Source organism: Pantoea sp. DY-15, from assembly GCF_019795935.1.
GTDB lineage: Bacteria > Pseudomonadota > Gammaproteobacteria > Enterobacterales > Enterobacteriaceae > Pantoea > Pantoea leporis.
The window spans coordinates 172710-230380 of the sequence record NZ_JAIMIF010000003.1; the positions used below are offsets into that span (position 1 = coordinate 172710).

At 56.0% G+C, this 57671-nt stretch carries 54 protein-coding genes (2 of these 54 cut by a window edge); 30 read left to right on the top strand and 24 right to left on the bottom strand.

The features are described from left to right. The 6 genes from dapA to ypfH form a co-directional block, all read left to right on the top strand. Positions 1 to 94, top strand: the 3' end of a protein-coding gene (dapA, locus tag K5Y32_RS13385) for a 4-hydroxy-tetrahydrodipicolinate synthase (protein WP_222184504.1). Its footprint begins 785 nt before the window's first position; the window shows 94 of its 879 coding nt (coding positions 786-879); its start codon lies off the left edge, out of view; its stop codon occupies positions 92 to 94. A gap of 14 nt (positions 95 to 108) precedes the next feature. Next, positions 109 to 1137 (top strand): outer membrane protein assembly factor BamC, encoded by a 1029-nt coding sequence (bamC, locus tag K5Y32_RS13390; protein ID WP_222184506.1) that lies wholly within the window; start codon positions 109 to 111, stop codon positions 1135 to 1137. A gap of 144 nt (positions 1138 to 1281) precedes the next feature. Further along, on the top strand, positions 1282 to 1995 hold the full coding sequence (purC, locus tag K5Y32_RS13395; RefSeq protein ID WP_176971088.1) for a phosphoribosylaminoimidazolesuccinocarboxamide synthase: 714 nt from the start codon (positions 1282 to 1284) through the stop codon (positions 1993 to 1995). A 164-nt stretch (positions 1996 to 2159) separates the two neighbouring features. After that, complete coding sequence (locus K5Y32_RS13400) at positions 2160 to 3032, top strand: neutral zinc metallopeptidase (protein WP_222184508.1); 873 nt, start codon at positions 2160 to 2162, stop codon at positions 3030 to 3032. Then, positions 3032 to 4990 (top strand): tRNA(Met) cytidine acetyltransferase TmcA, encoded by a 1959-nt coding sequence (locus tag K5Y32_RS13405; protein ID WP_370635110.1) that lies wholly within the window; start codon positions 3032 to 3034, stop codon positions 4988 to 4990. The genes K5Y32_RS13400 and K5Y32_RS13405 overlap by 1 nt, the downstream gene beginning before the upstream one ends. Before the next feature lie 73 nt (positions 4991 to 5063). After that, positions 5064 to 5759, top strand: a complete 696-nt coding sequence (gene ypfH / locus K5Y32_RS13410; RefSeq protein ID WP_222184510.1) for an esterase — start codon at positions 5064 to 5066, stop codon at positions 5757 to 5759. Between the two features lie 47 nt (positions 5760 to 5806). Here the strand turns inward: ypfH and K5Y32_RS13415 are convergent, their stop codons facing one another. The 3 genes from K5Y32_RS13415 to K5Y32_RS13425 are packed head-to-tail and all read right to left on the bottom strand — an operon-like array spanning position 5807 to position 7512. Further along, positions 5807 to 5995, bottom strand: coding sequence for a YpfN family protein (locus tag K5Y32_RS13415; protein ID WP_008108368.1), 189 nt, complete (start codon positions 5993 to 5995; stop codon positions 5807 to 5809). Positions 5996 to 6014: 19 nt separating this feature from the next. Then, positions 6015 to 7142: a succinyl-diaminopimelate desuccinylase gene (gene dapE, locus K5Y32_RS13420; protein ID WP_179449927.1), complete on the bottom strand. Its 1128-nt coding sequence runs from the start codon at positions 7140 to 7142 to the stop codon at positions 6015 to 6017. Position 7143: 1 nt separating this feature from the next. Next, entirely contained in the window at positions 7144 to 7512 is a 369-nt protein-coding gene (locus K5Y32_RS13425) for an ArsC family reductase (RefSeq protein ID WP_101763530.1), read from the bottom strand. Positions 7513 to 7916: 404 nt separating this feature from the next. On the opposite strand from K5Y32_RS13425, the gene ypfM reads away from it, so the two are divergent. Next, complete coding sequence (gene ypfM / locus K5Y32_RS25040; protein WP_137386901.1) at positions 7917 to 7976, top strand: protein YpfM; 60 nt, start codon at positions 7917 to 7919, stop codon at positions 7974 to 7976. A gap of 148 nt (positions 7977 to 8124) precedes the next feature. Here the strand turns inward: ypfM and acrD are convergent, their stop codons facing one another. The 3 genes from acrD to narQ all read right to left on the bottom strand — a co-directional run bounded on the left by acrD (position 8125) and on the right by narQ (position 13867). Next, a complete protein-coding gene (gene acrD / locus K5Y32_RS13435; RefSeq protein WP_222184512.1) occupies positions 8125 to 11241 on the bottom strand; it encodes a multidrug efflux RND transporter permease AcrD in 3117 nt (1038 codons plus the stop codon). Between the two features lie 195 nt (positions 11242 to 11436). Continuing rightward, entirely contained in the window at positions 11437 to 12069 is a 633-nt protein-coding gene (locus K5Y32_RS13440) for a response regulator (RefSeq protein WP_101763532.1), read from the bottom strand. Between the two features lie 109 nt (positions 12070 to 12178). Continuing rightward, the gene (gene narQ, locus K5Y32_RS13445; RefSeq protein WP_222184514.1) at positions 12179 to 13867 is read right to left on the bottom strand and encodes a nitrate/nitrite two-component system sensor histidine kinase NarQ; all 1689 of its coding nucleotides are present in this window, start codon (positions 13865 to 13867) and stop codon (positions 12179 to 12181) included. Positions 13868 to 14111: 244 nt separating this feature from the next. On the opposite strand from narQ, the gene K5Y32_RS13450 reads away from it, so the two are divergent. The 8 genes from K5Y32_RS13450 (at position 14112) to nudK (ending at position 21418) form a co-directional block, all read left to right on the top strand. Further along, the gene (locus tag K5Y32_RS13450) at positions 14112 to 14384 is read left to right on the top strand and encodes a YdgH/BhsA/McbA-like domain containing protein (protein WP_008107875.1); all 273 of its coding nucleotides are present in this window, start codon (positions 14112 to 14114) and stop codon (positions 14382 to 14384) included. A gap of 316 nt (positions 14385 to 14700) precedes the next feature. After that, positions 14701 to 16191, top strand: coding sequence for an L-asparagine permease (ansP, locus tag K5Y32_RS13455; RefSeq protein WP_008107869.1), 1491 nt, complete (start codon positions 14701 to 14703; stop codon positions 16189 to 16191). A 163-nt stretch (positions 16192 to 16354) separates the two neighbouring features. Next, a complete protein-coding gene (napF, locus tag K5Y32_RS13460; RefSeq protein ID WP_222184516.1) occupies positions 16355 to 16825 on the top strand; it encodes a ferredoxin-type protein NapF in 471 nt (156 codons plus the stop codon). Next, a complete protein-coding gene (locus K5Y32_RS13465) occupies positions 16815 to 17093 on the top strand; it encodes a chaperone NapD (protein WP_222184518.1) in 279 nt (92 codons plus the stop codon). Before napF ends, K5Y32_RS13465 begins: the two co-directional genes overlap by 11 nt. Continuing rightward, positions 17090 to 19576 (top strand): nitrate reductase catalytic subunit NapA, encoded by a 2487-nt coding sequence (gene napA, locus K5Y32_RS13470; RefSeq protein ID WP_101763538.1) that lies wholly within the window; start codon positions 17090 to 17092, stop codon positions 19574 to 19576. The genes K5Y32_RS13465 and napA overlap by 4 nt, the downstream gene beginning before the upstream one ends. A gap of 11 nt (positions 19577 to 19587) precedes the next feature. Then, a complete protein-coding gene (gene napB, locus K5Y32_RS13475; protein WP_222184520.1) occupies positions 19588 to 20019 on the top strand; it encodes a nitrate reductase cytochrome c-type subunit in 432 nt (143 codons plus the stop codon). Between the two features lie 7 nt (positions 20020 to 20026). Further along, complete coding sequence (gene napC / locus K5Y32_RS13480) at positions 20027 to 20611, top strand: cytochrome c-type protein NapC (protein WP_101763540.1); 585 nt, start codon at positions 20027 to 20029, stop codon at positions 20609 to 20611. Between the two features lie 228 nt (positions 20612 to 20839). Beyond that, on the top strand, positions 20840 to 21418 hold the full coding sequence (gene nudK, locus K5Y32_RS13485) for a GDP-mannose pyrophosphatase NudK (protein ID WP_222184522.1): 579 nt from the start codon (positions 20840 to 20842) through the stop codon (positions 21416 to 21418). Positions 21419 to 21514: 96 nt separating this feature from the next. On the opposite strand, the gene K5Y32_RS13490 is transcribed toward nudK, so the two are convergent. Genes K5Y32_RS13490 through K5Y32_RS13525 form a run of 8 tightly spaced genes read right to left on the bottom strand, consistent with a single transcriptional unit; the run spans position 21515 to position 29453 of the window. Then, positions 21515 to 22489, bottom strand: a complete 975-nt coding sequence (locus K5Y32_RS13490) for a ribokinase (protein WP_222184888.1) — start codon at positions 22487 to 22489, stop codon at positions 21515 to 21517. Continuing rightward, positions 22489 to 23382, bottom strand: a complete 894-nt coding sequence (gene alsK, locus K5Y32_RS13495) for an allose kinase (protein WP_101763543.1) — start codon at positions 23380 to 23382, stop codon at positions 22489 to 22491. The genes K5Y32_RS13490 and alsK overlap by 1 nt, the downstream gene beginning before the upstream one ends. Continuing rightward, the gene (alsE, locus tag K5Y32_RS13500; protein ID WP_061717928.1) at positions 23379 to 24071 is read right to left on the bottom strand and encodes a D-allulose 6-phosphate 3-epimerase; all 693 of its coding nucleotides are present in this window, start codon (positions 24069 to 24071) and stop codon (positions 23379 to 23381) included. The genes alsK and alsE overlap by 4 nt, the downstream gene beginning before the upstream one ends. Then, positions 24071 to 25120, bottom strand: coding sequence for an ABC transporter permease (locus K5Y32_RS13505; RefSeq protein WP_222184524.1), 1050 nt, complete (start codon positions 25118 to 25120; stop codon positions 24071 to 24073). Before K5Y32_RS13505 ends, alsE begins: the two co-directional genes overlap by 1 nt. A gap of 16 nt (positions 25121 to 25136) precedes the next feature. After that, positions 25137 to 26126 (bottom strand): ABC transporter permease, encoded by a 990-nt coding sequence (locus tag K5Y32_RS13510; RefSeq protein WP_222184526.1) that lies wholly within the window; start codon positions 26124 to 26126, stop codon positions 25137 to 25139. Further along, on the bottom strand, positions 26119 to 27624 hold the full coding sequence (locus tag K5Y32_RS13515; RefSeq protein WP_222184890.1) for a sugar ABC transporter ATP-binding protein: 1506 nt from the start codon (positions 27622 to 27624) through the stop codon (positions 26119 to 26121). The genes K5Y32_RS13510 and K5Y32_RS13515 overlap by 8 nt, the downstream gene beginning before the upstream one ends. A gap of 2 nt (positions 27625 to 27626) precedes the next feature. Beyond that, the gene (locus K5Y32_RS13520) at positions 27627 to 28610 is read right to left on the bottom strand and encodes a substrate-binding domain-containing protein (protein WP_222184527.1); all 984 of its coding nucleotides are present in this window, start codon (positions 28608 to 28610) and stop codon (positions 27627 to 27629) included. 12 nt (positions 28611 to 28622) lie between these two features. Continuing rightward, positions 28623 to 29453 (bottom strand): DeoR/GlpR family DNA-binding transcription regulator, encoded by an 831-nt coding sequence (locus K5Y32_RS13525; RefSeq protein WP_101763547.1) that lies wholly within the window; start codon positions 29451 to 29453, stop codon positions 28623 to 28625. 488 nt (positions 29454 to 29941) lie between these two features. Here K5Y32_RS13525 and K5Y32_RS13530 point away from each other — a divergent pair, with 488 nt between their 5' ends. After that, positions 29942 to 31015 carry a DUF1176 domain-containing protein gene (locus tag K5Y32_RS13530; protein WP_222184529.1) on the top strand — a complete coding sequence of 358 codons (1074 nt, stop codon included), beginning with the start codon at positions 29942 to 29944 and terminating at the stop codon, positions 31013 to 31015. A 39-nt stretch (positions 31016 to 31054) separates the two neighbouring features. Here K5Y32_RS13530 and ampH read toward each other — a convergent pair whose 3' ends face one another. From ampH to tal, 3 genes are all read right to left on the bottom strand, one after another. Continuing rightward, complete coding sequence (gene ampH, locus K5Y32_RS13535; RefSeq protein WP_222184531.1) at positions 31055 to 32224, bottom strand: D-alanyl-D-alanine-carboxypeptidase/endopeptidase AmpH; 1170 nt, start codon at positions 32222 to 32224, stop codon at positions 31055 to 31057. Between the two features lie 146 nt (positions 32225 to 32370). Then, entirely contained in the window at positions 32371 to 34380 is a 2010-nt protein-coding gene (gene tkt / locus K5Y32_RS13540) for a transketolase (protein ID WP_110866508.1), read from the bottom strand. A 69-nt stretch (positions 34381 to 34449) separates the two neighbouring features. Further along, positions 34450 to 35400, bottom strand: coding sequence for a transaldolase (gene tal, locus K5Y32_RS13545; RefSeq protein WP_222184533.1), 951 nt, complete (start codon positions 35398 to 35400; stop codon positions 34450 to 34452). A 341-nt stretch (positions 35401 to 35741) separates the two neighbouring features. Between tal and maeB the strand changes: the two genes are divergently transcribed. Beyond that, positions 35742 to 38021: an NADP-dependent oxaloacetate-decarboxylating malate dehydrogenase gene (gene maeB, locus K5Y32_RS13550; RefSeq protein WP_222184535.1), complete on the top strand. Its 2280-nt coding sequence runs from the start codon at positions 35742 to 35744 to the stop codon at positions 38019 to 38021. Between the two features lie 104 nt (positions 38022 to 38125). Here maeB and hemF read toward each other — a convergent pair whose 3' ends face one another. Next, positions 38126 to 39046, bottom strand: a complete 921-nt coding sequence (gene hemF / locus K5Y32_RS13555) for an oxygen-dependent coproporphyrinogen oxidase (protein WP_222184537.1) — start codon at positions 39044 to 39046, stop codon at positions 38126 to 38128. A gap of 48 nt (positions 39047 to 39094) precedes the next feature. Beyond that, positions 39095 to 39952: an N-acetylmuramoyl-L-alanine amidase AmiA gene (amiA, locus tag K5Y32_RS13560; RefSeq protein WP_217548935.1), complete on the bottom strand. Its 858-nt coding sequence runs from the start codon at positions 39950 to 39952 to the stop codon at positions 39095 to 39097. Between the two features lie 211 nt (positions 39953 to 40163). On the opposite strand from amiA, the gene K5Y32_RS13565 reads away from it, so the two are divergent. The 11 genes from K5Y32_RS13565 (at position 40164) to K5Y32_RS13615 (ending at position 49994) form a co-directional block, all read left to right on the top strand. After that, on the top strand, positions 40164 to 40589 hold the full coding sequence (locus K5Y32_RS13565; protein ID WP_061717913.1) for a GNAT family acetyltransferase: 426 nt from the start codon (positions 40164 to 40166) through the stop codon (positions 40587 to 40589). 8 nt (positions 40590 to 40597) lie between these two features. Next, positions 40598 to 41050: a DUF2919 domain-containing protein gene (locus tag K5Y32_RS13570; RefSeq protein ID WP_255602661.1), complete on the top strand. Its 453-nt coding sequence runs from the start codon at positions 40598 to 40600 to the stop codon at positions 41048 to 41050. A 63-nt stretch (positions 41051 to 41113) separates the two neighbouring features. Continuing rightward, the gene (locus tag K5Y32_RS13575; RefSeq protein WP_222184541.1) at positions 41114 to 41734 is read left to right on the top strand and encodes an RpoE-regulated lipoprotein; all 621 of its coding nucleotides are present in this window, start codon (positions 41114 to 41116) and stop codon (positions 41732 to 41734) included. A gap of 101 nt (positions 41735 to 41835) precedes the next feature. Next, positions 41836 to 42732, top strand: coding sequence for a Dyp-type peroxidase (locus K5Y32_RS13580; RefSeq protein WP_222184543.1), 897 nt, complete (start codon positions 41836 to 41838; stop codon positions 42730 to 42732). Positions 42733 to 43025: 293 nt separating this feature from the next. Beyond that, entirely contained in the window at positions 43026 to 44042 is a 1017-nt protein-coding gene (locus K5Y32_RS13585; RefSeq protein ID WP_222184545.1) for a sulfate ABC transporter substrate-binding protein, read from the top strand. Beyond that, a complete protein-coding gene (gene cysT / locus K5Y32_RS13590; protein ID WP_064739484.1) occupies positions 44042 to 44875 on the top strand; it encodes a sulfate/thiosulfate ABC transporter permease CysT in 834 nt (277 codons plus the stop codon). The genes K5Y32_RS13585 and cysT overlap by 1 nt, the downstream gene beginning before the upstream one ends. Beyond that, positions 44875 to 45747, top strand: coding sequence for a sulfate/thiosulfate ABC transporter permease CysW (gene cysW / locus K5Y32_RS13595; RefSeq protein WP_101763571.1), 873 nt, complete (start codon positions 44875 to 44877; stop codon positions 45745 to 45747). The genes cysT and cysW overlap by 1 nt, the downstream gene beginning before the upstream one ends. Beyond that, positions 45737 to 46825: a sulfate/thiosulfate ABC transporter ATP-binding protein CysA gene (gene cysA / locus K5Y32_RS13600; protein WP_222184547.1), complete on the top strand. Its 1089-nt coding sequence runs from the start codon at positions 45737 to 45739 to the stop codon at positions 46823 to 46825. Before cysW ends, cysA begins: the two co-directional genes overlap by 11 nt. A gap of 72 nt (positions 46826 to 46897) precedes the next feature. After that, entirely contained in the window at positions 46898 to 47779 is an 882-nt protein-coding gene (cysM, locus tag K5Y32_RS13605) for a cysteine synthase CysM (protein ID WP_222184549.1), read from the top strand. A 176-nt stretch (positions 47780 to 47955) separates the two neighbouring features. Beyond that, positions 47956 to 48636, top strand: a complete 681-nt coding sequence (locus K5Y32_RS13610) for a response regulator transcription factor (RefSeq protein WP_008107810.1) — start codon at positions 47956 to 47958, stop codon at positions 48634 to 48636. Further along, entirely contained in the window at positions 48633 to 49994 is a 1362-nt protein-coding gene (locus K5Y32_RS13615; RefSeq protein WP_222184551.1) for an ATP-binding protein, read from the top strand. The genes K5Y32_RS13610 and K5Y32_RS13615 overlap by 4 nt, the downstream gene beginning before the upstream one ends. A 228-nt stretch (positions 49995 to 50222) precedes the next feature. On the opposite strand, the gene crr is transcribed toward K5Y32_RS13615, so the two are convergent. From crr to cysZ, 5 genes are all read right to left on the bottom strand, one after another. Further along, on the bottom strand, positions 50223 to 50726 hold the full coding sequence (crr, locus tag K5Y32_RS13620; protein WP_008107804.1) for a PTS glucose transporter subunit IIA: 504 nt from the start codon (positions 50724 to 50726) through the stop codon (positions 50223 to 50225). A gap of 41 nt (positions 50727 to 50767) precedes the next feature. Then, positions 50768 to 52495, bottom strand: coding sequence for a phosphoenolpyruvate-protein phosphotransferase PtsI (ptsI, locus tag K5Y32_RS13625; protein ID WP_110866519.1), 1728 nt, complete (start codon positions 52493 to 52495; stop codon positions 50768 to 50770). Positions 52496 to 52652: 157 nt separating this feature from the next. Further along, complete coding sequence (gene ptsH, locus K5Y32_RS13630) at positions 52653 to 52910, bottom strand: phosphocarrier protein Hpr (protein WP_101763576.1); 258 nt, start codon at positions 52908 to 52910, stop codon at positions 52653 to 52655. Positions 52911 to 53298: 388 nt separating this feature from the next. Next, positions 53299 to 54270, bottom strand: coding sequence for a cysteine synthase A (gene cysK / locus K5Y32_RS13635; RefSeq protein ID WP_222184553.1), 972 nt, complete (start codon positions 54268 to 54270; stop codon positions 53299 to 53301). Between the two features lie 140 nt (positions 54271 to 54410). Beyond that, a complete protein-coding gene (gene cysZ, locus K5Y32_RS13640; RefSeq protein WP_101763578.1) occupies positions 54411 to 55169 on the bottom strand; it encodes a sulfate transporter CysZ in 759 nt (252 codons plus the stop codon). A 217-nt stretch (positions 55170 to 55386) separates the two neighbouring features. Between cysZ and zipA the strand changes: the two genes are divergently transcribed. Beyond that, the gene (zipA, locus tag K5Y32_RS13645; RefSeq protein ID WP_222184555.1) at positions 55387 to 56355 is read left to right on the top strand and encodes a cell division protein ZipA; all 969 of its coding nucleotides are present in this window, start codon (positions 55387 to 55389) and stop codon (positions 56353 to 56355) included. 68 nt (positions 56356 to 56423) lie between these two features. Then, positions 56424 to 57671: the 5' portion of an NAD-dependent DNA ligase LigA gene (gene ligA, locus K5Y32_RS13650; protein WP_222184557.1), read on the top strand. It continues 771 nt past the right edge of the window; 1248 of the gene's 2019 nt are visible here — the first part of the coding sequence; its start codon is at positions 56424 to 56426; its stop codon lies off the right edge, out of view.

Below are 57671 nucleotides of genomic sequence, written 5' to 3' on the forward strand. Positions count from 1 at the left end.
CGCGGATGACACGCTGCGTTTGCCAATGACGCCACTGACCGAAGCCGGTCAGGCGAAAACGGCGCAAGCGCTGATTAAAGCGGGTCTGCGATAATTTAGGGAGAATCAATGAGTTATTCAGTTAAGCGCTCGACGCTGGCAACGGTAGTGGGCCTTTCCACCCTGATGCTGCTCACAGCGTGTTCCAACGATCAGCGTTATAAGCGCCAGGTCAGCGGTGATGAATCTTACCTGCAGGCGCCTGAGCTGCACGATTTAAAAGCCCCAGCGGGCATGATTCTGCCGTTGCAGAATGGTGATTACGATGTTCCGCATAACGTGGCGAAAGGCGCAGTGGGCAAAGAGCTGGATATTCGTCCGCCAGCCCAGCCGCTGGCGCTGTTGAACGGCACGCGTGCACAGTTCACCGGTAATACGGGCGTGCTGGCAGTCGAAAGCAGCCGTGGTTCTATCTGGTCGCAGGTTGTGGGTGTGATTCAGTCTTACAAGTTCCCGATTGCCCAGCGTGATGACGCTTCGCAACAGCTGACCACCGATTGGGTGCAGTGGAACCGTGCTGACGAAGATAACCAGTATCGCGGTCGCTATCAGATCAGCGTGCAGAATCAGAGCTATCAGCAAGTGCTGACCGTACGTTTGCTGGAACTGCAGCAGTCGGGTCAAGCCGTTACTTCTCCGGCACAGATTCAACGCTATACCGGCCAGATGTTGAACGACATCAGCACCGGTCTGGATAAAGTCGATTCTGCCAGCCAGGATGCGGCGGCCAACCGTGCCACCGGACAGATTGATGTGCAGAGCGGCGCGGATGACACCGGTTTACCGCTGTTGATTCTGCGCGCACCGTTTAACGTCACCTGGCAGCGTTTGCCAGCGGCGCTGAAACGCGTGGGCATGGAAATCACGGATGACAACCGTTCGCAGGGCAGCCTGAAAGTGACCTACAAACAGCCGGGCAGCGGCGTGTGGGATCAGATCGGCGCCAAAGATCCAGAACTACCCAACGGCGATTACAAATTGCAGGTTGGCGATCTGGATAACCGCAGCAGTCTGCAGTTCATCGATCCGAAAGGTCACGTGCTAACCCAGGCGCAGAACGACGCGCTGGTGCAGGTGATTCAAGGCGCGCTGAAATAAATTGCCAAAGGGCCGGAGATTCTCCGGCCTTTTTGTTTTGGATTTGGCATAATAGCGCCCGGCGAAGTAAACGATTGCGTCACGCAATCGGCGCGCGGTGAAACACCGCTGAACACGGGTTCTTTCATGTTTGGAGTTAACAAGATGCAAAAGCGAGCTGAGTTGTATCGCGGTAAAGCGAAAACCGTATACAGCACCGATAATCCGGATCTGCTGGTACTTGAATTCCGCAACGATACGTCAGCAGGAGACGGTGCACGAATCGAGCAGTTTGATCGCAAAGGAATGGTAAACAACAAGTTTAACCATTTCATCATGACCAAATTGCAGGAAGCGGGCATTCCGACCCAGATGGAAGCGCTGCTGTCGGATAACGAAGCGCTGGTGAAAAAGCTGGAGATGGTGCCGGTAGAGTGCGTGGTACGCAACCGTGCGGCAGGATCGCTGGTAAAACGTCTGGGCGTGGAAGAGGGCATTGTGCTCAATCCACCGCTGTTTGATCTCTTCCTGAAAGATGACGCCAAACACGACCCAATGGTCAACGAATCCTATTGCGAAACCTTCGGCTGGGTGAGCAAAGCGAATCTGGCACGCATGCAAGAGCTGACCTTCAAAGCCAATGATGTGCTGAGCAAACTGTTTGATGACGCAGGTTTGATCCTGGTCGACTTCAAGCTGGAGTTTGGTCTGTTCAACGGCGAAGTGGTGCTGGGCGATGAGTTCTCGCCAGATGGCGCGCGTCTGTGGGACAAAAACACCATGGACAAAATGGACAAAGACCGTTTCCGTCAGAGCCTCGGCGGCCTGGTTGAAGCGTACGAAGAAGTTGCACACCGTTTAGGTGTCAAGCTGGACTAAGTCCATACGTCTCTCGTAGGGTCGTCATTTATGACGACCTTTTTTTATGCCCGCAATTCAGGTCGTCATAAATCACGGCGCAACGGTGTTCTGTCACTACAACACTGGTGCTTACCGCTGCCGCCAACTAAAATCATGCCAAACATGTTTAAAGGAGTTAGACCATGCGCTGGCAAGGGCGTCGTGAGAGCGACAATGTAGAAGATCGACGCAATGATTCACCAGGCCTTGGCGGCGGCGGTGGACGGCAAATCCGTATTCCACGCGGCAAAGGCGGCCTTATCTTGCTGGTGGTGGTCGCCGTTGCCGGCTATTACGGCTACGACCTCACCGCGCTATTGGAAGGCGGCGGGGGTAATGTCGCGCCAACGTCGCAGCAGCGTCAGGCAAACAGCGCGCAGAGCAACGAAGATGCCAAATTCACCTCGGTGATTCTGGCAACCACCGAAGATACCTGGAGCAAGCTGTTCCAGCAGATGAACAAAAAGTACGTGCCGCCGAAGCTGGTGATGTATCGCGGGGCAACGCGCACCAACTGCGGGACCGGCCAATCGGCGATGGGGCCGTTTTACTGTCCTGCCGATCAAACCGTGTATATCGATTTGTCATTCTACGATGACATGAAAACCAAACTCGGTGCCGGTGGCGACTTTGCGCAAGGCTATGTGATTGCGCATGAAGTGGGGCATCACGTACAAAAGCTGCTGGGTATTGAGCCGAAAGTGCGCCAGATGCAGCAGGGCGTGAGCCAGGCGCAGGCGAATCAGCTGTCGGTGAAAATGGAGCTGCAGGCGGATTGCTTCGCCGGCGTTTGGGGCCATTACATGGATCAGCAAAACATTCTGGAAGTGGGCGATCTGCAGGAAGCGCTCAACGCCGCTGAAGCAATTGGCGACGATCGCCTGCAACAGAAAGGTCAGGGCCGCGTAGTGCCAGACAGCTTCACGCATGGCACCTCTCAGCAGCGTTACACCTGGCTGAAACGCGGTTTTGATAGCGGCGATCCCGGCCAGTGCAACACCTTCGCTAGCAAGTGATCTCCTTGATTGAACCGACGGCGGCGATGCAGCGTGCAGGCATTCGCCGCCTTTGCGTTATTGCGGGTGATGCGGAGTGGGCGCAGCAGGAGGCCACAGGTTGGCACACCGCGCTGCCCGGCGACTGGCTGACGCTGAGCGACAGCGCCGATTTCCCGCACGCCGTCGCGCCCGCTGCCTTACGCACCTTGCTGGGCCGTGAATTCCAGCATGCGATATTTGATGCCCGCCGCGGTTTTCACGCTGAAGCTTTTGCAGCGCTGGCCGGAACCTTACGCGCGGGCAGCTGGTTATTGCTGTTAACGCCTGATTGGGAAAGTTGGCCCAAGCAAACCGATGCCGACAGCCTGCGCTGGGCGGATGTCGCCGAGCCGATCGCCACGCCGCATTTTATCCACCACCTGCAAGCACTGATGCGGCAAGACGCGCAGGTGATGTTGCAACGTCAGCATCAAGCGGTGCGTTATCCCGTGGAAACGCATCTGCCCGACTGGCGCTGTCAGGCACCGCAGCAGCAGTCGCAAATTCTTGAACAACTTGAAGCGATGCCGCAAGGCGTTGCAGTGATCACTGCCGCGCGCGGTCGCGGCAAATCCGCGTTGGCCGGCATGCTGGTGCAGCGCAATCAACACTGTTTAGTCACGGCGCCAGCTAAAGTCTCCACGGCGGTGCTGGCAGCGTTTGCTGGTGAGCACTTCAGTTTCATGGCACCCGATGCCATTCTCGCGCAGGAAAATCCGCTTCAGGCGCAATGGCTTATTGTCGATGAAGCGGCCGCCATTCCCGCGCCCATCCTGCAACAGCTGGTGCAACGTTTCTCGCGCGTGCTGCTTATCACCACCGTGCAAGGTTACGAAGGCACCGGACGCGGCTTTATGCTGCGCTTCTGCGCCACCTTACCTGACGTGCGCTACTACCAGCTCGACGAGCCGTTGCGCTGGTCGCCGAACGATCCGCTGGAGCAGTGGCTCAGCCAGGCGTTGCTGTTTGAAGATGCGCAGGAGAGCCGCACAAGCGGTGCTATCGCGATTTATCCAGCAACGCCAGACCACAACGTAGCGGCGCTGGAAGCGGGCTATCGCCTGCTTGCCAGCGCGCACTATCGCACTTCGCCACTGGATTTGCGGCGCATGCTGGATGCGCCCGGCATGCGCTTTTGGTTGGCGGGTGAAGCCGATCAGGTAACTGGCGCGCTGTGGCTGGTGGAAGAGGGCGGATTGGATCAGGTACTGGCCGACGCGGTGTGGGCCGGTCATCGTCGGCCACGCGGCAATCTGGTGGCGCAATCGCTGGCGGCCCATGCCGGGTTCGCGCAGGCGGCGACGCTGCGCTCACTGCGCATTAGCCGGATTGCGGTGCAGGCGTCACAGCGCCAGCGCGGGATCGGCAAAGCGCTGGTGGCCACGGCACATAAACAGGCGCAGAATTGTGATTATCTCTCGGTGAGTTTCGGCTACACCGAATCTTTGTGGCACTTCTGGCGCGCCTGCGGTTTTACGCTAGTGCGGATTGGCTCGCAGCGCGAAGCCAGCAGCGGCTGCTATGCGGCGATGGCGATGCTGGCAATCTCTGCGGCCGGTGAAGCGCTACAACAACAGGCAGCGCAGCGGCTGGCGCGTGATTGGCCGTGGCTGCAAGCGATTATAGATTTACCGTTAACGCTGGTAAGCGATGCCGGCCAGCAGCTAAACGAGGATGACTGGGCGCTGCTGGCCGGTTTTGCCTGGGCGCAGCGCCCGTTCGAAGCCAGCTACGCGGCGCTACAGCGGCTGGTGCGCCAGTCTCCTTCACCGTTGTTGAATGCCATCCTGCTGCAAAAACAGACGCTAACCGATGCCGCGCAACATGCCGGTCTCAGCGGGCGTAAAGCCTTGATAAACCAGCTGCGATCGGAAGCTGGCGCAGCACTGATTCGCCTCAATCCCGACGCGGCGCAGCGGCTGCGTTCATTGCAATAAATCCATTATCTCGTTCAAATTTTCCCGATATCTCTGTGCCCGCAGCGGCGTATAGTGATTTGAGGAGGATCTTATGGCACTACGATATGTAATTGTTCAGCAACCCAGCAGTGCAGAACAGCTGTTTCTGCTGTATCACGGCATCAACGACAACCCGGATTCGATGGCGCAGATTGGTAGCTGGTTCGCAAAAGCGTTCCCGCAAGCGCTGGTGGTGTCGGTCGGCGCACCTTACGCGGGCAGCGTGCCGCAAGGACGTCAGTGGTTTGCCGATATTCCGCCGCACGATCGTTCGGAACAGCAGGGCGTGGATGCGATCATGCCAGAGTTCGTGGCATCGGTGCGTCACTGGCAGCAAGAGAGCGGTGTGCGTGCTGAAGCTACGGCGCTGGTGGGCTTTTCCCAGGGCGGCATCATGGTGCTGGAAGGCATGAAAGCGCAGCCGGATTTGGCGGGACGCGCGATTGTGTTTAGCGGCCGCTATGCCACATTGCCGTTGCGGGCCAGCACGCGTAACACCATTCATCTGATTCATGGCGATTACGACGAACAGATCCCGCTGCAGCACGCTGAAGAGGCGAAGCAACGTCTGATTTCGTTGGGCGGCGATGTCACGCTGGATGTGGTGGAAGATTTACCGCACGCGATTAACGATCGCAGCATGGAGCTGGCGCTGAATCATCTGCGTTATACCGTGCCGCGTCGTTACTTCGATGAGGCGCTAAGCGGTGCGAAGCCGGGCGATGATGATGTGGTGATGATGATGTAGCAGGATGCGTAACGGCGCGAGTTATCGCGCCGTTTGCGATATGACGATTATTTCTTTTTCGGCCAGTCGTCCTCGTCATCCCATTTATCGTTGAAATCACGATGCGGCGGTAACGTCGGTTTGTTGTCCATGAATTTTTTATGGTCGATACGTTTTAGGTCTTTGTAAACGTTCATCAAAATACCAACCATCAGCAGGATCACCAGGATCCACCAGTACTCTTTAAAGAATTCCATCCCCTTTCTCCTTTTGCGCTTAGGCGATCAGCTGTTCCATGATGCGCTGATACATACGGCTCAGCATCTGCAAATCTGACGCTTTCACGCACTCATTGATCTTATGAATGGTGGCGTTCACCGGGCCCAGTTCCACCACCTGCGCACCCATGCGCGCAATGAAGCGCCCATCGGAGGTGCCGCCGGTAGTCAGCAACTGCGGCTTAATCTCATTATAGTGCGCCACAGCGTTCACCACGGCATCCACCAGCTTACCGCGTGATGTCAGGAATGGCTGGCCGGAAACATTCCACTCCAGCGTATAGCGCAGCTGATGACGATCGAGCAGCTCCGCCACGCGATCTTTAATCATCTGATCGGTCAACTGCGTGCTGAAACGGAAGTTGAACTGCACAAAGAATTCGCCAGGAATTACGTTGTTGCTGCCGGTTCCGGCCTGCACGTTGGCGATCTGCATGCTGGTCGGCGGAAAGAATTCGTTGCCTTCATCCCAAACTGTCTCCACCAGCTCATTCAGCGCCGGCATGGCGCGATGCACCGGATTATCCGCCAGATGCGGATAGGCTACGTGGCCCTGCACGCCGTGAATGGTGAGATTAGCTGTCATTGAGCCGCGACGGCCATTCTTCACCACGTCACCCACGATCTCGGTGCTCGACGGTTCGCCGACCAGGCAATAATCCATGCGTTCATTGCGCGCCATCAAGCGCTCAACCACTTTCACCGTACCGTTAACCGCGCTGGCTTCTTCATCGGAAGTAATCAGAAACGCCAGGCGACCTTTATGCTGCGGATTAGCGGCAACAAAGCGTTCCGCTGCCACCACCATCGCCGCCAGCGAACCTTTCATATCGGCGGCACCGCGGCCAAACAGCATGCCGTCGCGGATGCTGGGCTCAAACGGCGGGCTGATCCAGCGGTTGGCGTCGCCCGGCGGTACCACATCGGTATGACCGGCAAACGCCAGCGTTTCGCCCTGGCCGCGCGTCGCCCAAAAGTTCAGCGTATCGCCAATGTGCATTGGCTCGACCGTGAAGCCGATGGCTTCCAGACGCGCAATCAGCAGCGCCTGACAACCGGCATCATCCGGGCTGAGTGACGGGCGACGGATAAGCTGCTGAGCCAGCTCAATAACCGGACAGAACATGTTATGACTTCTCCTGGATAAAGGCGGAATAAAGGGAATCTTTGAAGCCGACCAGCAGATCGCCATTCGGCGCGGCTAACACCGGACGCTTAATGATGGCAGGCTGCGCCAGCATCACCGCTTTGGCGCTGGCGGCATCGTTTACCGCGTCGCGTTCGGCTTCCGGCAGCTTGCGCCACGTGGTACCGCGCGTATTCAGCAGCGCCTCATAACCGAGCTGATCGATAAACGATTGCAGCAGCGCGTCGTCAATGCCCTCCACGCGATAGTCGTGAAAACAGTAGTCGATACCGGAAGACGCTAAATAGTTGCGTGCTTTTTTAATCGTGTCGCAATTTTTAATTCCGTACATCACCCACTGCGCTGTCATCGCTTATTCCCGTTGAGTAAAAAATAAAGCGCGAGTTTACCACAGCGCTCTAAGGGCTGTGAGCGCTGACAGTGAAAGCCGGCCTTATTCACCCATTTTTCATGACCCTTAAGCCGTTATAAATTTTATTACTTAGGGCCAGGAAGCGCTTTCACTTACGCACTTAATAATTGCCTGCGATATCATTAAACCACTAAGGATTATCCTAAATGCAGATTTCTGCTAGCCGATTTAAGTCAGCCATTTTTCCTGCCGCATTATAGAGTTGCTGAAATGTGCGTCAGTACGCAATTTCAACAGATTGAAGCTTTTCTACGCTTTTGCCGATAGTGATAACAGGTGGAAACGTATTCACCACCAGAAAAAAACGGCGTAGAATTGCCGCTACAATAAGAGAGGGTTTTATGGTCGACACCGAAATGGGAAACTGGAAAGAATTCATCGAAGCGATGTTACGTAAGTAACGCGTGAAGAGAAAAGCAGGGCACTTCCCAACTTGCTGTAATTCTTACCACACACAACAATAAAGCCGCCATGGATGTTCATGGCGGCTTTTTTTGTAGGATCGCCATTCATGGCGACCGAATAAATGCACGGTGCGCAATGGCACGCTCAATCGTGCGGCTTCTCTTTTAGCGGGAAGCGGCGGCGTACCACCACAAAGAACAGCGGTACAAAGAAAATCGCCAGCACGGTGGCAGAAATCATCCCGCCCATCACGCCGGTACCCACCGCGTGCTGGCTGCCGGAACCGGCACCGCTGCTGATGGCCATCGGCAGCACGCCGAAGATAAACGCCAGCGAAGTCATCAGAATCGGGCGCAGACGCTGACGCGAGGCTTCCAGCGTCGACTCCATCAGCTCGCGGCCTTTACTGTTGATCTCATTGGCGAACTCGACAATCAAAATGGCATTCTTCGCCGACAAGCCAATCACCGTGAGCAAGCCCACCTGGAAATAGACATCGTTCTCCAGCCCGCGCATCCAGGTTGCCACCAGTGCGCCCACCACGCCGAGCGGCACCACCAGCATCACTGAGAATGGAATTGACCAGCTCTCATACAACGCCGCCAGACACAGGAATACCACCAGCAGCGAAATCGCATACAGCGCCGGCGCCTGCGAACCGGATAAGCGCTCCTGATAGGAGGCGCCGGTCCACTGGAAGCCTACGCCCAGCGGCAGCTGCCCAACCAGTTTCTCCATCTCGTCCATCGCGGTACCGCTGCTGACGCCGTTCGCCGCTTCACCGACAATCTCTAGCGCAGAGTAACCGTTGTAGCGCTCCAGACGCGGTGAACCGGTTTGCCAATGGCTGGTGGCGAAGGCAGAGAAGGGCACCATGCTGCCGCTGTTGTTACGCACATACCACTTATTCACGTCTTCCGGCAGCATGCGGAACTCAGCCGCCGCCTGCACGTAGACTTTCTTCACGCGGCCACGATCGAGGAAGTCATTAACGTAGGTCGAGCCCCACGCGGTGGTTAAGGTGTCATTGATGGTATCCAGCGACACGCCAAGCGCCTGCGCTTTGCGCTGGTCGACATCAATTTGCAACTGTGGGCTGTCGTCGAGGCCGTTGTGACGCACGCGCGACAGCGCCGGATTGCTGTCAGCCAGCTCAAGCAATTTATCGCGCATTGCCATTAGCTGCGTGTGGCCGATGCCGCCGTGATCCTGCAGCTCCATATCGAAGCCCGACGAACTGCCCATGCCGGTAATCGCGGGCGGGCTGCTGGCGATAACGCGCGCTTCGTTGATCGTGTGGAAGGCTTTAGTCGCGCGCTCGATGATGGCGAAAGAGGTGCGATCGCTGCCCGGACGCTCTTCCCAATCTTTCAAGCGAACGAACAGGCGCGCGACGTTCTGGCCGTTACCGCCGGGCCCGGCACCGATGGTGGAGAACACCGAAACCACATTGTCTTTCTCCTGCGTCATGTAGTAATTCTCGACCTTCGCCACCACGTTCGAGGTTTGTTGCAGCGTTGAACCGGCGGGCAATTGCACCTGCGTCAGGAATACGCCGCGATCTTCCAGCGGCAGGAACGAGGTGGGCAGGCGAATAAACAGGAATGCCATAAGGCCGATAATTGCGAGATAGAGCAGCAGCCAGCGACCGCCTTTGCGCAGAATTTTGGCGACGCCGCGCTCGTAACGTTCCGCGCTGGCGTTGAAGGTGCGGTTAAACCAGCCGAAGAAGCCACGACGACCGTGATGATGGCCTTGCTCCAGCGGTTTCAGCAGCGTGGAACAGAGCGCGGGCGTCAGAATCATCGCCACCAATACCGAAAGCACCATCGCCGAAACGATAGTGATCGAGAACTGGCGATAGATAGCGCCGACGGTGCCGCCGAAGAACGCCATCGGCACAAACACCGCCGACAGCACCAGCGCAATGCCGACCAGCGCGCCCTGAATCTGGCCCATCGATTTGCGCGTGGCGGCGCGCGGCGACAGACCTTCCTCGCTCATGATGCGCTCGACGTTTTCCACCACCACGATGGCATCATCCACCAGTAAGCCGATGGCGAGCACCATCGCGAACATCGTCAAGGTGTTGATGCTGTAACCAAAGGCATAGAGCACCGCAAAGGTGCCGAGCAGCACCACCGGCACGGCAATAGTCGGAATCAGCGTGGCACGGAAGTTTTGCAGGAACAGGTACATCACGAGGAACACCAGCAGGATCGCTTCCAGCAGGGTTTTCACCACGTCTTTAATCGAGGCCTTAACGAATGGCGTGGTTTCGTAAGCGACTTTGGCTTCCAGCCCGTGCGGGAAGTAATGCGATAACTCCTCAATTCGCTCGCGCACCAGTTTGTCGGTGTTCATCTCATTGGCACCGGAAGCCAGCTTAATGCCGAGCCCCGATGCCGCCTGACCATTGTAGCGGCTGAGGAAGTCATACTTTTCCGCGCCCATCGCCACATCCGCCACATCGCCGAGCGTCACCACCGAGCCGTCGCTGTTGGTTTTCAGCGTCACCGCTTTGAACTGCGCCGGGGTTTGCAGCATCGACTGCGCATTCACCGTGGCGTTGAGCGCTTGTTTGTCCACCGACGGCAATCCGCCTACCTGACCCACCGCCACCTGCGCATTTTGCGATTCAATCGCGCTCACCACGTCTTCGGTGGTCAGCGCGTAGGCAATCAGCTGGTTGGGATCGAGCCAGATACGCATCGCATATTGCGAGCCGTAAGCATCAACCTGGCCGACGCCATCAACACGGCTGAGCGGATCCTGAATGTTACTGGCGACATAATCTGAAATATCCTGTTTGTCCATACTTCCGTCGGTAGAGACGAAGGCAATCATCAGGATGTTGCTATCACCGGTTTTGTTAACCGTCACGCCTTGTGACTGTACCGCCGCGGGCAGTTTGCGCAGCGCACTCTGCAGCTGGTTTTGTACCTGCTGGCGCGCTTCATCGGGGTTGGTGCCGGCGGTAAAGGTGAGGGTGATTTGTGCCTGGCCGGTATTGCTGCTGTTGGAGGACATGTACATTAAATTATCGATGCCGGTCATATTCTGTTCGATAACTTGCGTGACGGTATTTTCCAGCGTTTCCGCGGATGCGCCGGGATAGTTGGCGGTGATACGCACGTTAGGCGGCGCGAGGTCGGGATATTGCTCAACCGGTAGCGAGATGATCGCCAGCGTGCCGCACAGGCAGAGCAGAATAGACAGAACCCAGGCAAAAATGGGGCGGTCGATAAAAAAATTCGACATGGAACCGACACTCCTCAACTGCGTATTTTTTACTTTTATTATGATGAGCGCGATGCGCGGACGGCGTCACGCTGGCGGAGTGCAAACTGCTCTCTCGAAAGACTCCTGCTGCAGACACTCTACGCGGCACAAATTAGAGAATCGTGAGTAAATTATGGAGAAAGTGTAAATATAGTGACGGTTTTTTGTGCGCGACTACAGATGTCGGCTTTCGAGCCACAGTACCGTAGCGGCAACGCGCGAACGGACATCCAGCTTGCGCAGCAGGTTGCGAATGTGCACTTTTACCGTCTCTTCGGAGATATGCAAGGTGGCAGCAATTTCCTTATTCGATAAGCCACGCGCCACTTCCTGCAGCACATCCAGTTCGCGTTCGGTGAGCTGTTTGAACGGATTTGTCGTCGGCTGGCGCGTCGCCAGATAATCGGCCACCACCTCGCTAAACACGTTTTCACCTTTAGCGCCGCGCATCACTTGCGCCAGCAGCAGTTCGGGTTCGCTGTCCTTGAGCAGATAGCCATCGGCACCAGCATCCACCATCGCATAAATATCACTGCGCGCATCGGAAACCGTCAGCACCAGAATCCGTGCGGCGATGCCTTCGTTACGCAGCGCTTTCAGCGTGTCCAGCCCGGACATGCCTTTCATGTTGAGATCCAGCAGAATAACATCCGGCGACAAACGGCGTGCTTCGGCCAGCGCTTCAGTGCCATTATTGGCTTCCGCTACCACGTCCAGCCGGGGCTCCAGCGCCAGCAACTGGCGAATACCACGGCGCATCAGTGGATGATCGTCAACGATCATAATAGTCAGGGAAGGGTTAGCCATAATGTCTCCAGTATCAAAGGCAACTTTCTTTCATTAACGCATCTGCCGTAGCGGCGCAGTTTATTGCGCGATGAATCGCGCCGCTACAGCAGGTGCGCTCTATAATCTGTCAGCTCAACCGGTGCGTCGGGCGCGGTGGAAAACGCAGCGTGACGCGCGTGCCTTGCGCCTGCGGGGTAATCATCAGCGTGCCGGATAACCGCGCGGCGCGCTCCGCCATGATGGTGAGACCATAATGTCCTGGCGGCTCTTCGAGGCTGCTGATGCCGCAGCCATCGTCTTCGATTGTCAGTAAGTGGTCCTCATCAGCGACACGCTGATAGTGAATCTGAATATTGTGCGCCTGCGCATGGCGAATCGCGTTGAGCAGCGCTTCGCGCGCAATCTGCAACACATGCACTTGCTGCTGGGCATCCAGCATCTGCAATCCGGGCTGATAATCGAAGTCGATGGCCGCCTGTGATTGCTCCTGCAGCGGCGCAATCATTGCCTGCATCGCCTGCACCAAATCGGCCTGTTCGATGGTCAGACGAAAGGTGGTCAGCAGTTCGCGCAGTTGCTGATAGGCTTCGGCCAGCGCGCGATCAAAATCAGCGATAATCGCCAGCGCCTGCGGTTGCGACTCATCGACATTACGCCGCAGCAGCGCCAGCTGGATGCGCAGGAAAGAGAGCGACTGCGCCAGCGAATCGTGCAGTTCGCGCGCAATGGTGGCGCGCTCTTCTATTAATAGCATCTGCTGATACTGTTTTTGCGTCTGCCAAATCCACAGCGCGCGCGCCAGCATGTTAGCCAGGCTCTGCATCAGTTCGTCGGCGGGCGGTGCGCGATGGGTTTGCCAGCACAGCTCGCCCAGCCGCTGCTCTTCCTGCATCAAGGGTAAACGCTGCCAGTTCACCTCATCCGTTGCCACACCGGCCTGAAACTCAATCCCTTCGCTAACAATTTTCAGCACCGTTAGCGCTTCACGCCGCTGTACCAGACGCAGCAATCCCTGAAAAAGTTCGGGATTGGGTGGGCTGCTGGTGAGAATTTGTGAGCTTTCATACAGCAGGGAAAGCGTGCGATTGGCCTGGGTGAGATCTTCGGTTTTATCGCGTACCGCGCACTCCAGCAGGCGATAGTGCGAATGCAGCCGTTCCGCCATGGTGGTGAAGGCCTGCGCCAGCACGCCCAGTTCATTCGGCTGTTGCACCGGCAGCGGCGGAAAAGCGAAATTCGCCTGCTCAACATATTGGCTGGCGGTCACCAGCGCGTTGAGCGGTCGCACCACGTTGCGGCGGATAAAGCGAATCGTCCACAGCGCCAGCGCCACAATTGCCAGAAAACCAAACAGGCTGCTGGCGGCCACCAGATGCATCTTCAGTTCAGCATAATGCTGCAATGCCAGCACGAAGCGGTCGATCTCGCTGACGTAGCCCGCAACACGCTGCTGGTAGATTTGCGCTCGCTCGGGCTGCAACGTCTCCTGCAGCATCGGCCAGCTGTCACGCAAATAGCGATAGCGGCTACTCACTTCAAGCGGCACCCACGTGCGCTGCAGATGCTGCAGCGCCGGGGATTCCAGCGTTTGTCGGTAGAGTTGGATGTGATGATCCAGCTGCTGCGGATCGCGCGTGCTGTCCCACGCCAGACGGTATATCTGCATGCGCAGCGATCCGGCGACATTCACCGCTTCGGCATCGCGCAGGCTGCTGGAGAGCGTCATCAGCGCCAGCCCGGTGGTCAACAGCGACAGCAGCACAATCACGCTAAGTGCGCGCGCAATGGTACGAGTAACGGGACGTTTCACAATCACAGTAATAACCCTTGTAAGAGCGGGGGATTATAGGGCAGCCGTGCGGTGACGGCGAGTGTCATCTCGTCACATCAGGTTACTTTTAACAGAGAAAACCCTTTCTCTTTACCTTTCTCTAAATAACCCGCGCTAAGCTGGCGAATTATTAAACGGCTTTACGGCCTGCTCAACCTGGTTTTCATTCCCTGCGTGATAATAAGTCCTGTAACGCTTAACCCTTAACGGAAGACAACAGGAGCATCACATGAAGAGACGTTATGCCGTTCTGACTGCTGCACTGCTTGCCACCGCAAGTTTCTCGACGCTGGCGGCCCAGCCCGTAAGCGCCACCCAAGCGCAAAACCTGCAAAGCGCGGGCACCGTTTCCATCAGCGGCGTACGCGGTACGCTGGATGATGCAACGCGTCATCTGTCGCAAAAAGCGCAAGAGGAAGGTGCCAGCGGCTATCGTGTTATTGGTGTACAAACCCCAGGTGATTCCAGCCTGTGGAGCGGCACCGCAGAGATTTACCGTTAATTCCCTCCAGTAGTTATCCCTGTAGTAATAGTTATCCCTGTAGTAATAGTTATCCCTGTAGCCATCCCTTTTACCGGTCAGCCCTCTGACCGGTTTTTTTGTGCACCGCGATGGATTATTACAATTCATCTTGTGCAGCCTGGCGGTATTTTTTGCTTCGTTCTTGCAGAACGGGTAGGATTCATCGCCGTAAATTCCCACCCCGCCACGCGACATCGTTCCGCCGCTGTGACACCGGGTTTTTACCCCATTTCGCACCGCCATACGCAATCGTTTGGTTCGGCGGTGATTGATGGTCAGGACAAACAGGATAGCTATGAAATCAACTAAAAAAACCGCAGCCGAACAACGCGCTGCGAAAAGACGCTGGCTCAACTCGCACGACAGCGGTTACCACAAAGCAATGGGTAATCGTCAGGTACAAATGATCGCCATCGGCGGTGCTATCGGTACCGGTCTGTTCCTCGGTGCTGGCGCGCGCCTGCAAATGGCCGGTCCTGCACTGGCGCTGGTTTATCTGGTGTGCGGTATCTTCTCCTTCTTTATCCTCCGTGCGCTGGGCGAACTGGTGTTACATCGTCCTTCCAGCGGCAGCTTTGTTTCTTATGCGCGTGAATTCCTTGGGGAAAAAGCGTCTTACGTTGCGGGCTGGATGTATTTCGTTAACTGGGCGATGACCGGTATCGTCGATATCACCGCAGTCGCGCTTTATATGCACTATTGGGGCGCGTTTGGCGATGTGCCGCAGTGGGTGTTTGCGCTGGGCGCACTGGCGATTGTCGGCACCATGAACATGATCGGCGTGAAGTGGTTCGCCGAGATGGAGTTCTGGTTCGCACTGGTAAAAGTGCTGGCGATTGTGGCGTTCTTAATTGTGGGAACGATATTCCTGGGAAGCGGTAAGCCGCTCGACGGCAACACCACAGGATTCCACCTGATAACCGATAACGGCGGCTTCTTCCCGCACGGTTTGCTGCCAGCGCTGGTGTTGGTGCAGGGCGTGGTGTTCGCCTTCGCCTCAATTGAGCTGGTGGGTACGGCGGCGGGCGAGTGTAAAGATCCCAAAACCATGCTGCCGAAAGCCATCAACAGCGTGATCTGGCGTATCGGCCTGTTCTACGTCGGTTCGGTGGTGTTGCTGGTGCTGCTGCTGCCGTGGAATGCCTATCAGGCGGGGCAAAGTCCGTTTGTGACCTTCTTCTCTAAACTTGGCGTGCCTTACATCGGGAGCGTGATGAACATCGTGGTGCTGAGCGCTGCACTGTCGAGCCTCAACTCCGGGCTTTATTCTACTGGGCGTATCCTGCGCTCGATGTCGATGGGCGGTTCTGCACCGCAATTCATGTCGAAGATGAGCAAACAGCAGGTGCCGTATGCCGGCATTTTAGTGACCATCGGTGTATACATATTTGGTGTGGTACTCAACTACTACGTGCCTTCGCAGGTATTTGAAATCGTTCTGAACTTTGCTTCGCTCGGCATCATTTCGTCGTGGGGCTTTATCGTGGTGTGCCAGATGCGTCTGCGCAAAGCGATTAAAGAAGGCAAGGCAGACGATGTTAGCTTCAAACTGCCGTGGGCGCCGTTTACTTCATGGTTGACGCTGCTATTCCTGGCGAGCGTGCTCGTGTTGATGGCGTTTGACTATCCAAACGGTACCTATACCATCGCCTCAATTCCGTTAATTGCCGTGATTCTGGTGCTGGGCTGGTTTGGCGTGCGCAAACGCGTGCATGCTGAAGCGCAGAAAGAGCACGAACATCATGCTGAGAATCACGATACGCTGGCGGAAGATTCACCACGCTAATCACAGCGATTCTCATCTGCGGGGGCCTTTTGGCCCCCGTTTCTATTTCAATTCCCCTTCACTTGATCCCACGTCGGGATTTACCCCTTTGGGGTGATATAGCCCTCATTAGCGTCAGGTTATTTTACGCACTATCTCTCTTTCCCCCGTTTAAGGTGAACCGATGGCACTGTCGCGACGTGAACTCTTTACCGGGCAGCGCGTAGCGTCTGCTGACGGCATCGCTTTGCCGTGGTGGCGGGGAGAGAAGGGTTGTGATGGCTGCGGCAAATGCGTCTCGGCCTGCGAAACCCACATCATCCGCCTGGCTGCCGGTGAAGTGCCGCACCTCGATTTTCTGCAGGGTGAATGCACGTTTTGCGCCGCCTGCGTGGACGCTTGCCCGCAGCCGCTATTCCACGCGCGTGAAACCGAGCCGTTTCCACAGCGCATTCGCATCGACAACCGCTGCATCACCTTCCTGGGCGTGAACTGCCGCAGCTGCCAGGAGAGTTGTGAACAGCAAGCCATCCGTTTCCAGCTGATGCCGAACGGCATCGCACAGCCTGAAACCCTTCCGCAGCATTGCACCGGTTGCGGCGCCTGCATCGCGCCTTGCCCGGTCTCAGCCACAGGATTAAATCATGAACCATGAAAACAGTTGGCACGTCTGCGGCCTGGTGATTCAGGCGCGGCCGGCGTCGATTCCCGCCATAAAAAGTGCGCTGCTGGCCTTTGCCGATTGCGACATCGCCGCGGAAGACGCCGCGCGCGGCACGCTGGCGGTGACGCTGGGTGCTACGGATAGCGCCGCGCTGCTGCGCAATATTGAAGAGAGCCGCAACATCGCTGGCGTGTTGGCGGTATCGCTGGTCTATCACCAGCAAGACGAAATTGAAGAACCTTGTAAGGAAGCATCATGAGCATAAGTCGTCGTGATTTTATGAAGGCCAATGCGGCGGCTGCTGCTGCAACGGCTGCAGGACTCACCATTCCCACCGTCACCAAAGCCGCGACCTCGCTGGCTGCGCCAATTCGCTGGGAAAAAGCGCCGTGTCGATTCTGCGGTACCGGCTGTGGCGTGCTGGTTGGCACCCAGGATGGCCGCGTAGTGGCGTCGCAGGGCGATCCGCAGGCAGAAGTGAACCGCGGTCTGAACTGTATCAAAGGCTATTTCCTGCCGAAGATCATGTACGGGAAAGATCGTCTGACCCAGCCGCTGCTGCGCATGACCGACGGTAAATATGCCAAAGAGGGCGAGTTCACCCCGGTCAGCTGGGATCAAGCCTTCGACATCATGGAAGAGAAGTTCAAAGCGGCGCTGAAAGCCAACGGCCCGGATTCGGTTGGCATGTTCGGTTCCGGTCAGTGGACGGTGTGGGAAGGTTATGCGGCCTCCAAGCTGATGAAAGCCGGTTTCCGCACCAACAACCTCGATCCCAATGCGCGTCACTGCATGGCTTCAGCGGTGGTTGGCTTTATGCGCACCTTCGGCATGGACGAACCGATGGGCTGCTACGACGACATCGAGCAGGCCGACGCTTTTGTGCTGTGGGGCTCCAACATGGCGGAGATGCATCCGATTCTGTGGTCACGTATTACCGCGCGTCGTCTCAGCAGTGAGAATGTCAAAGTGGCGGTGCTTTCCACCTATCGTCATCGCAGTTTTGAGCTGGCCGACAACGCGATGGTGTTCACACCGCAGAGCGATCTGGCGATCCTCAACTTCATCGCCAACTACATTATTCAGAACAACAAGGTTGATAAAACCTTCCTGCAGAATCACGTTACGCTACGTAAAGGCGTGACCGACATCGGTTACGGTTTGCGCCCCACCGATCCGCGTCAGGCTTCGGCGAAGAACCCGGACAGCGGCGAATCCACGCCGATGAGCTTTGACGAGTTTGCGAAGTTTGTCTCTGAGTACACGGTGGAAAAAGCCAGCGCAATGAGCGGTGTGGAGAAAGATCAACTCATCGCCCTCGCCGAGCTGTATGCCGATCCGAAAGTCAACGTGGTGTCGTACTGGACCATGGGCTTCAACCAGCATACGCGCGGCGTGTGGGCCAATAACCTGTGCTACAACCTGCACTTATTGACCGGCAAAATTTCACGTCCGGGCACCGGTCCGTTCTCGCTCACCGGCCAGCCGTCGGCGTGCGGCACGGCGCGTGAAGTCGGCACCTTCTCACATCGTTTACCGGCGGACATGGTGGTTAATAATGACAAACACCGCGCTACCGCCGAGAAGCTGTGGAAGCTGCCGCAGGGCACGGTGCCGGCCAAAATTGGTTTGCATGCCGTGGCGCAGGATCGCGCGCTGAAAGATGGCAAGCTCAACGCCTACTGGGTGATGTGTAACAACAATATGCAGGCCGGTCCGAACCTGACGCAGGAGCGTATGCCGGGCTGGCGCGATGAGCGCAACTTCATCGTAGTCTCCGATCCCTATCCCACCGTCAGCGCCTTGTCAGCTGACCTGATTCTGCCCACCGCGATGTGGGTGGAGAAAGAGGGCGCGTATGGTAACGCCGAGCGTCGCACTCAGTTCTGGCATCAGCAGGTGAAAGCGCCGGGCGACGCGAAATCCGATCTGTGGCAGCTGGTGAATTTCTCCAAACGTTTCAAGGTGGCGGAAGTGTGGCCGGAAGCGCTGCTGGCGCAGAATCCTGAGCTGCGCGACAAAACGCTGTTTGATGTGCTGTACGCCAATGGCCAGGTCAACCAATTCCCACTGAGTGAAGTGGCAGATGACCAGTTGAATGATGAAGCGCGCGAGTTTGGCTTCTACATCCAGAAAGGCTTGTTCGAGGAGTACGCCAGCTTTGGTCGCGGTCACGGCCACGATCTTGCGCCGTTCGATGCTTACCATCAGGCGCGCGGCCTGCGCTGGCCGGTGGTGGATGGCAAAGAGACGCGCTGGCGCTATCGCGAAGGTTACGACAGCTACGTCAAAGCTGGTGAAGGCGTGCGTTTCTACGGCAAGCCGGATGGTAAAGCCACCATTTTTGCGCTGCCTTACGAAGCGCCAGCCGAATCGCCGGATGAAGAGTACGACCTGTGGTTCTGTACCGGTCGCGTGCTGGAACACTGGCACACCGGCACCATGACGCGTCGCGTGCCGGAGCTGCACCGCGCAGTGCCGCAGGCGCTACTCTATATACATCCGCTGGATGCCAAAGAGCGCAATTTCCGCCGCGGCGAGAAGGTCCGCGTGGTGTCGCGTCGTGGCGAAACCCTTGCCACCGTGGAAACGCGCGGTCGCAATCAGCCGCCCAAAGGTCTGGTATTTATGCCGTTCTTTGATGCGGGCGTGCTGGCCAACAACGTCACGCTGGACGCCACCGATCCGCTGTCGAAGCAGACCGATTACAAAAAATGCGCCGTCAAGCTGGTTAAAATTTAAGGCAGGATGCAATGAAACCCTTAATCACACTTGTTACTTTGGCCGCCCTGATGCTGGGCGGCACGGTTTACGCCCACAACGGCGTCGATCTCAATCAGTCACCGGAAGTGACGGCCACGCAGCAGGGCACCATTCATCAGCCCAAAGAGCAGAGCCGCAAGCCGTTGAACTACGTGAATCAGCCGCCGGTGATCCCGCATAGCGTCGATGGCTATCAGGTGACGAAAAACGTCAACCGTTGCCTGCAGTGCCACGGCATGCAGAGCTATCTCACCACCGGCGCGCCACGCGTTAGCCCAACGCACTTTACCGATCGCGATGGACTGGTGAGCAGCACCGTGTCGCCGCGTCGCTTCTTCTGCCTGCAGTGTCACGTACCGCAAACCGATGCCAAACCGGTGGTGGAAAACACCTTTAAACCGGCTGACGGCTTCGGTAAGTGAGGACATGATGAAAGAGAAACTTCTGCGCATCTGGCGCTGGTGGCGGCGTCCGAGCCGTCTGGCGCTTGGTACGCTACTGATTCTGGGCTTTGCTGGCGGCATCATTTTCTGGGGCGGCTTCAACACCGCAATGGAGATGACCAACCGCGAGCAGTTCTGTATTGGCTGCCATGAGATGCGTAATAACGTCTATCAGGAATATATGCAGACGGTGCACTACAACAACCGCAGCGGCGTGCGCGCCACCTGTCCGGATTGTCATGTGCCGCACGAGTGGGGCCCGAAAATGCTGCGTAAGATCCAGGCGAGCAAAGAGGTGTATGCCAAGATTTTCGGCATCATCGATACGCCGCAAAAGTTCGAGGATCATCGCATCAAGCTGGCGCAAAACGAGTGGCGCAGAATGAAAAACAACAATTCGCAGGAGTGTCGTAACTGCCACAACTTCGATTATATGGATTTCACCGCGCAGAAGACCGTGGCAGCGAAGATGCACAGCAAAGCAGTTGAGGAAGGGAAAACCTGTATCGATTGCCACAAAGGTATCGCGCATCATCTGCCCGATATGAAAGATCAACCCAACGGTTTTTGAGGCCTAACAACGCGGCATGAATGGGCGTAATGCCGATCACTACCGCAGCGCATCAAACCACTGCACAATCCGTAGCGGCGCGATTTATCGCGCAACCCATTGCGCCGCTACAATCTGTGCACTGAGTCAGGAGCGCCCATCACAGCGACCGGCCTCACAATTCAGATAGTTTTCCCCGCCGCTTCGGCCTATCATCTCAGGCTCCCTCAATTTAGCAGTGGAGTGGTTATGTCGTTAAAGATCAACATCATCAAAGACAAGTTGCTGTCAGAAAACTGGTTTGTGCTGCGCAACTTCACCTACGAACTCACCCGCAACAACGGCGAAGTCTTGCGTCACAAGCGCGAAGTGTACGATCGCGGTAACGGCGCCACCATCCTGCTGTACAACACTGAAAAAAATAGCGTGCTGCTGGTGCGTCAGTTCCGCATTGCCACTTATGTCAATGGCAATGAAAGTGGCGAGCTGATTGAGACCTGCGCCGGGCTGCTGGATGACGACTCGCCGGAAGATTGCATCCGCAAAGAAGCGATAGAAGAGACCGGCTATCAGGTGGGTAAGGTCGATAAAGTTTTTGAAGCCTACATGTCGCCGGGCGGCGTGACTGAACTGATCCACTTCTTCGCCGCGGAATACAGCGATGCACAGCGCGCAAACAAGGGCGGTGGCGTTGAGGATGAAGAGATTACCGTGCTGGAGCTGAGTTTCCCGGAGGCGCTAGCGATGGTGAAAGATGGCCGCATTCGTGACGGTAAAGCCATTATGCTGCTGCAGCATGCGCAGATCGCCGGTTGGTTAAAGCCGTAGTTTTTACGTAGGGTCGCCATTTATGGCGACCTGGCCAATCACCGCACAACTATGGCGACCTGGCCAATCACCGCACAACTATGGCGACCTGGTCAATCACCGCACCACCTCAACCGATTCACCCAACGCTTCCGGCACGCACTGCGGATACGCCTGCAAACGCGCCAGCGCTTCGGCGTAAGAGGGCATCGAATGTGCCGCACCGGAGCGTTCCACACACAGCGAAGCGTAAGCCGAAGCAAACAGCGCCGCCTGTGGCAGTTCATCGCCTGAAGCCAGCCGTGCCGCCAGTGCGCCATTAAACGCATCGCCCGCGCCGGTGGTATCCAGCGGCTGAGCCGGAAACAGTGGAATACGCAGCGGTGGCTGGTCAGCTATTGACAGCAACGCACCGCAAACCCCCAACGTAATAATCACCTGACGCGCCCCTTTGCGATGCAGCTTCTCTGCGGCTTGCTGCGCGCTGGCGAAGTCGGTGACCTTCACGCCGGTCAGCTGCATCGCTTCGGTGCTGTTAGGCGTCAGCAAATCCACTTTTGCCAGCAGCGCATCGGTGACCTTCTGCCACGGCGCAGGATTCATAATCACAAAGGTGCCGCCAGCGCGCGCGTTGTCGATCATGCGCTGGATGGCGCTGAGATTATTCTCCAGCTGCACCAGCAGAATATCGGCTGCCGCAACGGTGGGTTGGCAGCGCGTCACCTCGGCGGCCGTTACGGTGGTGTTCGCGCCGGGATAGACCGATATCATGTTCTCGGCATCGTCCCCGGCGACATAAATCAGCGCATTGCCGGTCGGTTTCTCCTTGCAGGTAAACAAGGTGATGGCATCGAATCCGGTCTTTTCCAGATGGCGACGCGCAAACATGCCGAAGTCATCATTACCAATCTTACCGATATAGTGCACGCGCGCGCCGGCGCGCAGCGCGGCCGTCGCCTGGTTCGCGCCTTTGCCGCCCGGTCCCATCATGCTGGTATGGGCGGTGAGCGATTCGCCCGGCATTGGAAAGCGGTTCATTACCGCGACTACGTCGAGGTTGAACGAGCCAAACACACACACTTTTCCTTTCATCATGCACTCCTGAACAGACGTTCGGCGGCTAAACAGGCACCGCGACAACCGGTGTGGTCGGTGGATTGGCTAAACACGATCTTCAAACCCTCACGCGTGGCGGGTGGACGAAGATGCTGCTGAATCTGGCTGCGCAGCTGTGCCAGCGGGAAGTCCGCCATCGCCAGCACGCCGCCGCCCAGAATCAGGTATTCCGGATCGAGTATGTTCATCTCGGTGGCAATCAGTTGCGCCAGCCGCTGTACAAAAGCCTGCAGCTCCGGATGCTCACGATGCTGGGTAAACAGCGCCGACATGTTGGTTTCCGGCACATGGGTGCTCGCCCAGCGACTCAGCCAATGGCCCGACGTCACGGTTTCCGCACAGCCACGATTGCCGCACGGGCAGGGCAGATCGTTGCCGGCAACAGGCACATGACCAAGCTCACCCGCGCCACCGTGTTGACCATGATAAAACTGGCCGTTAAGCCACAGGCTGTTGCCCATGCCGGTGCCGGGATACAAACCCACCGCGCTGTCCGGTAGCTGCTCCAGCTGCAGTAAATCCCACAGCATCAGATGGTTAACATCTTTGTCCATCGCCACCGGTACGCCAAGGCGTTCGGTGAGCCGTGCGGCAACCGGTTGCTGATCCAGCGCCTGAATAAACGGCAGCGAAATCACCTGCTGGCGGTCACGGCTGAGAATGCCGGGTAATCCGAGCATCACGCCGCTAACTGGCTGCTGCTCCAGCGTTTCGCTGATTAACTGGCCCAACGCGTTAAGCGCATCAGGCTGCTGCGCCCAGCTGGCCGTCGGCACTTTACGGAAGCTCGACCAAACGCGCTCCTCTTCCATCAGCTGCAGACGTGTGCCGGTGCCGCCAATGTCGATACCGAGCCAGCATTTTTTCATGCGGATACCTGCGCCAATCCCTGAGCCTCATCAATGCTTTCGCGCATCATATTCCAGGCGGTTTCCAGATCGTCGTGAATATTGAACAGACCGGAGGTGCCGACAATCAGCACTTCTGCGCCCGCGCCGACCAGCGTGTTGTAGGTGCGGGTATTGCAGGAACCGTCAATCTCAATCAGATATTGATAGCCGTTGGCCTGCTTCAGCGCTTTCAGCTCTTGCACCTTCTGCACCATTTCCGGAATAAACGGTTGTCCAGCGTAGCCGGGATCCACCGTCATCACGGTGATCTTATCCACCAAATGAATGTAGTGGTGGATAAAGGAGACCGGCGTGGCGGGGTTGAGCACCACACCCACTTTCTTGCCGAAGCTGCGGATCATATTGATCACCCGGAATGCATCGCGGTTGATGGTTTCGGCGTGCGGGCAGATGTAATCGGCACCCGCTTTGGCAATCACTTCTATGAAATCGGTAGGCTGCTCGACCATCAAATGGACATCCAGCGCCACTTTGGTGAACGGGCGAATCTGCTCAATAAAGAACGGTGACAGCGTGATATTTTTCACGTAGTGACCATCCATAATGTCGATATGCAGGAAGTCGGCGCGGGAGTCCAGCACGGCGAGCTGGTGCTTGATCTCCATCAGATTCATACACATCAACGACGGGGAGACTTGAATACGCATCATACTTCCTTTTTTTCGGTCAAAGGGTTAAGCGCCGCCGCCAGTTTGCTGAGCTTGACGGCACGATGTTCGTTAAAGCGAGTTTTGAATTGTTTGAAGGCCAACACCACAATCAGCACCGTGCCCCACATTGCCAGGCTAACGTGCTGGCTGATGTTCATCAGGTTGAAGCCGGTGGAGAGCACTTGCAGGGCGATCAGCGCCAGCACCACGCCGGTCACGCGACCAAAGCCGCCATTCGGGTCGGTGCCGCCAAGGATAATGGCCAGCACCGTCAGCAGCAGATACGCATCGCCGTAACCCATACGCGCCGAGTTGAAGCGCGCCATCATGATCAAACCGGCCAACACGCACAGCAGGCTGGAGATGACGTACACCAGAATCACCATGCGATGCGTATTGATGCCGCTAAACCAGGTGGCGTTGATGTTGCTGCCGCCCATATAGATGCATTTACCGGCGCGGGTTTTGCCGAGGAACAGCGCCAGCAGCGCGGCGGCAAACAGGAACACCCACAGCGGCAGCGGAACGCCAAGCAGCGTGTTGGAACCGAGCGCCTGCACCACCGACGGCATGCCGCTGACGGCCGCGCCTTTGGTCAGCCAGATGCCGATACCGTTCAGCGTCATCATGGTTGCCAGCGTCACCAGAATCGGGTGCGCACCGATGCGCGTCACCATCACGCCGGTAATCACGCCGATCATCGCCGCAATCAGCATCGCGCCGATAATCGCAATAAACAGCCACAACAGTTGCATACCGGTTCCCGCATCGGCGGGCAGGGCGCGCATCAGCGTCCAGGCGATAAACAGCGCCGTCAGGTTGGCGGTGGCGATGATTGCCAGATTCAGTCCGCCGCTGAGAATGGCGATAAACATCGCCAGCGTCAGCAAGCCCAGCTCGGGCAGCTGAAATGCCATACTCATAAAGGTCGAATCAGTGAGAAAGCGACCCGGCAACATGACGGTAAAGATCGCCAGCGCCAGCGCGATTAACAGCATCAGGCCGATATTGGTGCCGTCCGGACGCAGAGCAGAGAGTGATTTCATGTTGATGCGGCTCCCGTTAGACGAAACTGACATCAGTTTCTTTACGTTTTTTGTAGTGAGTCACGGCGATAGCCACCATGATCACGCCGCCCACCACGATGTTCATGAAGTAGTTGGAGACGCCAATCAGGTTGAGGCCGTTCTTCAGGATGGCGATAAGAAAGACACCCATCAGCGTGCCGCTCACCGTGCCTTTGCCGCCCATCAGGCTGGCACCGCCCAGCACCGTGGCGGCCAGCACATCCAGCTCGCCGCCGACCAGCGCATTTGGCACCACTTCGCCCATGCGATAGACCTGCACCAAGCCGCCAATCGCCGCCATGGCACCCAGCCAGCCATAGGCGAAGACATGAATCAGACCGACGCGAATACCGATGCGGCGCGCCGATTCCGCATCGCCGCCCACCGCATACAGTTGGCGACCGAGATTGGTTTTGTTCAGCAGCAGCGCGGTGAGTCCGGCAATCACCAGCATGGTCACCAGCGGCAAGCCAATCTGGAAGCTGTTGCCTTGCCAGGTGAATGGCAGCACGCTGCGCAGCGTGATCCACCAGTCCGGCAGCGAATAGAGGCTTTTGCCGCCGGTTACCCACATCAACAGGCCAAACAGCAGCGACTGCATGCTGATGGTGATAATGATCGAGACGACGCGCAGCGTGGTGATCAGCAGGGCGTTGATCACGCCAAACAGCGTGCCGCACACCACCGCCAGCAGGATGCTGAGCAGGGCGTTATCAAACTGGAACTGCACAAACAGCGAGGCGATCAGGTATTGCACCACCGACGCCACCGCAGCAAAGGATATATCGATGCCGCCGGTCACCAGCACCACAAACAGGCCGAGGGCGAAGATGCCGGTTACGGCGTAGCTTTCTGCCAGATCCAGCAGGTTTTGCACCGTCAGGAACTGGTCGCTGGCGGCGGAGAAGAACAGGATAAAAGCCAGCAAAACCCAGGCGAGCCAGCCCTGGCTGGAGTGCGGGCGTAAACGAGAAAAATCAGGCATTGATCACCTCCGCCAGCTGCTGTTGCTCAACGGTATCGGGTTGGTATTCGGCATGAACGGTGCCATCACGGAAGTGCAGGATGCGGTCGCAGTTGTACCAAACCTCCGGCACTTCGTCGGAAATCAGGATGATCGACAAACCCTCTTTCGCCAGCAGATGAATTAGCTGATAGATGCTGGCTTTAGCGCCGACATCCACGCCAACGGTGGGCGAATCGAGGATCAGGATGCGCGGCTGGGTCAACACCCATTTCGCCAGCACGATTTTCTGCTGGTTGCCGCCGGAGAGCGTGGAGATCGCCAGATTGGGATCGGCAACACGCACGCCAAGCTGCTGAATCCACTGCAGGATCAGCTTGTTCTTACGGTATTCATCGATGATGTGAAAACGGTTCTGCAGCTTGTCGAGGATCGGCAGCACCATGTTGTCGGCCACCGATTGTTGCTGCACCAAACCCAGGGTTAAGCGATCTTCGGAGACGTAGCCGATGCCGGCTTTGATCGCATCTTCGTGTCCACGGAAACGCACCGGTTTGCTGTCGAGCCAGATCTTGCCGCTGTCCGGTTTGGTCATGCCAAACAGTGACAGCGCCAGTTCGGTGCGTCCCGAGCCTAAAAGGCCGCACAGGCCCAGCACTTCGCCCTGATAAAGTTTGAAATTAACGTCATGGTATTGTCCGGCGCGCGTCAGTTTTTCGACTTCGAGGATCAGGCGATCGTCATGGCGCGTCGGCGTTTTCAGCTGATAGTCGAGTTTCAGGCCGGTCATCAGCTCGGTCAGATGGTGCGGCGTCATCGCCTTGGCGGGCCAGCAGCCCATTTTGCGGCCGTCGCGGATCACCGTCACGCGATCTGAGATCTCCAGCACTTCATCCAGTCGATGGCTGACAAACACCACGCAGATGTTTTTGTCTTTCAGGTAACGCACGGTGCGCAGCAGCTGATTCACTTCGGTGCGCGTCAGCGACGCCGTCGGCTCATCCATGATCACCAGCCGCGCATCGGCGACCAGCGCGCGGCAGATCGCCACCTGCTGACGCTGCGCAATTGACAGCGACGCCACTTTCTCATCGAGATCGAGTTCAAACTTCAGTTCATCAATGATGCGCTGCGCGGTTTCACGCAGTTTGGCTTTGCGATGCCAGCCGAGCAGGCTATTCAGGTTGTGCTCGAAGGCGATGTTTTCCGCCACGCTGAGGTTGGGGAACAGCGACAGATCCTGATAAATCACCTGGATACCGAAGTCACGCGCCTGGCGAGTGGTCAGACGCGGAAAGCTCGGGCCGTCGCCCAGCGTGATGCGGCTGCCGCTATCCGGGGCGTGCACCCCGGAAATGACTTTGATTAAGGTGCTCTTGCCACAGCCGTTGGTGCCAGCGAGACAGTGCACTTCGCCAGCCAGTAAGGTCAGCGAGATATCGCTCAGTGCGCGGTTGCCACCAAATGTTTTCGACAGGTTGTCGAGCGCAATCAGCGTCTGTGGGATCACCTCATTCATCATTACAGCCCCATTTTCACCAGTTTTGGCAGGTTCTCTTTGTCCAGGCTTTCGGTATTGTTGCCGAGGATGGTGTGGGTCGCCTCGTCAACTTTCACTTTGCCCAAACCCTCGATGGTCATTCCGTCGGTGATTGGCTCTTTCTTCTGCATCATGTCGGCGATACGCACGAACACTTCGCCAGCGGTTTGTGGATTCCAGATGTAGCCGCCTTTGATCGCGCCACGCTGCACCAGCGATGCGCCCTGGCCAGGACTAAAGGCACCAATTACGCAGACCTGATCGATCTTGTTACGGTTCATCACCGCGCGACCGGCGCCAATCGGACCTTGTGAACCAAAGGCCATAATCCCTTTCAAATCCGGATACTTGGACATCAGTTCGTTAGTGGTGCGAATCGAGTCATCCAGCGATTCGCCGACGCCAAACTTGTCGGTGACCATCTGCATCTTCGGATAGTGTTCTTTCTGATAATTCAGCGCGGCGTCGGTCCACTGCTGGTGCAGCGGCACGGTCAGGCTGCCGACGTACATGGCGTATTTGCCCTCTTCATGCATGCATTTCGCCAGCGCTTTCATATGGTTGATGCCGTGCGTCGGCGCATCCACCAGTTCGAAGTCCCAGTTAGCGCCTTTCTGATCCGGCGATTCATGGGTGATCACTTCAATGCCAGCATCATGGGCGCGCTTCAGCACCGGCTCCAGCACTTTCGGGTCATTTGGCACCACGCCAATGATGTCGACCTTCTGGGCAATCAAATCTTCGATAGCGCGCACCTGCAGAGCCGGATCGGCCGCCGTTGGTCCCACCATCCACGCGTCAATGCCGCGTTTCGCCGCTTCACTCTTGATGCCCGCTTCCATGGCGTTGAACCACGGAATACCGCCAATTTTCACCACGATGCCCATGCGTAATTTGTCAGCAGCCTGCGCGCCGGAGGCGGCAAACAGGGCGAGCAGAGAACAGGCGATAAGATGTTTTTTCATAAAGACTCCGATTTAATTTTTTATTAGCTGCATAGAATGGCTGCGCTGGGAGCAATCAATAATATTGACGCCGTTCCACGCTAATTCTTGTTCCAGCTCTTTGTCTTTTAATTGGTCAGTAATGAGAAAGTCCACATCGCGATAATGACAAATACGCGCGAATGAGGGCCGCAGGAATTTACTTCCGTCCAGCAGCAGATGTTTTCTTTCCGCTGCTAATAACATTTGCTGTTTTAAATGTGCGTTGTTTTCGTTACCTTCACGTAAATAACCGTCATTGCCTAAACTGCTACAGGAGAAAAAGATCTTATTGATCTGAAATTCCCTGAGCGGTTGCTCGGCGACGACGCCGTGGAAATCTTCATAACGGTCAGAATATTCTCCCCCCAGACAGATGGTGCGGATGCTGCCGCGCGCCGCAAGGGTTTGTACAATCCTGATGGAATTGGTTAATACCGTTAATTCAATATCCGGCAGCTGTCGCGCTAAATACCAGCAAGTGGTGCTGCTATCGAGTAATATACAATCGCCGGGGCTAATGAAATCGAGTGCGCGTTTGGCAATAGCCATTTTTGCATCAACATGTTCATTGACTCTCTGGCGGAAAGATAATTCATACTCGTTAACACCTCGCGTATTTCCCTGAATGTTGGCGGCCTGTCGTTTTGCTGGTACCGCACCACCGTGACTGCGTTGTAACAGACCACGTTTCTCCAGCTGCGTTAAATCACGCCGAATAGTTTCTTGTGAAACCTGACATAACGTGACTAATTCAGCGACAATGACCCGACCATTTAAATTTAATTCGTCAATAATTCGCTGCTGTCTTTCAATCGGCAACATAACTAACCTCCGATGGCTATAAATTACTGGATAGCGCATTTGGAAAGTGTGGGCTGCGCACGAGTCCACAGTCACCAAAACGCCTTAGCTGATTAGAGTGATCTGGATCTGTCTTATATGTAAATGAGATGTCTGGTTATCAAAATTAAGTGATATACCTCACATAAATAAGCCTAATGGCGCTAAATCCGCGTTCTACGCGCGTTGCAAATCCAAAACATGGATTTAACCTAACATGACCGCTTATGACCGTTTGTGTGTATTTGACCGTTTTGTGATGAGTTAACAAGAGTCCGACGAATCCGATTGAGCAGTAATCGGTCAAAACGGATGATGAGCGCTTGCCCCATCCAGTACCCGCTCGCCACAGGTGACGGCTTTTTCAGCGGTTAACCTCGCTTTTAGGGCCGGCTCACAGTTTAGGCCTGCTGACAGCGTTCCCGTTGCGCTATTATTTTCTTTCCAGGAATTTGGGGACCGATTTTTTGATGTCGTATTGGATGAAGTTACTGCTTTTATTGCCCTTTCTTTTTGTCGCGTGCGTTCAGGCTCAGCCACTGCAAAAGTCATTTTCCGACTGGCAACTGACCTGTAACAATGCGGCTTTTTGCGTGGCACGCAGTTTTCCCGGTGACAACGGCTTAGTGATGACGCTCTCACGTCATGCTGGCGTCAACGATCGTCCCTTGCTGCGTATTGATTACGGCAGCGCCTACAGCGGTGAGCTGCCGGGCGGCCCGCTCAAGGATAACCTGCTACTCGATCAACGCCGTCTGACGCCGGATCTCAAACACTGGACGGTGGAACCGCATCATCTGGCGACCAGCAATGCTATCGCCATCGACGAGTTTCTTGCGCAGACGCTGGATGCGCAAAATCTGCAGCTGACCTATAAAGCCAACGCCACCATTCCGCTTAGCGGCATGAAGGCGGCGTTACTGTTGATGGATGACGTGCAGGGCCGCGTCAACGGTGCCAGCGCCTGGGTGAAGCGTGGCGACCGCGTGCAGTGGGATGTGCCGCCGCAGCCAGCGTTGCCGGCGTTACCTTCGCCATTACCGCCGCCGCCTCCTCTGACGCAGGAAGAGACCAGCGGTTTAATTGATTTTGGTACCTGGCGGGTGAATACCGATAACTGCTCGCTCGATCCGCTGCGGCGTGAAGTGAGCGTTTCACCGCTAACCGACAGCAAAGCGCTGCTGCTGATCAGCTGCGAAACCGGCGCCTATAACGTTATCGATCTGGCATTTGAAGTGACGCGCAGTGCGCCTTATGTGTCGCGTGGTTTGAGCTTAACGCTGCCGTTTACCCCCGCTTCGCGCAGCGATAATCAGCTGGAGTTGGTGAACGCGGAATTCGATGCCAGCAATGGATTGCTCTACACCTTCAGTAAAGGACGTGGCTTGGGGGACTGCGGGGTGGCAACGCGCTGGCAGTATGACGGCAACGAGTTTGTGCTGGCAGAGTATGCGGAAGAGAAGACCTGCGATGCGTGGCACAGCAGTGACGACTGGCCAACACTCTGGGTAACTGAATCGCAAAATCCGGTGCAGTCGCGTTAATCCGTAGGGTCGCCATTCATGGCGACCTTCCCCATATAATTAACGAATCGCTTGCACCGTCATCGGTGAACCCGACTGATTGCCCACCAGCTCGGTCAGCATATTATTCACGCCATCACTCATCGGGGTGAAACGCGTTAATGGCGAGCGAGTCACCACCACAAACACGCCGACGTTGTGCTGCGGCACCATCGCCATATAGGTAATGAAGCCGCCGCCGCCACCGGTTTTCTGAATAATCCCCGGACGACCTTCCTTCGGCCCCATATAGACCCAACCCATGCCCAGCGCATCGGCGCGGCCCGGCACATCCATGCCTTCCACTTTGTTTAGCTGGTCACGACGATAAATCAGCGTTTGCAGGCGATCAATTTGCGGCGTGCGGTGATTCACCGCCGAGTTAAGGAACTGCTGCATCCAGCGGCCCATATCGTCTGGCGTTGAGTAAACGCCGCCGCTACCGATGGCCGCCAGCGTGTTGTTACACGGACTGGCACCTTTCTCGGCAATCATCAGACGCTGACACTGATCCGGTGACGGCGTAAAGGTGGTGTCTTTCATACCTAACGGGCGCGTTATCAACTGCTGGAACAGTGCTGGATAGGGCATGCCCGCCGCTTTGGCGAGCGCATCGCTCAGCAGATCAAAGCCCAGGTTTGAGTAGGCGGCATTGGTGCCTGGCGCGGCCTTTAATGCCGCTCCGCTCAGCCATTGCCAGCGATCGGACTTGGTCGGCCAGACAAACACCGGACGATGCGGTTTACCGCCGGGCTGTTCGCGCGGCAGGCCGCTGGTGTGGGTGGAGAGGTTAATCAGGCGAATCGGCTGGCCGTTATAGCTTGGCACGCGTGCGCCAGGCGGCGCGTATTTGCTGAGCGGATCGTCAAGACGCAGTTGACCGCGTTCGGCCATCTTCACCATCACTTCGCTGGTCATCAGCTTGCTGAGCGAGGCAATACGAATCACCGAATCAGGCTGCGGACGCACGTTGTTGCCGGGGCGCGTATCACCAAAGCTGGCGAAAACCCGCTGATTGCCATCAATCGCCACCAGCGCCATGCCGGTTGCGCCGCTGCCATAGAAAATGTGCTCGGCGTAGCGATCAACAATTTGCGATGCCAACAGCGGATCGGGCGACGACTGCGCCATGCTTTTTAATGGAAGCACTGAAACCATTAAGGCCAGTAAAAAAGGAGTACGTTTTTTCAACGGGAAAGGGTCCGCTATGAGAATCGGAGGAAAGCTTATAGTAATCAGTTTGCGCGAGGCGTGAAGGGGGCAGGGCGGATTTTTTTCTGTATCAGGCTGTGATCAAAAAATGGCCCTTACGCCAAAAAGACGCAGGGCCAGATCGATTAGTGCGGCTTGAGTAATGCTTCAGTGTGGCTAACGATGTTCTCGACGGTGAAACCGAATTCCGGGAACAGTTTGCCGGCCGGAGCTGACTCACCAAAGGTGGTCATACCGACAATCGCGCCGTCCAGACCAACATACTTGTACCAGTAATCAGCAATACCGGCTTCGACCGCCACGCGCGCTTTCACGCCGGATGGCAGCACCGATTCGCGATACGCAACGTCCTGCTTATCAAACACGTCGGTGCTCGGCAGCGAAACCACGCGAATCTTGTGGCCAGCAGCGGTGAGTTTATCTGCCGCGCCCAGCGCGATTTCAATCTCCGAACCGGTGGCGATGATGATCGCATCCGGCGTGCCGTTGCTGTCCTGCAGCACATAGCCACCGCGTGCAATATTCGCCACCTGCTCTTTGCTACGCTCTGGCTGCAGCAGGTTCTGACGCGACAGGATCAGCGCGGTTGGCCCATGATGGCGCTCAACGGCGGCTTGCCACGCCACGGCGGTTTCCACCTGATCGCACGGACGCCACACACTCATGTTTGGCGTAACGCGCAGGCTGGCAATCTGCTCAACCGGCTGGTGTGTCGGACCATCTTCGCCGAGGCCGATGGAGTCATGCGTATACACCAGCACCTGACGCGCCTTCATCAGCGCCGCCATGCGCACCGCATTACGCGCGTACTCGACGAACATCAGGAAGGTGGCGGTGTAAGGCACGAAGCCGCCGTGATGCGCGATGCCGTTACCGATCGCCGTCATACCAAATTCACGTACGCCGTAGTGAATGTAGTTACCGGCACTATCCTCTTTGATCGATTTTGAGCCCGACCAGATGGTGAGGTTACTGGGTGCCAGATCCGCTGAGCCGCCGAGGAATTCCGGCAGCAGCTTGCCAAACACTTCCAGCGTATTTTGTGAGGCTTTACGGCTGGCGATTTTCTGTGGATTAGCCTGCAGCTCTTCAACAAACTTCTGCACTTCGCTACTCCAGTTAGCCGGCATTTCACCGCTCAGACGACGGGTAAACTCCTGCGCCAACTCGGGGTGTGCCTCTTTATAAGCGGCAAACTTATCATCCCAGGATTTCTCGCGCTGCGCGCCCGCTTCTTTGGCATCCCACTGCTGATAAATCTCTTTCGGGATCTCAAACGGCGGATAATGCCAGCCCAGTTTCTGCCGCGTCAACGCCACTTCTTCTTCGCCCAGCGCCGCGCCGTGCGACTCCTCTTTACCGGCTTTGTTCGGCGAGCCGAAGCCGATAGTGGTGCGGCAGATAATCAGTGACGGCTTATCGGTGACGCTTTGCGCCTCTTTAATCGCCGCAGCGATCGCTGCCGAATCGTGGCCGTCGATACCTTCTGCGCTACCGATGACGTGCCAGTTGTAGGCTTCGAAACGTTTGTGCGTGTCGTCGGTGAACCAGCCTTCGGTTTCACCATCGATGGAGATGCCGTTGTGATCGTAGAAGCCAATCAGTTTGCCGAGGCCGAGCGTACCGGCCAGCGAGCTCACTTCGTGCGAGATGCCTTCCATCAAACAGCCATCGCCCATAAACACGTAGGTGTGGTGATCGACGATGTCGTGGCCGGGACGGTTAAACTGCGCCGCCAGCGTGCGTTCGGCAATCGCTAAACCTACCGCGTTGGCCAGGCCCTGGCCGAGCGGTCCGGTGGTGGTTTCCACGCCTGGCGTGTAACCGAGTTCGGGATGCCCCGGCGTTTTAGAGTGCAGCTGACGGAAGTTTTTCAACTCTTCCATCGGCAGGTCGTAGCCGGTGAGATGCAGCAGGCTGTATAGCAGCATCGAGCCGTGACCGTTGGAAAGAATAAAGCGGTCACGATCGGCCCACGCCGGATTGTTGGGATTGTGTTTCAACACATCGCGCCATAACACTTCGGCGATATCTGCCATGCCCATCGGCATACCTGGGTGCCCGGAATTTGCTTTTTGTACCGCATCCATGCTGAGTGCACGAATTGCGTTAGCCAACTCTCTGCGTGAAGACATAAGGTTCTCCCTTGTGATTTGGCGATAGCGGATGAGCCAATGCCCATCCGCCATAAGAGTGAGTGCGGATTACAGACGAGAAGAGAGCACGTCTTCCAGCTTTTGCTGGTCGATGGCGAACTGACGGATGCCGTCTGACAGTTTTTCTACCGCCATCGGATCCTGATTATGTTCCCAGCGGAATTCCGCTTCAGACAGTGAAGCAGGCTGATGGAAGCCTTCGGTTGATGGCTCCAGCTTACGCTCCAGCGGCGCATCACTGTTGGCCAGCTCTTCCAGCAGGTTAGGGGAAATGGTCAAACGGTCGCAGCCGGCCAGCGCCTGAATCTGTTCCACTTTACGGAAGCTGGCGCCCATGATAACTGTGCTGTAACGGTGCTTCTTGTAATAATCGTAGATACGACGCACAGATTTCACGCCCGGATCTTCATCAACCACATACGGATCCATCGGTTTGCGGGTGTTGTACCAGTCGTAAATACGGCCAACAAATGGCGAAATGAGGAACACACCGGCTTCGGCACAGGCACGCGCCTGAGCAAAGGAGAACAGCAGCGTCAGGTTGCACTGAATGCCGTTTTTCTCCAGCTCCTCAGCAGCTTTGATGCCTTCCCAGGTTGACGCCAGTTTGATCAAAATGCGTGAGCGGTCGATGCCGTGCTCTTCGTACAGACGCACCAGCTTCTCAGCTTTGGTGACACACATGCCACGATCGAAGGAGAGGCGCGCATCCACTTCGGTCGAAACACGGCCCGGTATGCTTTTCAGAATTTCCATACCGAGGTTAATCGCCACTTTGTCGCTGGCGTTGATGATTTGCGTCTCTTTGCTGCCGCCCTGTTTTTTCGCGTAGTCGATGGCGTCATCAATCAGATGTTTATAACCCTCAAGACCGGCGGCTTTCAGAATCAATGAGGGGTTGGTGGTCGCGTCTTCTGGATTGTAATGGCGAATGGATTCGATATCGCCGCTGTCCGCCACCACGGTGGTGTATTGTTTCAATGCATCTAGCTGGTTCATCACTTAACTCCTTGATTAGCAATAATGTGGGCAAAGGTGTTGCACCCATTCCTGTTAAGTATTGGTCCAACACAGTGCTACAGACGTTACACGAAGAAAATGCGTTTTCTCTGATTGTGGCGTCGTGGCGCTTAAGAGGTGCGATAGTGAAAGGAGGACTGGCCTAAACGGTTCAGCTACGCTTTTTGCCATCAATAAGGATAGCAGGCTGTGCCGATCCCGCAGGCGAAGCGGTGGCAATCCGTGCCTTTCAGTCTGTGCGTTCTTTGAGCGCCTTCACCCTCTTTTGTGCCGCACATTCCTATACTGAATGCCTATTTAGCGATGCCAAAGGATGCCCAATGGACGATCAACTCAAGCAAAGCGCGCTCGATTTTCATCAATTTCCCACGCCCGGAAAAATTCAGGTTTCACCCACCAAACCGTTAGCCACGCAGCGCGATCTGGCACTGGCCTATTCGCCCGGCGTCGCTGCGCCTTGTCTGGAAATTGCCGCCGATCCGCTGGCGGCGCGCAAATACACCGCGCGTGGCAATCTGGTGGCGGTGATCTCCAACGGCACCGCGGTGCTGGGGCTGGGTAACATTGGCGCGCTGGCGAGTAAGCCGGTGATGGAAGGCAAGGGCGTGCTGTTCAAAAAGTTCGCCGGCATTGACGTGTTTGATATCGAAATCGATGAGCGCGATCCCGATAAGTTGATTGAGGTGATTGCCGCGCTGGAACCCACTTTTGGTGGCATCAATCTGGAAGATATCAAAGCGCCCGAGTGTTTCTATATTGAGCAACAGCTGCGTGAGCGCATGCAGATCCCGGTATTCCACGACGATCAGCACGGCACGGCGATCATCTGTACCGCGGCGGTGCTCAACGGCTTAACCATCGTTAAAAAAGCCATCAGCGAGGTGCGGCTGGTGGTTTCCGGCGCAGGGGCTTCGGCGATTGCCTGCCTGAATCTGCTGGTAGCGCTCGGCATGCAGCAGCACAACATTGTGGTGTGCGATTCCAAAGGGGTGATCTATCGCGATCGCGAGCCGAATATGACGCCGACCAAAGCGGCCTATGCGGTGGCCGACAGCGGCGCACGCACGCTGGATGAGGTGATTGGCGGCGCGGATATTTTCCTTGGCTGTTCCGGCCCCAAAGCGCTGACGCCGGAGATGGTGCAGAAGATGGCGCAGCATCCGCTGATTCTGGCGCTGGCCAATCCCGAACCGGAAATCATGCCGCCGCTGGCCAAACAGGTGCGGCCCGACGCGATTATCTGCACCGGGCGCTCTGATTTCCCCAATCAGGTGAACAACGTGTTGTGCTTCCCGTTTATCTTCCGTGGCGCGCTGGATGTGGGTGCCACGGCGATCAATGAAGAGATGAAGCTGGCGGCGGTGCACGCGATTGCGGCGCTGGCGCAGGCGGAACAGAGCGATGTGGTGGCGTCGGCATATGACGATCAGGATCTGAGTTTCGGCCCGGATTACCTGATCCCCAAACCTTTTGATCCGCGTTTAATCGTGCAGATCGCGCCCGCGGTGGCGAAAGCGGCGATGGAATCCGGCGTCGCCACGCGACCGATCGAGGATTTTGATGCTTATCGTGAGCAGCTCACCGAGTTCGTCTATAAAACCAACCTGTTTATGAAGCCGATCTTTTCGCAGGCGCGTAGAGATCCCAAACGTGTGGTGCTGGCAGAAGGCGAAGAGGTGCGCGTGCTGCACGCCACGCAGGAGCTGGTGACGTTAGGGCTGGCGAAGCCGATCCTGATTGGCCGGCCGAATGTCATCGCTATGCGTCTACAAAAGCAGGGTTTAAAGATCGAGGCGGGCAAAGATTTTGAGATCGTCAATAACGAATCGGATCCACGTTTTAAAGAGTACTGGAATGAGTATTACCAGATCATGAAACGGCGCGGCGTGACGCCGGAAACTGCCCAGCGCGCGGTGATCGGCAATCCCACGCTGATTGGCGCGACCATGGTGCATCGCGGTGAAGCCGATGCGCTGATCTGCGGCACCATCGGCGATTATCAGGAACATTATGATGTGGTGGAGAAAGTGTTTGGGCTGCGAGAGGACGTGAAGGTGGCGGGCGCGATGAATGCGCTGCTATTGCCGAGCGGCAATACCTTTATAGCTGACACCTACGTTAATGAAGATCCCAGCGCGGAACAGCTGGCGGATATCACGCTGCTGGCGGCGGAAACGGTGCGACGCTTCGGCATTGAACCGCGCGTGGCGCTGCTGTCGCACTCCAGCTTTGGCACCTCAAATGCGCCGGGCGCGCGCAAAATGCGCGACGTACTCGCGTTGATTCAGCAACGCGCCCCGGATCTGGAGATTGACGGCGAAATGCACGGTGATGCGGCGCTGGTCGAGAGCATTCGCCGTGAACTGATGCCGGACAGCCCGCTAAAAGGCACCGCGAATTTGCTGATTATGCCGAACGTCGAAGCGGCGCGTATCAGCTATAACCTGCTGCGCATCTCCTGCTCCGAAGGTGTCACGGTGGGACCGGTGTTGATGGGGATCAGCAAGCCGGTGCATGTGTTGACGCGTATCGCCTCGGTGCGGCGCATCGTGAATATGGTGGCGTTAGCGGTGGTGGAGGCGCAGACCGAGCCGTTGTAACGACTTGATTGGCGAATGTGTTGCGCCGCAATGAAATTCTGCACACCTTGTCGCGGCGCAATTCATTGCGCGATAAATCGCGCCGCTACGGGGTGTGCGGTTGGTTAATTATGTCGCTTCAACCACTCTTTCACCGGCAGGAAATCGCGGTACAAGGCGGCTTCGGGGGAATCGGCTTCTGGCTGATAATCGTATTCCCAGCGCACCAGCGGTGGCATCGACATCAAAATGGATTCGGTGCGACCGCCGGTTTGCAGGCCAAACAGCGTGCCGCGATCCCACACCAGATTGAACTCGACGTAGCGACCACGACGATAGAGCTGGAACTGGCGCTCGCGATCGCCCCACGGCAGCGCTTTGCGCCTGGCCACAATCGGCAGGTAGGCGTTGGCAAAACCGTTGCCGACTGCCTGCATGAAATCGAAGCAGTAATCGAAATCGGGCGTGTTCAGGTCGTCATAAAACAGACCGCCGATACCGCGCTGCTCGTCGCGATGCTTGAGGTAGAAGTAATCGTCGCACCACTTTTTGTAGCGCGGATAAACCTCCTCACCAAACGGCTGGCACAGATCGTGCGCGGTTTGATGCCAGTGCAGCGCATCCTCTTCGAAGCCGTAATAGGGCGTAAGATCGAAACCGCCACCAAACCACCACACCGGATCGGCGCCCGGTTTTTCCGCAATAAAGAAGCGCACGTTGGCGTGGCTGGTGGGCACGTAAGGATTGGATGGATGCACCACCAGCGATACGCCCATCGCTTCAAAGCTGCGCCCGGCCAGTTCAGGACGATGCGCGGTGGCGGACGCGGGCATTTGATCGCCGTGCACGTGCGAGAAGTTAACGCCGGCTTGTTCAAACACCGCGCCATCACGCAATACGCGACTGCGTCCGCCGCCGCCGCCGGGACGTTGCCACTCATCTTCGGCAAAGCTCGCCTTGCCATCTTCCGCCGCTAATTGGGCGCAAATCTCATCTTGCAGCGCCAGCAAAAAGGCTTTGACGCGGGAAATATCGGGATTGCTCATCAGTCACTCGTTCCGGAAATTTGCCGCGATTCTACCACAGGATAAAGACTATGCTTCGCGACGATCGACCTCATCGAAGTAGCGGGTGATGCCGTCGGCAATGGCGCTGGCAATTTTCTGGCGGAACGCCTGCGTGCCAAGCAGCTGCTCTTCACGCGGATTGGTAATAAAGGAGGTTTCCACCAGCACCGAAGGAATCGACGGCGATTTCAGCACCGCAAACGCGGCCTGTTCGGTGTGCTGGCTGTGCAGATGATGCACCGGGCGAATCTGATCGAGGACGTGTTTACCCAGCGTCAGGCTGTTGCGAATGGTATCGGTCTGCACCAGATCGAACAGAATCTGGTTGAGGTAATGATCTTTATCCTGCACCTCAGCACCGCCCACTTTGTCGGCATCGTTTTCACGCTGCGAAAGGTATCGCGCCATCGCGCTGCTGGCACCGCGATTGGAAAGGGCAAACACCGATGCGCCGTTAGCATCCGGGCTGGTGTAGCCATCGGCGTGAATCGACATAAACAGGTTAGCGCCGTGCTGGTGGGCGATTTCGACGCGCTGATAGAGCGGAATAAAGTGGTCGCTGTCGCGCGTCAGGCGCACTTCGATGCGTGGATGTGATTGCAGCAGCGTCTTCACGGTATTGGCGATCGCCAGCACAATGTGTTTCTCTTCCGAACCCTCTTCGCCGACGGCGCCGGAATCGATGCCGCCGTGGCCGGGATCGATCATCACGATGCGTTTGCCGTTGCTGGCGGGTTTCGGTGGCGTATGACGCGGACTGACGCGCAAATCGCTGTTCTGTTCTTTGGCCTGCACCGCACGCGGTGATAACACCGCCAGCGCTAAACCGGAAAGTATCAGTTGGCGACGATTGGTAAGGCGCTTAAGCAGTGAAATCTTCTTCATTTACGGGTCCATGGCAGGTAAATCCTGCCCAGTGTTATAGCGTAACAATAGCCAGGCAGCGACCTCGCAACTATTTCAAGTGTTTACTTTCTATTGCAACAGACTAACAGCGATGTCGCGCTTTTTTTGCTCCGTTGTCACGCGTGAGGGTTGCGCCTGGCAAAGAATGCGTGATAATCAGCGAATTGTGCCTAACAGCAGGGTAACGTCGATGGAAATCCGTTCTTTCCGCCAGGAAGATTTTGAAGAAGTGATCACGCTCTGGGAGCGTTGCGATTTGTTACGCCCATGGAACGATCCGGAGCTGGACATTGAACGCAAAATGAACCACGACGCGGAACTGTTTCTGGTCGCGGAAGTCGGTGGCGAAGTGGTTGGTACGGTGATGGGCGGCTACGACGGCCATCGCGGCTCCGTCTACTATCTGGCGGTGCATCCTGATTATCAGGGCCGTGGCTTTGCCAATGCGTTGATGAATCGTCTTGAGAAGAAGCTGATTGCGCGCGGTTGCCCAAAAATCAATTTGATGGTGCGCGAAGAGAACGATCAGGTGGTGGCGTTTTACGAAAAGCTCGAATACGAGCCGGTGGACTCGCTGCTGCTGGGCAAGCGTTTGATTGAAGATCGCGAGTATTGAGGGTCGGTTTGAAATACCTTCCCGAAGAGTACGATGCGAAAGGGCAGCTGCGGCTGCCGTTTCTTTTCTGGCTGATCCTGTTACTGCAGGCGCGCACCTGGCTGCTGCTGGTGATGGCGGGCGCATCACGCCAGCAGGGCAATGATTTGCTGGCGCTGTTCTATCCCGACCGCCAAAGCTTCTGGCTGGGGCTGGCGTTAGGCATTCCGGCGGCTATCGGCTTATTGCTGACCGGCTATCGCCAGCGCTGGCCGCGCCTGTGGCAAAGCTGGCGTCATGTGTTGAGCGCATCGCTATTTGTCAGCCTGCTGTGGCAGGGTTCCAGCCTGCTGCAAGGCGCCTTTCCCGACTCGCCGCTGCCGCTGTTATTGACGCTGTTTGACCTGCTGGCGTTGTTCTGGCTGCAAACGCAACCTCGCCTGCGCGACTGCTTTCTGCCGGAACATCAGCAGGTCGAATAAACTTTTTGCCGGTTTGTGACTCCAACAGGCACGCCAATCGGCTTAGCAGATCAAGGAGTTTTCATGAAAGTTGTTCGTCACGCACTGCTGGTTAGCAGCATGGTTCTGGCCGGCTGCGCCAGTTCGGGTTCATCTGGCAGCACGAGCGATAGCGAAAGCCATTGGTACAATCCGCTTAGCTATCACTGGTCGGCGCTCAATCCACTCGGCTGGTTTGGTGGATCGCTGGAGGTCACCGAGCAAGGCGTTGCAGGCCTGACGAGCACCACCTCAATGTCGGAAGACGCCATCCATAAAGCGCTGAACGGCGATTACACACTGCGTCAGGGCATGCGCACGCAGAATGGTCAGGTGGTGGATTTCTGGCAGGCGCTGGATGGCGACAACGTTAAATTGGTGATTAACGGCAGCAGCAGCGTGGAGCGAATTGAAGTGCAGGATGCCGATGCCAAAGCGGCGGACGGCAGCAAGATCGGCGATCTGTTCAGCGACAAGTTCAGCAAAGCCTTTAATAACTGCAAAATGGTCACCGGCCTTGATGCACGCGATGTTGAGTGCCGTGCGCCGGGCAGCCAGCACATCTCCTACATTTACAGCGGTGAATGGCATGGTCCGGAAGGCTTGATGCCGTCGGACGATACCCTGAAAAGCTGGAAAATCAGCAAGATCGTTTGGCAGCGTTAAACCAGATAAAACTTGCTTAAAAACCCGCTCAAAAAGTGTGGCTTTCCGGTATGATGCGGGCGAAAAAATATCGTCTAACCTTCATGCCGGAGAGCATAGCAATGTCTCAGTTTCAGAGCGGGATCCTGTTGGAGCACCGCCGTTTCGCCATTTGGCTAGAAGCCCGCGTCACGGCCGATCTTGACGCGCTGCGCCAGGGCAGCAAATTCTTCTTACAGCAGCTTGAAGCGCTGCAGACGCAATTCAGTGATGCCGGATTGGGCGCGGTGATCGCCTTTGGTGATGCGCTGTGGCGCGATCTGCAAGGCAACGCTTCTGCACCTGAACTCAAAGCTTTCGCCGCGCTTGGTAACGGCATTGCGCCTGCCACGCAGCGCGATTTGCTGATCCATATTCAATCTCAACGACACGACGTGAACTTCGCGCTGGCTCAGGTGGCACTTAGCGCCTTTGCCGCTGCGGTCAATATCGAAGAAGAGACGCACGGTTTCCGCTGGATTGAAGATCGCGATCTGTCGGGCTTCGTCGATGGCACGGAAAATCCGCAGGGCGAAGCGCGCAAGGAGGTAGCGATTATTAGCGCAGGTGCGGATGCGGGCGGCAGCTATGTGTTTACCCAGCGCTGGGAGCACAACCTTAAGCTGTGGAACCGCATGGCGGTGGAGAAACAGGAAGCGATTATTGGCCGAACTAAAGAGACGGATGAAGAGTTGCCGAGCGATCAGCGTCCTGCGACATCGCATCTCAGCCGTGTCGATCTGAAAGAAGAGGGCAAAGGGCTGAAGATTCTGCGCCAAAGCCTGCCGTACGGCAGCGCCAGCGGCACTCATGGCCTCTATTTCATCTCGTATTGTCATCGTCTTTACAATATTGAGCAGCAACTGCTGAGCATGTTCGGCGAGCGCGACGGCAAAATGGACGCGATGTTGCGCTTCACTAAACCGGTGAGCGGTAGCTACTTTTTTGCGCCGTCGCTGGATGTGCTTTCAGCGCTGTAATTAAGCGAGGTCGCCATAAATGGCGACCCTACAAACGCTCACTTGGCCAAAACGTCGCACAATTCAATCCCATTACAAACGCTCACCTCGTAGGGTCGCCATTTATGGCGACCTGGCCAAAACCCCGCACAATTCAATCCCATTCACCGCATAAACTCTCCCGCCGTCTTATGCTTTTTTAGACTTTGAAATCCCTAAACGATATATAAAACCGTTACAGCTTTCCCCTGAGTTATAAATACACTGACAGCATCTAATGGCATTGGCTTAATTGCCGTCTTTCAGGGTGCAGCATGACATTTCCGATTTCGAAAAAATGGCTTGGCGGTATCGCGCTGTCGTGTGCTTTAGCCGGTGCGGCGCAAGCGACCGAGTTGCTGAATAGCTCTTACGATGTTTCGCGCGAACTGTTCGTTGCCCTGAATGCGCCATTTGAAAAAGAGTGGGACGCTGCCCATCCGAATGACAAGCTGACCATCAAGCAGTCGCACGCCGGTTCTTCTAAGCAGGCGCTGGCGATTCTGCAAGGGCTGCGCGCCGATGTGGTGACCTACAATCAGGTGACCGATGTGCAGGTGCTGCACGACAAAGGCCAACTGATTCCCGCTGACTGGCAACAACGTCTGCCAAACAGCAGCTCACCGTTTTACTCCACCATGGCGTTTCTGGTGCGTAAAGGTAACCCGAAGCAGATTCACAGCTGGGCCGATCTGGCGCGCGATAACGTGAAGCTGATTTTCCCTAACCCAAAAACCTCGGGTAATGGCCGTTACACCTATCTCGCCGCGTGGGGCGCAGCCGATCAGGCGGATGGCAAAGATATAGCCAAAACCAGAGCCTTTATGGCGAAGTTCCTGAAGAACGTTGAAGTGTTTGATACCGGCGGTCGCGGTGCTACCACCACCTTTGCCGAGCGCGGTCTGGGCGATGTGCTGATCAGCTTTGAATCGGAAGTGAATAACATCCGTAATCAGTACGGCAAGGACCAGTACGAAGTGATCGTGCCAAAAACCAATATTCTGGCGGAGTTCCCGGTGGCGTGGGTCGACAAAAATGTCGAGCACAACGGCACCACCGACGCGGCCAAAGCCTATCTGAATTATCTCTACACGCCTGAAGCGCAGAAAATCATCACCAGTTACTACTATCGCGTGAATAACCCGCAGCTGATGGCGGAACAGAAAGATCGCTTCCCGCAGACTGAACTGTTCAACGTCAAAGACGCCTTTGGCGGCTGGGAAAACGTCATGAAAGTCCATTTTGCCAATGACGGTGAGCTGGACAAATTACTGGCAGCGGGGCGCGGTTAATGTTCGCGCTCGCTCAAAAACGTGTCTTGCCGGGCTTTGGATTGAGCCTTGGCACCAGCTTACTTTTTACCTGCCTGATTCTGCTACTGCCAATCAGCGCGCTGCTGATGCAGCTGTCGCAAATGACGCTGGCGCAATACTGGGCGGTGATTAGCCATCCACAGTTGATCGCCGCGTATAAAGTGACGATTCTGGCGGCGGGCGTGGCCTCGCTGTTCAACGCCGTATTCGGCATGCTGATGGCGTGGATTTTGACACGCTATCGCTTCCCCGGACGCACGCTGCTGGATGGTTTGATGGATCTGCCGTTTGCGCTGCCGACGGCGGTAGCGGGTTTGACGCTGGCGGGTCTGTTTTCGGTCAACGGCTGGTACGGTCAGTGGCTGGCGCATTTTGATATCAAAGTCTCTTACACCTGGCTCGGCATTGCCGTGGCGATGGCCTTCACCAGCATCCCGTTTGTGGTACGTACCGTGCAGCCGGTGTTGGAAGAGTTAGGTCCGGAATATGAAGAAGCCGCGGAAACGCTGGGCGCAACGCGCTGGCAGAGCTTCCGTCGCGTGGTGCTGCCAGAAGTGGCACCGGCGTTGCTGGCCGGCACTGCGCTGTCGTTTACCCGCAGCATCGGCGAGTTCGGCGCGGTGATCTTTATCGCCGGCAACATCGCGTGGAAAACGGAAGTGACCTCGCTGATGATTTTCGTGCGTCTGCAGGAGTTTGATTATCCGGCGGCGAGCGCCATCGCTTCAGTAATCATGGCCGCTTCCTTATTGCTACTGTTCGCGATTAACACCTTGCAGAGCCGCTTTGGCCGTCGCTTAGGAGGCCACTGATGGCGGAAATTTCACACATCAATCACGCTGACCGCCAGCCAATCAACTGGGGCAAGTGGCTGCTGATTGGCATCGGTGCGCTGGTTTCCATCCTGCTGCTGGTGGTGCCGATGGTTTCCATCTTCTGGGAAGCCCTCAACCAGGGTTTGGTTGCCTCGCTGAGTAACCTGAAAGATGGCGACATGCTGCATGCCATCTGGCTGACCCTTTTGGTGGCGCTGATTACCGTGCCGGTCAACATGGTGTTCGGTACGCTGCTGGCGTGGCTGGTGACGCGCTTCACCTTTCCCGGCCGCCAGCTGCTGTTGACGCTGTTTGATATCCCGTTTGCGGTGTCGCCGGTGGTTGCCGGTTTGATGTATCTGCTGTTCTGGGGCGTCAACGGTCCTGCCGGTGGCTGGCTGGATGCGCACAATATTCAGATTATGTTCTCCTGGCCGGGCATGGTGCTGGCCACCATCTTCGTTACCTGTCCGTTTGTGGTGCGTGAGTTGGTGCCGGTGATGCTGAGCCAGGGCAGTCACGAAGATGAAGCGGCGGTGCTGCTTGGCGCATCCGGCTGGCAGATGTTCCGCCGCGTGACGTTGCCGAATATCCGTTGGGCGCTGATGTACGGCGTGGTGCTGACCAACGCACGTGCGATTGGTGAATTTGGTGCGGTCTCGGTGGTTTCGGGATCGATTCGCGGCGAAACCTATACCTTGCCGCTTCAGGTTGAATTACTGCATCAGGATTACAACACCGTGGGCGCCTTTACTGCCGCCGCGCTGCTGACCCTGATGGCAATCGTAACGCTGTTTCTGAAAAGCGTGGTGCAGTGGCGATTAGAGCATCAGCAGAAGCGCCTACAGGAGGAAAATCATGAGCATTGAGATTAAACAAATCAACAAATCGTTTGACCGCACATCGGTTCTTAACGACATCTCTCTGGATATTCCTTCCGGCAAGATGGTGGGACTGCTGGGGCCATCCGGTTCTGGTAAAACCACGCTGCTGCGTATCATCGCTGGGCTGGAACATCAGAACAGCGGACAGATCCATTTCAATGGCAAAGACGTCAGCCGCATCCATGCGCGCGATCGTCAGGTGGGCTTTGTGTTCCAGCACTACGCGCTGTTCCGCCACATGACGGTGTTCGACAATATCGCCTTTGGCCTTACCGTTCTGCCACGTCGCGAACGTCCAGGTGCTGCTGAGATCAAACAGCGCGTTATGCGTCTGCTTGAGATGGTACAACTTTCCCATCTGGGCAACCGCTTCCCGGCACAGTTGTCAGGTGGACAGAAGCAGCGTGTAGCGCTGGCGCGTGCACTGGCGGTAGAACCGCAAATTCTGCTGCTGGATGAGCCGTTTGGCGCGTTGGATGCGCAGGTGCGTAAAGAGTTGCGTCGCTGGCTGCGTCAGTTGCATGAAGAGTTAAAATTCACCAGCGTGTTCGTGACCCACGACCAGGAAGAAGCGATGGAAGTGGCGGACACCGTGGTGGTGATGAGCCAGGGCAACATCGAACAGGTTGGCACGCCAGATGACGTATGGCGCGATCCATCGACGCGCTTTGTGCTGGAATTCCTTGGCGAAGTGAATCGCTTTACGGGCGAAGTACATGGCTCTCAGTTCCATGTGGCCGCGCATCGCTGGGCGCTGGGCTACACGCCTGCGCATCAGGGCGAAGTTGAACTGTTCCTGCGTCCGTGGGAAATCGATATTTCACGCCAGAGCAGCCTGGAAACGCCTTTGCCGGTGCAGGTGCTGGAGATCAGCCCGCGCGGCCACTTCTGGCAGTTGGTCGTTCAGCCGAGCGGCTGGCAGGGCGAGGTGTTCTCCGTGGTGTTCGACGGCGATCACCATGCGCCGATGCGTGGTGAACGCCTGTTCGTTGGCCTGCAACAGGCGCGAATTTACCATGGCACTACGCCGCTGCGCCCGGTTGCCTTTGCCGAGAGCGCCTGATATTTTTGACACTCCTTCGGGCGGGGCTTTCCCGCCCGTTTTATTTGCCCCTCTTTCGTCTGGAATTAAACCGTGACCACACTGGAAAATACCATCGGCAATACGCCGTTGATAAAGTTGCAGCGCCTGACGCCTGATAACGGCAGCGAGATCTGGCTAAAGCTGGAAGGCAACAATCCAGCCGGTTCCGTCAAAGACCGTGCGGCCTGGTCGATGATTCATCAGGCGGAGTTGCGCGGTGACATCAAACCGGGCGATACCTTAATTGAAGCCACCAGTGGCAACACCGGCATTGCGCTGGCGATGATCGCCGCGATGAAGGGCTACAAGCTGCGCCTGCTGATGCCCGATAACATGAGCCAGGAACGCCAGGATGCGATGCGCGCCTACGGCGCTGAATTGCTGCTGGTATCGCGCGATCAGGGCATGGAAGGGGCACGCGATTGGGCGCAGGCGATGGCCGACCGCGGCGAAGGACGCGTGCTGGATCAGTTCAACAATCCCGATAATCCGCTGGGCCACTATCTCACCACGGGCCCGGAAATCTGGCAGCAAAGCGCTGGCCGCATGACGCATTTTGTCTCCAGCATGGGCACCACTGGCACCATTACCGGCGTTGGACGTTACCTGAAAGAGTTCGCGCCGGCGGTGCAAATAATTGGCCTGCAGCCACAAGAGGGTAGCAGCATTCCCGGTATACGTCGCTGGCCTGAAGCCTATCTGCCCGGCATTTTCCGTCCGGAGTTAGTGGATGAGGTGATTGATATGGCGCAGCGCGAGGCGGAAGAGACCATGCGAGCGCTGGCGCAGCGTGAAGGGATCTTCTGTGGCGTCAGCTCTGGCGGCGCGGTGGCGGGCGCATTGCGTATCGCCACGGCGCAGCCAGGCAGCGTGGTGGTGGCGATTGTGTGCGATCGTGGCGACCGCTATCTCTCCACCGGCGTTTTCCACTGATCCCACTTTCCCGCCGATGAACTGGCCTGCGCGTACTGTGATGGTGCGTCCAGGCCATTTTTGTCTATAGTCTTCGTAATAATCGTCTGACGTAAGCAACGTAAGGATCGCGTAAAACCGGCTGCGTTCGTTGTGGACTCAGGACAAAATAGCGGCAATTTACACGAGAGATAACGATGAAAATTCTGCTGGTTGATGATGATGTAGAACTTGGCACCATGTTGAGCCAATACCTGATTGCTGAAGGTTTTGAAACACAACTGGTTTTAACCGGTAGCGCCGGTGTGGAAGGCGCGTTATCGGGCAACTATACCGCAATGATTCTCGACATCATGCTGCCTGATATGAGCGGTATCGATGTATTGCGCCAGGTGCGGCAGAACAGCCGGTTACCGGTGATTATGCTGACGGCGAAAGGCGACAATATTGATCGGGTGATCGGCCTGGAAATGGGTGCGGATGATTACATGCCGAAACCGTGCTATCCGCGTGAACTGGTGGCCCGTCTGCGTGCCGTGCTGCGTCGCTTTGAAGATCAGACTCCGCTGCCGGATAAGAAAGAGTTGCTGCGCTGGGGCGATCTCAGCCTCAATCCCGCCACGCGTATCACCGAGTGGCAGGGCAAAGCGTTCGATCTGACGGCTTCAGAGTTTAACTTGCTGGATCTGCTGCTGCGTGCGCCGGATCGCGTGGTGTCGAAAGATGAGCTGTCGGAAAAAGGCCTTGGTCGTCCGCGCGAAGCTTACGATCGTAGCGTTGATGTGCATATCAGCAACATCCGTCAAAAGCTGGCAGCGTTAACTGCCGACAGCGTCAACATTGAAACTGTGCGCAGTATTGGTTATCGCATTCGATGAAACACAGCTATCGCGGCCGCATGTTCTGGAAAATTTTGCTGGGCTTCTGGATTGTGTTTGTCATCATCAGCCAACTGTTGTGGCTTGGCTTTACGCTCTCCGGTAATCGACATGAGCCGCCAGAGCTGGTGGCGATTCGGCGTATCGTTAATCTGCAAATGGCGTCAGCGGTTTCAGTGCTGGAGCGCGGTGGTCCCAGCTCGCTTGATGACATGATGGCTGACTGGGAACCGAACGATCGGCAATTCTTCTCGGTGATCCAGCACGAAAAGCCCGCCGCGACGCCTAACAATGCGCCGCCAGAAAGCATCAACGAACCCTTTCAGGGACCGTTTCCTGATGTGATTGTGCGCTGGGTGCAAGGGCAGGATGGCAAACAGTACGAGCTGCGTTACGACGTTAAAGGCTTGCGCGAAGACAGCTCAATGGGCGGCGGCCGCCCGCGCCGCATCCTGAATATCCCCGAACCGATGTTTACCTTCGCTGGCGCATTGGGGCTGCTGTTTAGCCTGCTGCTGGCGTGGAACCTGACGCGACCAATGCGTCAGCTGCGTGAGGGCTTTGCGCGCGTCTCCAGCGGTGATTTGTCGGTACGGCTCTATCCGGTGATGCGTAAACGCCATGATGAGCTCTCGAACGTTGCGCAGGATTTTGATGCGATGGTGGAGCGCCTCGATACGCTGGTGAAAGCGCGTGAGGAGTTGCTGCATGATATCTCCCACGAGCTGCGTTCACCGCTGGCGCGCTTGCAGCTGGCGACCGGCCTGGCACGGCAGACGCCGGAATCCGTCGAATCCTCGCTCAATCGCATTGATGAGGAAGCCCGACGCCTCGACAAGATGATTGGCGAGCTGCTGACGCTTTCGCGCGCTGAGCACGAAAGTATGCCTGGGGAACAATATTTCGACCTTACCGGCCTGCTGCATGCGGTGGTGACCGATGTGCGCTACGAAGCGCAGATTCCCGGCGTGATTGTCGATTTTCAGGTGGATGAGAATGCCGATTACACCGTTCACGGCAATGCGGAACTGATTCGTCGTGGTGTGGAGAATGTGCTGCGCAATGCGCTGCGATTCTCGCACAAAGGGCAGCACATCAACGTGCGGCTGCAGGCGGAAAATCAGTGGCTGGCAATTAGCGTGCGCGATCAAGGGCCGGGCGTGGACGATGAGAAGCTTTCGAGCATCTTCGATCCTTTTGTACGGGTTAATTCTCCGCTGATGGGCAAAGGCTACGGTTTGGGGCTATCGATTGTGCGTAAGGTGATTCTGGCGCATCACGGTGAAGTTCAGGCGGTAAATCGCCCGGAAGGTGGTCTGGAGTTAACGTTAAGGTTACCGCGCTGGAAGCAGGAATAAGGCTTAGTGCAGCCGGTCAGGACAACGGGGCAGATCGTAAAGACGGCATAAACCGTCCCTGGGCCTCGGCTCGCGCCTTCCCTGGCGCGAGACGCTTTACTCCTCTGCCCCGTCGTCCCGACCTCTTCCCGCATTGTGCGCGTTGAGAGATGCAAGAGTAGGGCAGACTGAAACAAAAAACGGCACCCTTTGGGTGCCGTTTTGCAATTCTCACGAATCAGCCGAAGCTTACTTTTTAATGCGGATAACCGGAGTCTCGCCCACAGTTACCTGACCGGAGAGTTTGATCAGGTCTTTAATCTCGTCCATGTTCGAGATTACAACCGGCGTCAGCGTTGATTTCGCTTTCTCTTCCAGCAGTGCCAGATCAAACTCGATCACCACGTCGCCTTTCTTAACCTTCTGGCCTTCTTCAGCGATGCGTTTGAAACCTTCACCTTTGAGCTCAACCGTGTCGATACCGAAGTGAACAAACAGTTCGATACCGTTATCAGACTCGATTGAAAATGCGTGGTTAGTTTCGAAAATCTTGCCGATAGTACCATCAACCGGTGCAACCATTTTGTTGCCGGTTGGTTTGATTGCGATACCGTCACCCACGATTTTCTCAGCGAATACCACATCAGGTACGTCTTCGATATTTACGATTTCGCCTGACAGAGGCGCAACGATATCAATAGTGCCTGACGCGCTCTCTGATTTTTCGCCAAAAAGTTTAGAAAACAAACCCATGATCTTCTCCTAAGCAGTAATTTGAGGCTAGCGTCCGTGGATCAGCAGAGCGTTTTTTCTTTAATGAACTTGTTGACCAAATTCATCAAATCATCCGCTGTTGGTTGATCCAGAGCCTGCTCCGCCAATGCCTTCGCATCTTCGAAATTAGTATTACGAATGATTTTCTTGATGCTTGGGATTGAAATGGCGCTCATGCTGAATTCGTCCAGCCCCATTCCCAGTAACAGTAGTGTAGCACGTTCATCACCAGCCAGCTCACCACACATGCCGGTCCATTTCCCTTCGGCATGTGATGCGTCGATCACTTGCTTGATGAGGCCAAGAACAGACGGCGTCATTGGGTTATAGAGGTGTGAAATCAAATCATTACCACGATCGACCGCCAGAGTATACTGCGTCAGGTCATTTGTCCCAATACTAAAGAAGTCGACTTCTTTCGCCAGATGGCGAGCAATCACTGCGGATGCTGGCGTTTCAACCATGATGCCGACTTCGATGGTCTCATCAAAGGATTTGCCTTCTTCACGCAGTTGCGCTTTCAACAGCTCCAGTTCGCCTTTCAGAATGCGAACTTCTTCTACTGAAATGATCATTGGGAACATGATGCGCAGTTTACCGAATGAGGATGCACGCAGAATCGCGCGCAGCTGCGCATGCAGAATCTCTTTACGGTCCATGGCGATACGAATCGCGCGCCAGCCGAGGAACGGGTTGTCTTCTTTCGGCAGGTTCATGTAAGGCAGATCTTTGTCGCCGCCGATGTCCATGGTACGCACGATAACCGCCTGCGAACCCACGGCTTCAGCCACGGCTTTATACGCCTGGAATTGTTCTTCTTCGGTTGGCAGTGAATCACGGTCCATAAACAGGAACTCGGTACGATACAGGCCAACACCTTCCGCACCGTTGCGTTCAGCACCGGCAACATCACGCACGGTACCGATGTTAGCGCAGACTTCAACCTGATGGCCGTCCAGCGTAATGGCTGGCAGATCTTTCAGTTTCGCCAGTTCATGCTTTTCAGACAGATATTGAGTCTGAATTGCTTTCAGTTCTTCCTGCACGTCATCAGTTGGATTGACGTAAATTTTGTTGTTCACGCCATCAATGATCAGGAAATCACCGTTTTTCACGGTGGCAGTCACGTTGCCGGTGCCGACAATCGCAGGCAGCTCAAGCGAACGCGCCATGATCGAGGTGTGAGATGTACGCCCACCCAGATCGGTAATAAAGCCCAGCACCTTTTTCAGGTTCAGCTGTGCGGTTTCTGACGGCGTTAAATCTTTCGCCACCAGAATAGATTCGTCAGCAATCGCACTCAGGTCGACAATGTGCAGACCGAGAATGTTCTGCAGCAGACGCTTACCAATATCACGTACGTCAGCCGCACGCTCTTTCAGGTATTCGTCATCCAGCTCTTCCAGTGCAACGGCCTGGCCTTCAATCACGGTGTGAGCAGCGGCGTCCGCGGTAGCATGGTCTTTCTTGATGAGGTCGATGATTTCCTGCTCAAGCTCTTCGTCTTCGAGCAGCATGATGTGACCTTCAAAGATCGCCGCTTTCTCTTCACCGAAGGTTTCACCGGCTTTAATGCGAATGGCTTCGAGCTGTGAAGCAGCTTTGCTGCGTCCATCAAGGAAGCGCTGAACTTCCTGCTCAACCTGATCGTCAGTAATTTTTTTACGGCTGATGACGATCTCATCTTCCTTCAGCAAAAGTGCGTTGCCGAAAGCGATACCCGGTGATGCTAAAATGCCTGAAATCATAACCCTACCTTTTAATCACGATGGCTCATTGACCCGATGCGTCGCCACTGTCGCGGAGCAGTACTCTAAAGATGCAATAACGCGGACAGATTGTCCGCGATCAAGATATTTGCACTCAATGGGGCAAAGGGGTCGGTTTAGTTGCGAACTGAGCCGGTTACTCCAGCTCAGCCATCAGCTTGACCAGGTGCTCAACCGCTTGCTGCTCGTCTTCACCTTCAGCAGACAGCGTAACAACCGTACCTTGAGTCAGACCCAAAGTCTGCAGTTTAAACAGGCTTTTCGCGCTGGCAGATTTGCCATTAGAGGTCACATTGATTTCTGACTTAAAAGCCTTAGCTTCTTTGACGAACTGGGCTGCAGGACGAGTATGAAGGCCGTTAGGTGCGGTAATGGTAACTTCTTGCTGGAACATTCTATTTCCCCAACTTTATCAGGTTTGGTGTTATGGATCTAAAGTCTAGCCTGGAGCCGTAACTTTAGCCTGTGTAGGTGCGCTGGTATGGCTTTAAGCTCACCATAAAATGCGCTCGAATGAGTACGTCATTAACAGTGACAGATCAAAAACTGCACGAATGCGTCACTCTTATCATTATGCCGTGATTCGCCGTTTCGCCAAATCAGTAAATCGATTCAGCTTGATCCACTTCAAAGGCAGATTAATTTCAGGCACCGAAATAATTGGAAGCTTAAATACCAGAGCCGCATCACTGAAAGCAATCTGTCTGGTGATAAAAGTGAGATCTGCACCACAAAAAAGCACCCATTCGGGTGCTTTTTTCGTCAGTTTCAGACTTTCAGCATCACTGCTGAAGTTCTTTCTCAGTGAAGAGATCGGCAAACAGCGCGGTACTTAAATAACGTTCGCCGGAGGAGGGCAGAATCACCACGATGTTCTTGTTGGCGAAGGCTTCATCTTCTTGCAGCTTCAGCGCGGCAGCAACGGCAGCACCTGAAGAGATACCTGCTAAAATACCTTCTTCTTCCATCAGCTTACGGGCGGTGCTAATGGCTTCTTCATTGGTTATCGCCACTACGCGGTCGATCAATTCCAGATCAAGGTTGCCAGGAATGAAGCCGGCACCGATGCCCTGGATTTTATGTGGGCCTGGTTTGATCTCTTCGCCCGCCAGTGCCTGAGCAATAACCGGTGAATCGGTTGGCTCAACGGCAACGGTAATCAACTCTTTTTTGCCTTTAGTATTCTTGATGTAGCGGCTCACGCCTGTCAGCGTACCGCCGGTGCCCACGCCCGCAATAAACACGTCTACTTCGCCGTCGGTGTCTTCCCAAATTTCTGGACCGGTGGTTTTTTCGTGGATCTCCGGGTTGGCTGGGTTGCTGAACTGCTGCAACAGCACATATTTGTCCGGATCGCTGGCGACAATCTCTTCCGCCTTCGCGATGGCACCTTTCATGCCTTTAGGACCTTCGGTTAGCACCAGGTTAGCTCCCAGCGCTTTCAGGAGTTTGCGGCGCTCAATTGACATGGTTTCTGGCATGGTTAGCGTCAGCTTGTAACCGCGCGCTGCGGCGACGTAAGCCAGCGCAATACCGGTGTTACCGCTGGTTGGTTCAACCAGCTCAACGCCCGGCTTCAAAATACCGCGTTTTTCCGCGTCCCAAATCATATTGGCACCGATACGGCATTTGATGCTGAAGCTCGGGTTGCGCGACTCGACCTTAGCCAGAATGCGGCCGTTACCGATGCGGTTCAGTCGAACCAGCGGCGTATGACCAATTGTCAGAGAGTTGTCTTCATAGATCTTACTCATAGCTCGTCCTTAACTGTATGAAATATTGGGAACCCTCAGAGCATACCTTTTCTAATGATGTGCGGAAGGAAAGAAATCGCATATCTATATAGCGCACAACCATAAGCCTTACGCAAAAATGCATAAGACGATTTAAAGCTTTAGCGGCGCGCATGTTGTGCATGATAACGATCCACCCACATGGCCGTTGCACCGCATACCGCAACCGGCAGAATCGCCAGATTGATAATCGGGATCATGGTGAACAGGCTAACCAGCGCACCAAATTGCATATTTGCGCTTTTGTGCTGGCGCAACGCCTGGCGCATCTGCTGGAAACTCACTTTGTGGTTATCAAATGGGTAGTCGCAATACTGCACGGACAGCATCCACGCACTGAATAAAAACCATAGAACGGGCGCCACCGTTTGTCCAAAGCCGGGGATAAAGTGCAGCAACAGCAAACCAAGCGCACGCGGCAAATAGTAGCCGAGCTTCTGAAACTCTCGCTTCATGATGCGCGGTATGTCTTTTATCAGGCCCACCCAACCGCTATCTGGTAATGGCGTTCCGGTCAATCGCCCTTCAAGCTGCTCGGCGAGCAAGCCACAGAAGGGCGCGGCAATCAAATTTGCCAGAGTCGAAAAGAAGTAACTGAATACCAACACAATCGAAATCACTGAGAGCGGCCACAGCAGATAACTCAGCCACTGCAGCCAGTCAGGGATATGTGACATTAAAGCCGGGATCCACTGACCCAAGCGCTGAAACAACCAGATAAAGGCACCGCCAAGAAGCACGATGTTGATCAGTAGCGGCATGATGACATAGCGACGAATGCCGGGCAGGCGCACCAATTTCCATCCTTCAGCGAAGTAGTGAACACCATTAAATGTTGAGACCGAATTTCCTGCGGGCATAGCGAGCCTTTCTCCTAAATATAGCGGCGCGACCATCATAACCTAGCTTTTTGTCGGCTCCAGGCAGTGTTTGCGCGAAAAAACAGCAAAAAACCGTGGGGCAGCTATCTAATTTGTCAGAAAATACTGCACAGACTTGCACTTGTTTAGCTGGGCAAATACAGTTAGAGGATAAAGTTTGCCGTGGTGGCAAGGTATTGGAACAACAGAGAATACAATGATGCAGGATTTGCGTCTGATATTAATCGTTGTTGGCGCGATCGCCATAATAGCGCTGCTACTTCATGGACTGTGGACCAGCCGTAAAGAGCGCTCCTCCGTGTTTCGTGATCGCCCGCACAAACGTCTGAAACAGCGCGAAGAAGCCGATGAAGATCTGCTGAGCGAAGAAGATGATGGCGTCGGCGAAGTCCGTGTACGTCGTCAGCGTGATGCGGATGAAGAACCTGAATTCACTGCGCGTCCAGCCAGCGCACCGCGTGCGTCTGAATCTGTGCGTCAACCGGCATCACGTCAGGCTGACCCGTTATTAGGTGACCCGCTGCTGGATGATGAGCCGGAGGTGCGTAAGCCGCAAGCGCCAGTGGCGAAGCCAACGCCAGCGCCTGCACCACAACCGATTCAGGCCGATCCATTGCTGGATAACGAACCGCTTTCCGCAACGCAGCCTGCGCCTGAATTCCTGGCGGCAGAAGAGCCAGAATTGGAACCTGAAGCGCCAGCTGCGCATCAACCGGAAGCGCCACAGCCAAAGGCTGCTGCGCCGGGCAGTAAAAAAGAAGCCGTATTAGTGCTGCATGTTGCTGCACACGCGGGCGGCGAACTGAACGGTGAAGCGCTGTTGCAGGGCATCCTGCAGGCCGGATTCCAGTTCGGTGAAATGAACATTTTCCATCGCCATCTCAGTCCAGCCGGCAGCGGTCCGGTGCTGTTTAGCTTGGCGAACATGGTGAAACCGGGTTCATTCGATCCTGATCAAATGGGGAATTTCTCTACGCCAGGCATTTCCATCTTTATGATGGTGCCGTCGTACGGCGATGCGAATCAGAACTTCAAGCTGATGCTGCAATCCGCGCAGCGTATCGCCGATGATGTGGGCGGCGTGGTGCTGGATGATGAGCGTCGCATGATGACGCCACAGAAGCTGGAAACCTACAAAACGCGTATTCGCGAAGTTATCGGTTAATCGCCGTTAGCTGAGCCAAAACAAATATAACCCCCGCCTGTCGGGGGTTTTTTATCGGATAAGAGACTATGAAATCGGTTCAGGAGCAGATCACCGCGCTGCGCACCACGTTACGTCACCACGAATATCTCTACCACGTGATGGATACGCCGGAAATTCCGGATGCAGAGTATGACCGATTGATGGTTCAGCTGCGCGAGCTGGAAAGCGCACATCCTGATTTGATTACGCCTGATTCACCCACCCAACGCGTGGGCGCGGCACCGCTGGCCGCTTTTGAGCAAGTACGTCATGAAGTGCCGATGTTGTCGCTGGACAACACCTTTGATGAAGCGGGCTTCCTTGCCTTCAACAAGCGTGTGCAGGATCGCCTTAAAAGCACTGACGAATTGACTTATTGCTGCGAACTCAAGCTGGATGGTTTAGCCGTGAGCTTGCTGTATGAAGATGGCCTGCTGGTGCGTGCCGCTACGCGCGGAGATGGCACCACCGGCGAGAATATCACGGCTAATGTACGCACAATTCACGCCATTCCGCTGCGTCTGCATGGCGATAACATCCCCGCACGCGTTGAAGTGCGTGGCGAAGTGTTTATCACCGAAAGCGGTTTTGAAAAACTGAATGAAGAAGCGCGTCGCACCGGCGCGAAAGTCTTTGCTAACCCACGCAACGCCGCAGCCGGTTCACTGCGCCAGCTCGATCCACGCATCACCGCTAAACGTCCACTGACCTTCTTCTGCTACGGCTTTGGTCTGCTGGAAGGCGGTGAAATGCCTGCCAGCCATTGGCAACGTCTGCAACAGTTTAAGGCGTGGGGATTGCCAGTCACCGATCGTATTCGCCTGGCACACAGCGCCGATGAAGTGCTGGCGTTTTATCGTCAGGTTGAGCAGGAGCGCCCGTCGCTCGGCTTCGATATCGATGGCGTGGTTATCAAGGTCGATTCTCAGGCGCTGCAGGAGCAGCTCGGCTTTGTGGCGCGTGCGCCGCGCTGGGCTGTGGCCTTTAAATTCCCGGCGCAGGAACAGATGACGTTCGTGCGCGATGTCGAATTCCAGGTGGGCCGCACCGGCGCGATTACGCCCGTCGCGCGTCTGGAGCCGGTTCAGGTTGCGGGCGTTGTGGTAAGTAATGCCACGCTGCATAACGCCGATGAAATTGCCCGACTGGGTTTGCGCATTGGCGACAAGGTGGTGATTCGCCGCGCCGGTGACGTGATTCCGCAAGTGGTCAACGTGGTGGAATCGGAGCGCCCGGCAGAGACGCGTGAAATCGTCTTCCCAAGTCATTGCCCGGTGTGCGGTTCAGACGTTGAA

What these genes read in the sequence shown, in the direction of transcription:
- cysZ (WP_101763578.1), bottom strand. Translation starts at nt 55,169, where the DNA reads ATGCCCGCAGGAAATTCGGTCTCAACATTTAATGGTGTTCACTACTTC.
- tkt (WP_110866508.1), bottom strand. Translation starts at nt 34,380, where the DNA reads ATGTCTTCACGCAGAGAGTTGGCTAACGCAATTCGTGCACTCAGCATG.
- K5Y32_RS13490 (WP_222184888.1), bottom strand. Translation starts at nt 22,489, where the DNA reads ATGAAAGGAAAAGTGTGTGTGTTTGGCTCGTTCAACCTCGACGTAGTC.
- hemF (WP_222184537.1), bottom strand. Translation starts at nt 39,046, where the DNA reads ATGAGCAATCCCGATATTTCCCGCGTCAAAGCCTTTTTGCTGGCGCTG.
- napF (WP_222184516.1), top strand. Translation starts at nt 16,355, where the DNA reads ATGGCACTGTCGCGACGTGAACTCTTTACCGGGCAGCGCGTAGCGTCT.
- K5Y32_RS13565 (WP_061717913.1), top strand. Translation starts at nt 40,164, where the DNA reads ATGGAAATCCGTTCTTTCCGCCAGGAAGATTTTGAAGAAGTGATCACG.
- K5Y32_RS13575 (WP_222184541.1), top strand. Translation starts at nt 41,114, where the DNA reads ATGAAAGTTGTTCGTCACGCACTGCTGGTTAGCAGCATGGTTCTGGCC.
- cysT (WP_064739484.1), top strand. Translation starts at nt 44,042, where the DNA reads ATGTTCGCGCTCGCTCAAAAACGTGTCTTGCCGGGCTTTGGATTGAGC.
- K5Y32_RS13450 (WP_008107875.1), top strand. Translation starts at nt 14,112, where the DNA reads ATGAAGAGACGTTATGCCGTTCTGACTGCTGCACTGCTTGCCACCGCA.
- bamC (WP_222184506.1), top strand. Translation starts at nt 109, where the DNA reads ATGAGTTATTCAGTTAAGCGCTCGACGCTGGCAACGGTAGTGGGCCTT.
- K5Y32_RS13515 (WP_222184890.1), bottom strand. Translation starts at nt 27,624, where the DNA reads ATGAATGAGGTGATCCCACAGACGCTGATTGCGCTCGACAACCTGTCG.
- K5Y32_RS13400 (WP_222184508.1), top strand. Translation starts at nt 2,160, where the DNA reads ATGCGCTGGCAAGGGCGTCGTGAGAGCGACAATGTAGAAGATCGACGC.
- crr (WP_008107804.1), bottom strand. Translation starts at nt 50,726, where the DNA reads ATGGGTTTGTTTTCTAAACTTTTTGGCGAAAAATCAGAGAGCGCGTCA.
- alsE (WP_061717928.1), bottom strand. Translation starts at nt 24,071, where the DNA reads ATGCGTATTCAAGTCTCCCCGTCGTTGATGTGTATGAATCTGATGGAG.
- napA (WP_101763538.1), top strand. Translation starts at nt 17,090, where the DNA reads ATGAGCATAAGTCGTCGTGATTTTATGAAGGCCAATGCGGCGGCTGCT.
- K5Y32_RS13425 (WP_101763530.1), bottom strand. Translation starts at nt 7,512, where the DNA reads ATGACAGCGCAGTGGGTGATGTACGGAATTAAAAATTGCGACACGATT.
- K5Y32_RS13465 (WP_222184518.1), top strand. Translation starts at nt 16,815, where the DNA reads ATGAACCATGAAAACAGTTGGCACGTCTGCGGCCTGGTGATTCAGGCG.
- napB (WP_222184520.1), top strand. Translation starts at nt 19,588, where the DNA reads ATGAAACCCTTAATCACACTTGTTACTTTGGCCGCCCTGATGCTGGGC.
- alsK (WP_101763543.1), bottom strand. Translation starts at nt 23,382, where the DNA reads ATGAAAAAATGCTGGCTCGGTATCGACATTGGCGGCACCGGCACACGT.
- dapE (WP_179449927.1), bottom strand. Translation starts at nt 7,142, where the DNA reads ATGTTCTGTCCGGTTATTGAGCTGGCTCAGCAGCTTATCCGTCGCCCG.
- ansP (WP_008107869.1), top strand. Translation starts at nt 14,701, where the DNA reads ATGAAATCAACTAAAAAAACCGCAGCCGAACAACGCGCTGCGAAAAGA.
- zipA (WP_222184555.1), top strand. Translation starts at nt 55,387, where the DNA reads ATGATGCAGGATTTGCGTCTGATATTAATCGTTGTTGGCGCGATCGCC.
- K5Y32_RS13520 (WP_222184527.1), bottom strand. Translation starts at nt 28,610, where the DNA reads ATGAAAAAACATCTTATCGCCTGTTCTCTGCTCGCCCTGTTTGCCGCC.
- maeB (WP_222184535.1), top strand. Translation starts at nt 35,742, where the DNA reads ATGGACGATCAACTCAAGCAAAGCGCGCTCGATTTTCATCAATTTCCC.
- K5Y32_RS13610 (WP_008107810.1), top strand. Translation starts at nt 47,956, where the DNA reads ATGAAAATTCTGCTGGTTGATGATGATGTAGAACTTGGCACCATGTTG.
- purC (WP_176971088.1), top strand. Translation starts at nt 1,282, where the DNA reads ATGCAAAAGCGAGCTGAGTTGTATCGCGGTAAAGCGAAAACCGTATAC.
- cysW (WP_101763571.1), top strand. Translation starts at nt 44,875, where the DNA reads ATGGCGGAAATTTCACACATCAATCACGCTGACCGCCAGCCAATCAAC.
- cysK (WP_222184553.1), bottom strand. Translation starts at nt 54,270, where the DNA reads ATGAGTAAGATCTATGAAGACAACTCTCTGACAATTGGTCATACGCCG.
- tal (WP_222184533.1), bottom strand. Translation starts at nt 35,400, where the DNA reads ATGAACCAGCTAGATGCATTGAAACAATACACCACCGTGGTGGCGGAC.
- cysA (WP_222184547.1), top strand. Translation starts at nt 45,737, where the DNA reads ATGAGCATTGAGATTAAACAAATCAACAAATCGTTTGACCGCACATCG.
- ptsH (WP_101763576.1), bottom strand. Translation starts at nt 52,910, where the DNA reads ATGTTCCAGCAAGAAGTTACCATTACCGCACCTAACGGCCTTCATACT.
- K5Y32_RS13505 (WP_222184524.1), bottom strand. Translation starts at nt 25,120, where the DNA reads ATGAAATCACTCTCTGCTCTGCGTCCGGACGGCACCAATATCGGCCTG.
- napC (WP_101763540.1), top strand. Translation starts at nt 20,027, where the DNA reads ATGAAAGAGAAACTTCTGCGCATCTGGCGCTGGTGGCGGCGTCCGAGC.
- K5Y32_RS13525 (WP_101763547.1), bottom strand. Translation starts at nt 29,453, where the DNA reads ATGTTGCCGATTGAAAGACAGCAGCGAATTATTGACGAATTAAATTTA.
- K5Y32_RS13415 (WP_008108368.1), bottom strand. Translation starts at nt 5,995, where the DNA reads ATGGAATTCTTTAAAGAGTACTGGTGGATCCTGGTGATCCTGCTGATG.
- amiA (WP_217548935.1), bottom strand. Translation starts at nt 39,952, where the DNA reads ATGAAGAAGATTTCACTGCTTAAGCGCCTTACCAATCGTCGCCAACTG.
- K5Y32_RS13585 (WP_222184545.1), top strand. Translation starts at nt 43,026, where the DNA reads ATGACATTTCCGATTTCGAAAAAATGGCTTGGCGGTATCGCGCTGTCG.
- acrD (WP_222184512.1), bottom strand. Translation starts at nt 11,241, where the DNA reads ATGTCGAATTTTTTTATCGACCGCCCCATTTTTGCCTGGGTTCTGTCT.
- K5Y32_RS13615 (WP_222184551.1), top strand. Translation starts at nt 48,633, where the DNA reads ATGAAACACAGCTATCGCGGCCGCATGTTCTGGAAAATTTTGCTGGGC.
- ypfH (WP_222184510.1), top strand. Translation starts at nt 5,064, where the DNA reads ATGGCACTACGATATGTAATTGTTCAGCAACCCAGCAGTGCAGAACAG.
- K5Y32_RS13580 (WP_222184543.1), top strand. Translation starts at nt 41,836, where the DNA reads ATGTCTCAGTTTCAGAGCGGGATCCTGTTGGAGCACCGCCGTTTCGCC.
- K5Y32_RS13440 (WP_101763532.1), bottom strand. Translation starts at nt 12,069, where the DNA reads ATGGCTAACCCTTCCCTGACTATTATGATCGTTGACGATCATCCACTG.
- K5Y32_RS13510 (WP_222184526.1), bottom strand. Translation starts at nt 26,126, where the DNA reads ATGCCTGATTTTTCTCGTTTACGCCCGCACTCCAGCCAGGGCTGGCTC.
- nudK (WP_222184522.1), top strand. Translation starts at nt 20,840, where the DNA reads ATGTCGTTAAAGATCAACATCATCAAAGACAAGTTGCTGTCAGAAAAC.
- K5Y32_RS13530 (WP_222184529.1), top strand. Translation starts at nt 29,942, where the DNA reads ATGTCGTATTGGATGAAGTTACTGCTTTTATTGCCCTTTCTTTTTGTC.
- ptsI (WP_110866519.1), bottom strand. Translation starts at nt 52,495, where the DNA reads ATGATTTCAGGCATTTTAGCATCACCGGGTATCGCTTTCGGCAACGCA.